General features: G+C 63.3%; 45 protein-coding genes and 1 pseudogene (1 of these 46 only partly in view). 29 read left to right on the top strand and 17 right to left on the bottom strand.

From position 1 onward, the window contains the following. Positions 1–947 (top strand): annotated as a pseudogene (locus J8I87_RS13130) (chromosome partitioning protein ParA); the annotation flags it as partial. Between the two features lie 48 nt (positions 948–995). Here the strand turns inward: J8I87_RS13130 and J8I87_RS13125 are convergent. Beyond that, positions 996–1,421, bottom strand: a complete 426-nt coding sequence (locus J8I87_RS13125; protein WP_209931879.1) for a VOC family protein — start codon at positions 1,419–1,421, stop codon at positions 996–998. 120 nt (positions 1,422–1,541) lie between these two features. On the opposite strand from J8I87_RS13125, the gene J8I87_RS13120 reads away from it, so the two are divergent. Further along, positions 1,542–2,435: a LysR substrate-binding domain-containing protein gene (locus J8I87_RS13120; RefSeq protein WP_209931878.1), complete on the top strand. Its 894-nt coding sequence runs from the start codon at positions 1,542–1,544 to the stop codon at positions 2,433–2,435. A 358-nt stretch (positions 2,436–2,793) separates the two neighbouring features. Here J8I87_RS13120 and J8I87_RS13115 read toward each other — a convergent pair whose 3' ends face one another. Together J8I87_RS13115 and J8I87_RS13110 are read right to left on the bottom strand one after the other, a co-directional pair. Further along, positions 2,794–3,966: a thiolase family protein gene (locus J8I87_RS13115; protein WP_209931877.1), complete on the bottom strand. Its 1,173-nt coding sequence runs from the start codon at positions 3,964–3,966 to the stop codon at positions 2,794–2,796. A gap of 72 nt (positions 3,967–4,038) precedes the next feature. Then, the gene (locus J8I87_RS13110; RefSeq protein ID WP_209931876.1) at positions 4,039–5,343 is read right to left on the bottom strand and encodes an MFS transporter; all 1,305 of its coding nucleotides are present in this window, start codon (positions 5,341–5,343) and stop codon (positions 4,039–4,041) included. A 324-nt stretch (positions 5,344–5,667) separates the two neighbouring features. Between J8I87_RS13110 and J8I87_RS13105 the strand changes: the two genes are divergently transcribed. Further along, the gene (locus J8I87_RS13105) at positions 5,668–6,435 is read left to right on the top strand and encodes an SDR family oxidoreductase (RefSeq protein ID WP_209931875.1); all 768 of its coding nucleotides are present in this window, start codon (positions 5,668–5,670) and stop codon (positions 6,433–6,435) included. Positions 6,436–6,446: 11 nt separating this feature from the next. Next, entirely contained in the window at positions 6,447–7,250 is an 804-nt protein-coding gene (locus J8I87_RS13100) for an enoyl-CoA hydratase/isomerase family protein (protein WP_209931874.1), read from the top strand. Between the two features lie 15 nt (positions 7,251–7,265). Here J8I87_RS13100 and gcvA read toward each other — a convergent pair whose 3' ends face one another. Then, the gene (gene gcvA / locus J8I87_RS13095) at positions 7,266–8,168 is read right to left on the bottom strand and encodes a transcriptional regulator GcvA (protein WP_209931873.1); all 903 of its coding nucleotides are present in this window, start codon (positions 8,166–8,168) and stop codon (positions 7,266–7,268) included. A gap of 173 nt (positions 8,169–8,341) precedes the next feature. Between gcvA and J8I87_RS13090 the strand changes: the two genes are divergently transcribed. Beyond that, on the top strand, positions 8,342–10,351 hold the full coding sequence (locus J8I87_RS13090; protein WP_209931872.1) for a CoA transferase: 2,010 nt from the start codon (positions 8,342–8,344) through the stop codon (positions 10,349–10,351). 103 nt (positions 10,352–10,454) lie between these two features. Here the strand turns inward: J8I87_RS13090 and J8I87_RS13085 are convergent, their stop codons facing one another. Continuing rightward, entirely contained in the window at positions 10,455–10,751 is a 297-nt protein-coding gene (locus tag J8I87_RS13085; protein WP_245253894.1) for a helix-turn-helix domain-containing protein, read from the bottom strand. Between the two features lie 7 nt (positions 10,752–10,758). Between J8I87_RS13085 and J8I87_RS13080 the strand changes: the two genes are divergently transcribed. The 4 genes from J8I87_RS13080 to J8I87_RS13065 all read left to right on the top strand — a co-directional run bounded on the left by J8I87_RS13080 (position 10,759) and on the right by J8I87_RS13065 (position 12,834). After that, positions 10,759–10,968, top strand: coding sequence for a homocysteine S-methyltransferase family protein (locus J8I87_RS13080; protein ID WP_245253893.1), 210 nt, complete (start codon positions 10,759–10,761; stop codon positions 10,966–10,968). Between the two features lie 53 nt (positions 10,969–11,021). Beyond that, positions 11,022–11,837 (top strand): class I SAM-dependent methyltransferase, encoded by an 816-nt coding sequence (locus J8I87_RS13075; protein ID WP_209931871.1) that lies wholly within the window; start codon positions 11,022–11,024, stop codon positions 11,835–11,837. A 191-nt stretch (positions 11,838–12,028) separates the two neighbouring features. Next, on the top strand, positions 12,029–12,472 hold the full coding sequence (locus J8I87_RS13070) for a hypothetical protein (protein WP_209931870.1): 444 nt from the start codon (positions 12,029–12,031) through the stop codon (positions 12,470–12,472). Between the two features lie 125 nt (positions 12,473–12,597). Continuing rightward, the gene (locus tag J8I87_RS13065) at positions 12,598–12,834 is read left to right on the top strand and encodes a hypothetical protein (protein WP_409518755.1); all 237 of its coding nucleotides are present in this window, start codon (positions 12,598–12,600) and stop codon (positions 12,832–12,834) included. A 103-nt stretch (positions 12,835–12,937) separates the two neighbouring features. Here J8I87_RS13065 and J8I87_RS13060 read toward each other — a convergent pair whose 3' ends face one another. The 5 genes from J8I87_RS13060 to J8I87_RS13040 all read right to left on the bottom strand — a co-directional run bounded on the left by J8I87_RS13060 (position 12,938) and on the right by J8I87_RS13040 (position 17,528). Beyond that, positions 12,938–13,678: a dienelactone hydrolase family protein gene (locus J8I87_RS13060; RefSeq protein WP_209931869.1), complete on the bottom strand. Its 741-nt coding sequence runs from the start codon at positions 13,676–13,678 to the stop codon at positions 12,938–12,940. A 94-nt stretch (positions 13,679–13,772) separates the two neighbouring features. After that, a complete protein-coding gene (locus J8I87_RS13055; protein WP_209931868.1) occupies positions 13,773–14,210 on the bottom strand; it encodes a carboxymuconolactone decarboxylase family protein in 438 nt (145 codons plus the stop codon). A 173-nt stretch (positions 14,211–14,383) separates the two neighbouring features. Beyond that, positions 14,384–15,229, bottom strand: coding sequence for a carbohydrate ABC transporter permease (locus J8I87_RS13050; protein WP_209931867.1), 846 nt, complete (start codon positions 15,227–15,229; stop codon positions 14,384–14,386). After that, positions 15,226–16,116 carry a carbohydrate ABC transporter permease gene (locus tag J8I87_RS13045; protein ID WP_209931901.1) on the bottom strand — a complete coding sequence of 297 codons (891 nt, stop codon included), beginning with the start codon at positions 16,114–16,116 and terminating at the stop codon, positions 15,226–15,228. The genes J8I87_RS13050 and J8I87_RS13045 overlap by 4 nt, the downstream gene beginning before the upstream one ends. Positions 16,117–16,295: 179 nt before the next feature. Then, entirely contained in the window at positions 16,296–17,528 is a 1,233-nt protein-coding gene (locus J8I87_RS13040; protein ID WP_209931866.1) for an ABC transporter substrate-binding protein, read from the bottom strand. Between the two features lie 294 nt (positions 17,529–17,822). Between J8I87_RS13040 and J8I87_RS13035 the strand changes: the two genes are divergently transcribed. The 3 genes from J8I87_RS13035 (at position 17,823) to J8I87_RS13025 (ending at position 20,706) form a co-directional block, all read left to right on the top strand. Beyond that, on the top strand, positions 17,823–18,596 hold the full coding sequence (locus tag J8I87_RS13035) for an SDR family oxidoreductase (protein WP_209931865.1): 774 nt from the start codon (positions 17,823–17,825) through the stop codon (positions 18,594–18,596). Between the two features lie 61 nt (positions 18,597–18,657). Beyond that, positions 18,658–19,722, top strand: coding sequence for an ABC transporter ATP-binding protein (locus tag J8I87_RS13030; protein WP_209931864.1), 1,065 nt, complete (start codon positions 18,658–18,660; stop codon positions 19,720–19,722). Between the two features lie 111 nt (positions 19,723–19,833). Then, positions 19,834–20,706 carry a MurR/RpiR family transcriptional regulator gene (locus tag J8I87_RS13025; RefSeq protein WP_209931863.1) on the top strand — a complete coding sequence of 291 codons (873 nt, stop codon included), beginning with the start codon at positions 19,834–19,836 and terminating at the stop codon, positions 20,704–20,706. A gap of 13 nt (positions 20,707–20,719) precedes the next feature. Here the strand turns inward: J8I87_RS13025 and J8I87_RS13020 are convergent, their stop codons facing one another. Both J8I87_RS13020 and J8I87_RS13015 read right to left on the bottom strand, forming a co-directional pair. After that, the gene (locus J8I87_RS13020) at positions 20,720–21,556 is read right to left on the bottom strand and encodes an IclR family transcriptional regulator (RefSeq protein ID WP_209931862.1); all 837 of its coding nucleotides are present in this window, start codon (positions 21,554–21,556) and stop codon (positions 20,720–20,722) included. Continuing rightward, positions 21,553–22,395, bottom strand: a complete 843-nt coding sequence (locus tag J8I87_RS13015) for an IclR family transcriptional regulator (protein ID WP_209931861.1) — start codon at positions 22,393–22,395, stop codon at positions 21,553–21,555. Before J8I87_RS13015 ends, J8I87_RS13020 begins: the two co-directional genes overlap by 4 nt. A gap of 272 nt (positions 22,396–22,667) precedes the next feature. Between J8I87_RS13015 and J8I87_RS13010 the strand changes: the two genes are divergently transcribed. The 4 genes from J8I87_RS13010 (at position 22,668) to J8I87_RS12995 (ending at position 27,152) form a co-directional block, all read left to right on the top strand. Continuing rightward, positions 22,668–23,627, top strand: a complete 960-nt coding sequence (locus J8I87_RS13010) for an MBL fold metallo-hydrolase (protein WP_209931860.1) — start codon at positions 22,668–22,670, stop codon at positions 23,625–23,627. A gap of 42 nt (positions 23,628–23,669) precedes the next feature. Then, entirely contained in the window at positions 23,670–25,394 is a 1,725-nt protein-coding gene (locus J8I87_RS13005; protein WP_209931859.1) for an FAD-dependent oxidoreductase, read from the top strand. A 62-nt stretch (positions 25,395–25,456) separates the two neighbouring features. Further along, a complete protein-coding gene (locus tag J8I87_RS13000; protein WP_209931858.1) occupies positions 25,457–25,705 on the top strand; it encodes a DUF2783 domain-containing protein in 249 nt (82 codons plus the stop codon). Between the two features lie 115 nt (positions 25,706–25,820). Next, positions 25,821–27,152, top strand: a complete 1,332-nt coding sequence (locus J8I87_RS12995; protein ID WP_209931857.1) for an MFS transporter — start codon at positions 25,821–25,823, stop codon at positions 27,150–27,152. A 19-nt stretch (positions 27,153–27,171) separates the two neighbouring features. Here the strand turns inward: J8I87_RS12995 and J8I87_RS12990 are convergent, their stop codons facing one another. Further along, the gene (locus J8I87_RS12990) at positions 27,172–27,645 is read right to left on the bottom strand and encodes an Lrp/AsnC family transcriptional regulator (protein WP_209931856.1); all 474 of its coding nucleotides are present in this window, start codon (positions 27,643–27,645) and stop codon (positions 27,172–27,174) included. Between the two features lie 543 nt (positions 27,646–28,188). On the opposite strand from J8I87_RS12990, the gene J8I87_RS12985 reads away from it, so the two are divergent. Then, entirely contained in the window at positions 28,189–29,658 is a 1,470-nt protein-coding gene (locus J8I87_RS12985; RefSeq protein WP_209931855.1) for an NCS1 family nucleobase:cation symporter-1, read from the top strand. 229 nt (positions 29,659–29,887) lie between these two features. After that, a complete protein-coding gene (locus J8I87_RS12980) occupies positions 29,888–30,814 on the top strand; it encodes a LysR family transcriptional regulator (RefSeq protein WP_209931854.1) in 927 nt (308 codons plus the stop codon). A 172-nt stretch (positions 30,815–30,986) separates the two neighbouring features. On the opposite strand, the gene J8I87_RS12975 is transcribed toward J8I87_RS12980, so the two are convergent. Then, positions 30,987–31,286, bottom strand: coding sequence for a DUF3331 domain-containing protein (locus J8I87_RS12975; protein WP_245253891.1), 300 nt, complete (start codon positions 31,284–31,286; stop codon positions 30,987–30,989). Positions 31,287–31,996: 710 nt separating this feature from the next. Here J8I87_RS12975 and J8I87_RS12970 point away from each other — a divergent pair. Continuing rightward, positions 31,997–33,238 (top strand): YbfB/YjiJ family MFS transporter, encoded by a 1,242-nt coding sequence (locus J8I87_RS12970; protein ID WP_209931853.1) that lies wholly within the window; start codon positions 31,997–31,999, stop codon positions 33,236–33,238. 163 nt (positions 33,239–33,401) lie between these two features. Next, positions 33,402–33,932, top strand: a complete 531-nt coding sequence (locus J8I87_RS12965; RefSeq protein ID WP_313064443.1) for a hypothetical protein — start codon at positions 33,402–33,404, stop codon at positions 33,930–33,932. A gap of 25 nt (positions 33,933–33,957) precedes the next feature. Here J8I87_RS12965 and J8I87_RS12960 read toward each other — a convergent pair whose 3' ends face one another. Beyond that, positions 33,958–34,851, bottom strand: coding sequence for a LysR family transcriptional regulator (locus J8I87_RS12960; protein WP_209931852.1), 894 nt, complete (start codon positions 34,849–34,851; stop codon positions 33,958–33,960). 91 nt (positions 34,852–34,942) lie between these two features. Between J8I87_RS12960 and J8I87_RS12955 the strand changes: the two genes are divergently transcribed. The 3 genes from J8I87_RS12955 to catC all read left to right on the top strand — a co-directional run bounded on the left by J8I87_RS12955 (position 34,943) and on the right by catC (position 37,494). Beyond that, on the top strand, positions 34,943–36,100 hold the full coding sequence (locus J8I87_RS12955) for a muconate/chloromuconate family cycloisomerase (protein WP_209931851.1): 1,158 nt from the start codon (positions 34,943–34,945) through the stop codon (positions 36,098–36,100). A gap of 70 nt (positions 36,101–36,170) precedes the next feature. Then, positions 36,171–37,073, top strand: coding sequence for a catechol 1,2-dioxygenase (catA, locus tag J8I87_RS12950; protein WP_209931850.1), 903 nt, complete (start codon positions 36,171–36,173; stop codon positions 37,071–37,073). Between the two features lie 130 nt (positions 37,074–37,203). Beyond that, positions 37,204–37,494, top strand: coding sequence for a muconolactone Delta-isomerase (catC, locus tag J8I87_RS12945; RefSeq protein ID WP_209931849.1), 291 nt, complete (start codon positions 37,204–37,206; stop codon positions 37,492–37,494). Between the two features lie 115 nt (positions 37,495–37,609). On the opposite strand, the gene hmpA is transcribed toward catC, so the two are convergent. Then, a complete protein-coding gene (hmpA, locus tag J8I87_RS12940; protein WP_209931848.1) occupies positions 37,610–38,791 on the bottom strand; it encodes an NO-inducible flavohemoprotein in 1,182 nt (393 codons plus the stop codon). Between the two features lie 131 nt (positions 38,792–38,922). On the opposite strand from hmpA, the gene norR reads away from it, so the two are divergent. The 6 genes from norR to J8I87_RS12910 all read left to right on the top strand — a co-directional run bounded on the left by norR (position 38,923) and on the right by J8I87_RS12910 (position 46,159). After that, positions 38,923–40,515, top strand: coding sequence for a nitric oxide reductase transcriptional regulator NorR (gene norR, locus J8I87_RS12935; RefSeq protein WP_209931847.1), 1,593 nt, complete (start codon positions 38,923–38,925; stop codon positions 40,513–40,515). Between the two features lie 82 nt (positions 40,516–40,597). Beyond that, positions 40,598–41,035 (top strand): MarR family winged helix-turn-helix transcriptional regulator, encoded by a 438-nt coding sequence (locus tag J8I87_RS12930; protein WP_209931846.1) that lies wholly within the window; start codon positions 40,598–40,600, stop codon positions 41,033–41,035. Positions 41,036–41,196: 161 nt separating this feature from the next. After that, entirely contained in the window at positions 41,197–41,634 is a 438-nt protein-coding gene (locus J8I87_RS12925) for a MarR family winged helix-turn-helix transcriptional regulator (protein WP_209931845.1), read from the top strand. Between the two features lie 37 nt (positions 41,635–41,671). Then, positions 41,672–43,165 (top strand): efflux transporter outer membrane subunit, encoded by a 1,494-nt coding sequence (locus J8I87_RS12920; protein WP_209931844.1) that lies wholly within the window; start codon positions 41,672–41,674, stop codon positions 43,163–43,165. A 35-nt stretch (positions 43,166–43,200) separates the two neighbouring features. Beyond that, positions 43,201–44,526 carry an HlyD family efflux transporter periplasmic adaptor subunit gene (locus J8I87_RS12915; RefSeq protein WP_209931843.1) on the top strand — a complete coding sequence of 442 codons (1,326 nt, stop codon included), beginning with the start codon at positions 43,201–43,203 and terminating at the stop codon, positions 44,524–44,526. A 76-nt stretch (positions 44,527–44,602) separates the two neighbouring features. Beyond that, positions 44,603–46,159, top strand: a complete 1,557-nt coding sequence (locus J8I87_RS12910; protein WP_209931842.1) for a DHA2 family efflux MFS transporter permease subunit — start codon at positions 44,603–44,605, stop codon at positions 46,157–46,159. A gap of 101 nt (positions 46,160–46,260) precedes the next feature. On the opposite strand, the gene J8I87_RS12905 is transcribed toward J8I87_RS12910, so the two are convergent. Beyond that, positions 46,261–47,024 carry the final stretch of a tetratricopeptide repeat protein gene (locus J8I87_RS12905; protein WP_209931841.1) on the bottom strand. 886 nt of this gene lie beyond the right edge of the window, so only the last 764 of its 1,650 coding nucleotides appear in the window; its start codon lies beyond the right edge, outside the window — the gene reads right to left on this strand; it ends in the stop codon at positions 46,261–46,263.

Below are 47,024 nucleotides of genomic sequence, written 5' to 3'. Positions count from 1 at the left end.
GGGCCGACGTGGCGGAACGACGTTCAGCAGAGTTGGAGCAAGACCTCGCAGCGGAACGCGAAGCCGCCGCAGCGCGGGGCGATGAAGCCTCGGCGCAACTCAACGAACTGCAGCGCGTCACGCGCGAATTGGAAGAATCAAATGCACAGGTCAACTCGCTGACGGAAGCGCAAACGGCAGCCACTGCCGAACTGGCGCTTGTCACTGAAGCAGCATCCACGGCGAAGGAACGGGCCGACGTGGCGGAACGACGTTCAGCAGAGTTGGAGCAAGACCTCGCAGCGGAACGCGAAGCCGCCGCAGCGCGGCGCGATGAAGCCTCGGCGCAACTCAACGAACTGCAACGCATCACGCGAGCACTGGAAGAATCAAAAGCACAGGTCAACTCGCTGACGGAAGCGCAAACGGCAGCCAGCGCTGAACTGGCGCGTCTCACGCAAGAAGCCTCTGCCGCCAGGGAACGCACGGACGCAGCCGAGCAGCGCGCCACCGAACTGGAACAGCGTCTCGCCAGCCAGGCACGCAAAAACGCCGGCCCAGAAGACGCACGAGGCGACGAACAACCAGGTTCGCAGCCGGCCAGCACTTCGACCGCCGAAGAAATCGCCGCATTGCAACGCCAGATTTCCGCGCAGGCCAAGGCACACACCAAGGCCTATAACGAGCTTCGCGCCAACGCCGAGCAATGGGTCACGTACGCGAAGGACATCAAGCAACGTCTCGATCAGGCAAACGAGAAGATCCTGTTCATCGACGCACGCAGCACGGGCGAAGTCGCGCTCTTGCGCCGGCTCTCATTCGAACTGGAGCGGCTCAAGCCGGACCATGAACTGGTATTCCGGGAAGCGCAGAAAAAGCTGATCGGCGCGACGATGGCTCAACAGCTCGCGCAGAAAGGCTATCGGTATGACCCGGCAACGGCTGTCATGTCGAAGCTGGAAAGCTGACGCTCATGGGTGGATTGCGACACCGCCGGACAAGTGCCCGGCGGTCGCTCACTTTGCAAAGAGCTGGCCGATATCCTTGAATGCCTTGAACTCCAGCGCATTGCCGCACGGATCGAGTAAGAACATCGTCGCCTGCTCGCCGACCTGGCCTTGAAAGCGGATATACGGCTCGATCACGAACTTCGTGCCGAACGACTTCAAACGCTCCGCGAGCGCCTCCCATTGGTCCCATTCGAGAACGATCCCGAAGTGCGGTACGGGCACGTCATGGCCATCGACGGGATTGCAATGCGCGTTTTGCTGCGCCGCCGTCTCCGGATGCTCGTGAATCACGAGTTGATGGCCGAAGAAATTGAAGTCGACCCATTGCGTGCTTGAACGGCCTTCGGCGAGGCCGAAAACGCGTCCATAGAAGTCTCGTGCGGCCGCAAGGTCATAGACGGGAATGGCCAGATGAAAAGGGGAAAGGCTCACTGTGTCTCCATGTGTGGGGCATTGCGATGCGCATCCGCTGACGGATGGACAGATAGTAGTGACCCGGATCCGAAAATAAAATCAATATAAAATTGGATCAAACACAAAGAGAATTTATCAATGATCCGAGAGCTGAAAACGCTGATTGCCGTTGCCCGCGAGGGCACCTTTGCCGCCGCCGGCAACAGGATCGGCCTGACGCAGGCCGCCGTCAGCGCGCAGATGCAGCGCCTGGAAGCGGAGCTGGGCTTTGCGCTGTTCGACCGCGAAGGGCGCACCGCGCGTCTGAATGCGATGGGCCAGCAGATACTCGTGCAGGCGCAGGAGGTGGTGCGTCTCTACGGAAATCTCAGTTCGACAACGGCGGGTCCCGCGGCCGCCGTTCGCGTGACTATCGGCGCGATTGCGTCGGTGCAGCGCTCCATCTTGCCGGACGCGTTGGCGCGGTTCCATGAGCAATGTCCGGGGTGTCGAACGCGCGTGATTCCAGGGCTGTCGATGGAGCTGGTCAATCTCGTGGATGCCGGTGAGATCGATATGGCGGCCGTCATCCGTCCGCCCTTTTCGTTGCAAAGCGACCTGCGCTGGACGACATTGGCGCAAGAGCCCTTCAGGCTCATCGTGCCGCGAAGCGTGAAGGGCCGCGACTGGACCGAGTTGCTGTCGGCACTGCCGTTCATTCGTTACGATCGCGCGTCGTTCGGCGGCCGGCAAGTGGACCGTTTCCTGCGAAAAATGCACTTCACCGTGCGCGAAGTGTGCGAACTGGACGAACTCGACGCGATCGTCAAGCTGGTCGAAAACGGCGTCGGCGTGGCGATCGTGCCTCAAACAGCCACTTGGCGACGCTGGCCCGCAAAGGTGCGCGCAATCGATCTGGGCCACCATACCTTTCATCGCGACATCGGGCTCTTGCACCGGTCGCCGCAGCAACTGAGCGAGCCGCTCAACGTGTTGCTCCGACTCATCGAGGCGCAGGCCCGAAAGAAGCCGTCGACGACCCACGAGCGATGAGCGATGAAGACGCGGGCCTCACCCGGCACTCGGCAGGTTCTCTTGAAGATAGATCGACATCGGCGTCTGCAATGGCAGCCCGCGCCCCATCAGGATCTCACGCCAGGCGGACCACAGTCCCGGGTACGGTTGCGGCATCTGCTCAGCGACAACCGCGTGAAATTGCGCAAGCGCGTGGAACGGCACACCTAGGGAACATGTGGTGCTTCGCGAAGCAGCGGCGCGATCCTGAGCATGTCGTCGTTCGTGAACTGCCGTCTGGCAAGCGGGGGACTGCAGTGGTGTGACGGGGGCGGCGGATCGAACATCGCGCGACGTTATTCAATCCGTCGTTCAATCCCGCCGCCCGGTCCGTCGTTCAGGTCGACAAAATCGTAACCAGCGCAACGGCGGAATCGCCCGCCAGCTGACCGCCGTTGTTCTCCGCAAGCGCGACCTTCGCGCCGGGACGTTGCCGCGCGCCCGCCGTGCCGCGCAACTGCTGCGTGAGCTCGACGATCTGCGCGACGCCTGTCGCGCCCACAGGATGTCCGCGCGACAACAGCCCGCCGCTTGGATTCACCGACACGCGCCCGCCGATATCCGTATCGCCCGAGCGGATCAGCTTCGGTGCGTCGCCGGGTGCGCACAGGCCGAGGTTTTCGTAGTGAATGAGTTCCGCGGGCGCCGATGCGTCATGAAGTTCGACCACATGCACATCGGACGGTCCGATACCCGCTTCTTCATAAGCGGCGTTCGCGGCGCGGACCGCGACCAGTTCGCCCGATCCATCCGCTTTCGCCGACACGATCGAACTCGCGCGCATGAACACGGGGCGAATGTCGCGCCTCGCTGCATATTGCTCCGAGCAGATGAACACGGCCGCGCCGCCGTCGCCGATCGACGAGCACATGAAGAGCGTCAACGGATCGCTGACCATCCGGCTCGCGAGCACTTCGTCGATGCTGGTCTCCTTGCGGAACTGCGCATGCGGATTTAGCGATCCGGCACGGCGGCTCTTGACCACCACGCGCGCGAAATCGCTGGCGTCGGCGCCTGTCTTTTCCATCCATTTGCGCGCCTTCGCCGCATAGAGGTCCATGAAGAGCGAACCCGTTCCTGTCGTGACGCCTTCGGGCAACGGCTCCTCTAGATCGACGGCCTTCGCGAACGCGCCGAACGAAATCGCCCTGTCCTCGTGCGAGAGCTTTTCGACGCCGACCACAAGCGCCGTTTCCGACTGCCCCGAAGCAACCGACAGCCACGCGAGATTCAACGCCGAGCTGCCGGAAGCGCACGCGTTCTCGACGTTGTACATCGGCTTGCCGTCGAGCCCGGTATTGCGCAGCGAAGACTGCGCGCGAATCATCTCCTGTCCGGTGACGACGCCTGCCGCCGCATTGCCGAAGAAGACGCGATCGACATCGTTCACAGTGACGCGCGCGTCCTTGAGCGCGAGCGATACCGCTTCTTCGGCGAGCGACTTCAGGTTACGGTCGAGAAATTTTCCAAAGGGCGTCATGCCGACGCCGCCGATTACTACCTTGCGCATTGCTGCCTCCAATCAATGAACATCTGAAACCTTCGATGACACGCGCTCGTGACTCGCGCCGATGCATCGTGCTCAGTCGAGAATCTTTCCGCGCGTCTCCGGCATCCGCGCATAGACGGTGAAGCCGACGACGCACACGGCGGCCACATAGACCCACAGGTACTGCGACAGGCCCGAACTCGTCATCGCGGTGACGATGTACGGCAGCGTGCCGCCGAACAGCGCCGCCGATACCGCATACGGCAGCGCCACACCCGTGGCGCGCACATGCGCCGGGAACTGCTCGGCCATCACCGTCGCGCAGGTCGCGGCGAAGCCGGACGAAAGCAGCATGCCGGTCGTGACGATCGCGGTCGCGCTCCAGAAGTCGTTGCTCAGAAAGTGCAGCGCGGGCCATGCGAACAGCGCCGAGCCACCGGCAAACACGAGCAGCACGGGCTTGCGGCCGATGCGGTCCGACAGCATGCCGATAAACGGAATGGCGATCAGCGAGACGACGATGGACACGACGCTCGCGCTGAACGCGTCATGCAGCGACAGGCCAGTGCGCAAATGTGCGAGCGTGGGAAACAGCACGAGCCACAGATAGATGCACAGGTTGCCCGCCATCGCGATGCCGATCACGCGCAACGCCGCGCGCCGATGCTCGCGCACGATCACGAGAAACGGATGCCGCACGCGCTGATGCGTCGCGACCGACTTCTTGAACGCATCGGTTTCCGCGACCGCGAGCCGCACCCACAGCGCGACGAAGCCGAGCAATCCCGCGATCGCGAAGGCGACGCGCCAGCCCCAGCGCGCCATGCCCGCCGGTTCGATCATCGATGTCAGCACGGCGCCGATCAGGGCCGCGACCAGCACGCCCGCGTTGACCGCGAAGTGTTGCCACGAGCCCGCGAAGCCACGCCGCGAAGGGGCGGACGATTCGATCAGGAACGTCGAGGCCGAGCCGAACTCGCCGCCCGCCGCAAAGCCCTGAATCAGCCGCGCGAGCACGAGAATCAGCGGCGCCGCGATGCCAATCGATTCGTAGCCCGGACACACGGCGATCACGATCGAGCTGCCCGCCATCAACGCCACCGATAGCGCGAGGCCGTTCTTGCGGCCGTGCCGGTCGGCATATGCGCCGAGCAGCGCGCCGCCGATCGGCCGCATCACGAAGCCGACCGCGAACACGGCGAATGCCGAGAGCAGCGAAACGTGCTCGTTGTTGGCCGGAAAGAAGTGCCGCGAGAAAAGCGCCGCGAAGGTCGCGTAAATGATCCAGTCGGTGAATTCGACGACGGTGCCGAGCGTCGCCGCGATGATGGCTTTTCGTTGCGCTCGCGTGAGCGGCGTCGCGGGAGCCTCGGCAACGCCTGGAAGGATGGTGTCCATGTTGTCTCCGTGTCTCTTTGTGATGAAGGCGCGTCGTTCGCGACGCATTCGGGAAGTGCCGGACGCATGGCCCAATCGCATCGGACAAGCGGCGGGTCCGGCACATGGACGCATCGTAGGTTTCGCAAACCGCGCTGCGCAAACGACTTTTTTTGCGCTCTCGATTGATTTTTTCTGCAACGAACGCGCGGCCCTCAGAGGCACGGGCACGAGCGGTTTCGATTGAGCGCAAGTCAATTGAAACCGCAGAAAAAGTCGTTTGAGCGCGGCATCGGGCGCGCCCTAGCATGAGCCTCACAGGGTTTCATCACATGGAGACACGTCATGCATGCTTCACCCCATATCGCGGCCGCCGAGGTCGCCATCGTCACGGGCGGCGCGAAAGGCATTGGCCTTGGCATTGCGCACGCGCTTGCGCGTCACGGCCGGCGCATCGCGCTCTTCGATCTCGACCGTGCAGCCCTCGATGACGCAGCGGGCACGCTCGCCGCTTGCGGCACGGAAGTGATGGCGCTGCCAGTCGATGTGACGCAGGCCGAATCCGTGAACGATGCGGTCGAGGCCGTCATCGAGCGCTTCGGACGTGCCGATGTGCTGGTGAACAATGCGGGCATCGTGCGCGACAAGCGCATCACGAAGATGAGCGACGACGACTGGGATGCCGTCATCGGCGTGAATCTGAAGTCGCAGTTTCTGTGCTGCCGCGCCGTGCTCGCGCACATGATTGCCGCGCGCTATGGGCGCATCGTCAACATCTCGTCGCGCGCGTGGCTCGGCGGCGTCGGGCAGTCGAACTATTCGGCGGCGAAGGGCGGCGTGGTGAGCCTCACGCGCAGTCTTGCGCTCGAATGGGCGAGTGCCGGCATCACGGTCAATGCGATTGCGCCGGGCATCGTCGATACGCCGCTTTTTCGCGCATTCGATGGCGAGCTTCAGGAGCGGCTCAAGAAATCCGTGCCCGTGCAGCGCATCGGCACGCCGGACGATATCGCGCAAGCCGTGCTGTTCTTCGCGCAACGCGAAGCGTCGTACATCACGGGGCAAACGCTTTACGTGTGCGGCGGCCGTTCGCTGTCGTCGCCGAGTGTTTGAGGAGACATGCGATGACCGTTCACTACAGCGCGTCGAACCATGTGGCGACCGTGACGCTCGATCGCCCCGAAGCGCTCAACGCGCTCGACCGCGACAGCCTCAACGCATTGCGCGCCGCGCTCGCGCAAGCGCGCGACGACGATGACGTGCGCGCGATCGTGCTGACGGGCGCCGGACGCAAGTCGTTCTGCGTCGGCGCGGACCTGAAGAACACGCTGCCGCCATCGACGAGCTTCGGCTCATCCTTCGTGCGGCCGATCGACCGCGCGGCCGCCGAAGGCATCTATGTCCGGCTGATGGAACTGAGCACGCTGCGCATCTTCAAGCCGATCATCGGCGCGATCAACGGCTACTGCCTGGGCGGCGGGCTCGAACTCGCGCTGCAATGCGACTTGCGGATCGCGTCGAGCAACGCGATGTTCGGGCTGCCCGAGGTCGTCGTCGCGAGCATCCCCGCCGTGTGCGGCATTCAGGCGCTGCAAAAGGCCGTGCCTTCCGCGCTCGCGATGAAGATGCTGCTGACGGGCTGCAAGATCGACGCTGCCTATGCGGAGCGCGTGGGCCTGATAACGGATGTCGTAGAGCCCGATGCGCTGATGGACAAGGCGCTCGAACTTGCGGGCACGATCGCGTCGAATGGTCCGCTTGCCGTGCAGATGATCAAGAAGATCGTCGAGACGAGCAGCAATGTGCCGCTCGCGCAGGCGTTCGAATTCACGGAGCTGGCGTGGGGCGCGATGCGCGACTCGGAAGACCGCGTCGAGGGACGCAAGGCTTTCGTCGAGAAGCGCAAGCCGCAGTTCAAGGGGCGCTAGGCAAGACGGCGCGCGTCAGCCGGCGCGCGCTTCGCCGATCGACAGCAGCCAGTTGCGGAACGCGGCGAACTCGGGATTCGACAGTTGCTCGCGCGGATAGACGAGGTAATACGTAAACGCGCCGAGATCGAGCACGAACGAAAACGGCATCACCAGCGTGCCGTCGCGCAACTGGTCCGCGACGAGCACGCGCTGCGCGATTGCGACGCCGACGCCTTGCGTCGCGGCGAAGTACGCGAGGATCGAGCTTTCGTAGCTGAGGCCGCTCAACGGATTGACGCCGCGCACGCCCGCGGCGTCGAGCCATGTGGCCCAGTCCTCGCGCCGCGCCAGCGAATGCAGCAGCGGCACGTTGCGAAGCGCCTGGGGCGTCGCGTCGTTGAGATCGGGATGCGCGCGCAAAAACTCCGGGCTGCAGACGGGCACGAGCTCGTTCGGCACGAGACGGTCGGAACCGACATCGGACGATGGCGCGTGCGACAGGCGGATCGCCGCATCGACGTCTTCGGTATTGAAGTCGACGGGTTGCAGCGACGTCGTGAGACTGACTTCGATATCGGGGTGCTCGCGATGAAACGTCGATAGACGCGGCAGCAGCCAGTTCATCGAAAACGTCGTGTAGCCGCGAATCTTCAGCGTGCGTCGGCGGCGCGCCTCGGTGAGATTGATGGTTGCAGTGCGCATCGTTTCGAAGCCGCGCACGATGTCGGTCAGATAGCGTTCCCCCATCGGCGTCAGCGCAATCGCACGATGTCCGCGCTCGAAGAGCTGCACGCCGAGCTGGTCTTCGAGCAGCTTGATCTGCCGGCTCACGGCGGCAGGCGTGACGTTGAGCTCGTTCGCGGCGAGTTGCACGCTGAGCAGGCGCCCGCATACCTCGAAGGCCCGCAGCGCGTTGAGTGACGGAAGGGTTCGCATCGAAAAATGGTAGCACGCGCTGTGCGCCAGGCATGCCGGGGAAGCTACGTAGTACGGGCTTGCGTTCGCTTCAGCAAAAGTCAATCGAGCGCGCAGGAAATGTCGTTTGTATGCGCCTTCTTCGCGCCGTATCGTGGGTGCAAAGGAAATCTGTGAGACACAAGGAGACAACCATGCTCGACGGTGTGCGAGTTCTGGCCTGGGGCGCGCGCCGCGCAGTGAAGCTCGGCGCGACGCTGCTCGAACGCGCTGGAGCGGAGATCACTTTCGCGCAAGCGAAACCAGACGGCGGCCTCGGATATGACGTGATCGTCGTTTCGTCGGATGTGAGCTCGGCTGACGACAAGCGCGCGATCGCGGATTTGAAGGCAGCGGGCACGTGCATCGTGTGCGATATCACCGCGATGGGACCGCAGGGTTCGCGCGCGGGCACGGGCTGGTCCGACGCGCAGGTTCAGGCGCTCGGCGGCCTGATGGATACGACGGGCTTCGCGCAAGGCGAGCCGGTGCGCATTGGCGTGCCGTTTACGGAGATATCGGCGGCGCTGTATGCGTGCTCGGCGATTGCGGCGGCGCTTCGCGTCAGACGCGTGCGCGGGTTCGCGCAGAACATCGACATCACGCTGTTCGGCTGTGCGGCGAGTGCGCTCACCACGTTTTTGCCCGCCGCCTTCGCACAGCATACGGTCGGGCGCGTGGGCAACCGTCATCCCGCGTGCGCGCCGTGGAATGCATACGCGACGAGCGATGGCTGGATCCTCATCTGCACCAGCACGGAAGAGCAATGGCGCAAGATCCGCTGCGCGGCGCGCGTGCCGCAACTCGACGATCCACGCTTCGCGACGCTGCGCGAGCGCGTGCGTCATGTCGATGAACTCGATGCGCTGATCGAAACCTGGACGACCACATTGACGACGGCCGAATGCTCGGCGCTTTGCGAGCGGATCGGCCTGGCCGCGGGGCCGATCGTCGCCGTTGCGGGCCTGTCGGGCGAGCCGAATTTCCGTATCCGGCATGCGCAGGCGGCGAGACGGATCGACGCTGAAGGCATCGGCGGCGACACGTATCGGCTGATCCCGGTGTTCGGCATATCGCCGCTGACGGATCGCGCTTGCGGCGTGACGCCTGAAACGCATGCGCCAACCCGCGCTGATGACGAAGGGCCGCTCGCGGGCATCAAGGTGATCGAAATCGGCCAGTACACGACGGCGCCGCTCGTCGGCAAGCATCTCGCGGCGCTCGGCGCGCAAGTCGTGAAGATCGAGCCACCCGATGGGGAAGTCGCGCGTTCGTGGACGCCGGGGCAGGCGGGCACCAGCTATTTCTTCGCGCTCAACAACACGGACAAGCAGACGCTCTCGCTCGATCTCAAGCAGGAAGCCGACCGCGCGTATCTGCGCACGCTGCTCGCGGATGCCGATGTGCTCGTCGAAAACCTGCGACCCGGCGCGCTGGCCAAGCTCGGCTTCGACCGGCAGACGCTCGGCGAACTCAACCCGCGTCTGATCTATTGCTCGATCTCCGGCTTCGGCATCGCGTCCGCGTATCCCGCGCGGCCCGCGTTCGATACCGTCATTCAGGCAATGGGCGGCCTCATGGATCTGACGCGCAGCGACGGCGAGCCCGTCAAGCTTGGCGCGTCGGGCGCGGACATTCTCGGCGGGCAGGCCGCGCTGCTCGCAATCGTCGCCCGTCTCGCCGAACCTGAGAGGCAGCGCGGCGCGTTCGTCGAAATTTCGATGCAGGATGTCGCCGCGTGGTGCGCGCTTTTTGCGGCGGGCAATCCCGAGCCGGACGGAATCGCGGTGCCGTGCGCCGATGGTCACGTATGGCTCGAAGGCGACGCGCTTCGCGACGCGGCAGCGCTCGCGGTGTGCGCGACGCAGGCGCGGTGCGCGTCGCTGATGCGAGCGTCCGCTGTCGCGGCGCTCGCCGATGCGGGCGTTCGCGCCGTACCCGTTGCCCGCGTCCACGAGTTGATTGAAGACGGCGATTTTCTGGCCGACGTGCTGAGCGTCGCGCGCGATGCGAACGGCGCGTTCTGGCCGGTTCTCAAGGTGCCGTACCGGCTCGCGCGCACGCCCGCCCGCGTTCGCGCCGTGCCGGGCGCGCCCGAATGCGGGAGTGTCGCGATGGCGCGCGCGGGGCTGGCTTCGGCCGCGGACAGTGTGGCGTGCGGGTGATGGCTTCGCGCGGGCGGGCGCATCATTGTCGGTGCGCAATGATCGCGTGACGCGCGCCCCTCCTACGCACCATGATCCAGCGCCGTGCGCATCGCGCCGAATTTCAGCCGATATTGCGCGGGCGTGAGGCCCACTTGCGCCGGAACAGCCTGCTGAAGAAGCTTGCGTCTTCGTAGCCGACTTCGTTGGCAATGGCTTCGATCGGCTGCTGGTTCGACTCGAGCATCTGCTTGGCTTCTTCGAGCCGCAGCGTGTGCACGTAGACGAGCGGCGACATGCCCGTCGCCTGCTGGAAGCGCCGCTTGAACGAGCGCTCGGGCAAGCCGCTCAGATGCACCATCGCGGCGACGGGCGACGCCTCGGCGTAATGCTCGGCCGGGGGCGCGTGGCGCGAGCGCATTCGCGGGTTGCGGGCCAATGCGTCGAAGCGCAGCCACGCCGAGCTCGACGAGGCCGAAGAGCTCGACGACGGCGACCCCGACGAACTGGGCGGCAGCTATCGCGCGCTGCGTCAGGTGCTGCCGCGCATGAATGTCGTCGGCGGATGCTGCGGCACCGATCACCGGCACGTGGGGCAGATCTGCCGGGCGATGAAAGCGACGCTGGCCGCCGCATGACTTCGGCAACCGTGACGAGGTCCGGCAATGCAGCTGAAAAATGGAGGCGATCGATGAACACGTCCAACGACGCAGGCTTCACAGGTTCGATTCCGGAAATCTACGAGCGTTACCTCGTGCCGATGCTGTTCGAGCCGTATGCGCAGGATCTCGCAAGGCGGGTGGCAGCGGCGAATCCTTCGCGCGTGCTGGAGATCGCAGCGGGCACGGGCGCCGTCACGCGAGCGATGGCGGATGCGCTGCCGGGGCAGGTCGAGATCGTCGCGACCGACCTCAATCAGGCGATGCTCGACTGCGCCGCGAAGCTCGGCACGCACAGGCAGGTGACGTGGCAGCAGGCGGACGCGACGCAACTGCCGTTCGACGACACGCGCTTCGATCTCGTCGTCTGTCAGTTCGGCGTGATGTTCTTCCCGGACAAGACGCGCGCATTCTCCGAAGCTCGGCGTGTGCTGCGGCGCGGCGGCGCGCTGATATTCAACGTCTGGGACCGTATCGAGGAAAACGAGTTTGCCGATTCGGTCTCGGCCGCACTGGGCACACTGTTCGCAGTCGACCCGCCGCGCTTCCTGCCGCGCGTTCCGTACGGCTACTTCGACCCGGCCGTCGTTGCGCGCGACCTCGCCGACGGCGGCTTCGACACGCCGCCTCGTATCGAGACGATCGCGAAGCGCAGTCGCACGGCATCCGCCGAAGCCGCGGCGTACGCGTTTTGCCAGGGAACGCCGCTGCGCGGCGAGATCGAGGCACGTCCGGGCACGACGCTCGACGACGCGACGGCGGCGTGCGCGGCCGCGATCCGCGAGCGTTTCGGCGGTAACGCAATCGAAGGCAAACTTCAAGCGCACGTCGCGGTTGCACAACGCTGATGCCGTGAAAAAGAGTGTGTCCTGAGACGTAACAATTTGCCGGAAGCCGCTCCAGCCGTGCTCGCGAGGCCGCGCGACGTGCGCGCCGCGGATTTTGTTACACCTCTTACCGGCGAGGCTGGGCGGCGTTACGGAAGCCTTTCAGGCGTCCGGTTATACTCGGCGCCGTCTCAAAAACTACAGATTGATCTATGTCGAAGCGAATCATTCAGATGGTTGCCGTCGCAGCGCTCACGGCTGCGGCGTCGCTGCCGGCCATGGCCGGCGATATGAACAATGCGCTGGGCGGCGCGCTCGGCGGCGTGGCGGGTGCTGCGCTGGGCGGCGCGGTAGGCGGCAGCACGGGCGCCGTGATCGGCGGCGCGGTCGGCGGCGGCGCCGGCGGCGCGGTCACGTCAAACGGCCGCGAGCGCACGGGCGCCATCATCGGCGGCGCGCTGGGCGGCGGCGCGGGCACGGCGGCGGGCAATGCGATGGGCGGGCGCGGAGGCGGTCTCGTCGGCGCGGCGCTCGGCGGCGGCGCGGGCGCCGCGCTGGGCGGCAACGTCTCGCGCTCCAACTCGTACGCCGACGACTATTCGCACGGCTATTCGCAGGGCTATCACAAGCACAAGCACAAGCATCACCACGATTGACGGGTGATCCGAACGCGGCGTGAATCAAATCGAGGTCCGGCAGCGCACCGCTGCGGACCTCGGCGGCGCGTGACACGGATTGCGCCCACCTCGAGCACCCTCTCGGCATCGAGATCGGCAAGGGCTTGTACTGGAACCGGGGCGTAACGCCGACGGACGCGGGCTATGTCGGCGCGGATTTGCGCCGGCTCGGCCTGCTCGCGTCGCTTCCCGGAATGTTTCTGGCGGGCGGGCTCGCGGGCGCAATCGCGTTCAAGCAGCTCGGCTTTGTCGCGACGGTGCCGCTTGCCGCGCTGTTGCTGGTGCTGGCCGCCGTGCCCGTCACCGACGATTTGCGGGGTTACCTGCGCCGCGTGCGTTGATGCGCGCGGCGACTGTGGCCGCGCGCGAACGCTGATCTCGTTTGTTCACGCGTGCAAGAGGCGAACGTTCCGCTCACTCGCATGCTGGGTCCGCTCTATCCCGTTACTTCGTCCACAGCGTACGGCCAAGGAACGTCAGCGTTCTGTCCCATGCGTGCTGCGCCCAAACGGCGTCGTACTGCGTGCCTGCAATGCGGTTCGGTCCGACCGCCGTCTCGTTCGCGAACGCATGATGGGCGAGGTAGCGATGGAACTCGACATCGACGTTCGCTTCGCGCAGCTTCGATTCCAGCGTGTCCACATTGGCGATCGGGAAGAACGCGTCCTGCGTCGCCCAATGCGCGAGCACAGGCACCTTGATTTGCGATGCGTCGATGTATTCGAGGGGAGGGAAGCCGTAGAACACGACGCCCGCCGACACCTCGGGGCTTTGGCACAGCGACAGGAAGGTCAGCGCGCCGCCCATGCAGTAGCCCATCACGGCGACGCGGCCCGCGCGCTGTTTGAGGTACTGCACCGCGCCGCGAATGTCCTGCGATGCGGCATCGCCGAAGTTGAGGCCGTCCATCAGATGATGGGCCTCTTCCTCCTCGACCGTCGATTTGCCCCGGTACAGATCGGGCACGAGCGCGAAGTAGCCGCATCGCGCGAGGCGCTCCGCGACGCCGCGAATCTGGTCGTTCAAGCCCCACCATTCCTGAATGACGACCACGGCTGGTGCGCCTTCCGTCTTGTCCGGCGTGGCAAGGTAGCCTTGCAGTTGCTGGCCGTCGGGGCGGCTAAAAGTGATCGTGGATCCCGTCGTGTTCATGAGCGTGTTCCTGTTGATTGAACTCGATAGCATAGCGCCGATGATACGGCGATGCAGGCCGACGGGCCAAAACAAAAAGCGGGCATCGCCCGCTTCATTCGACTATCGCGATTCGCTGACAGCGCGGTTAAGACGGCATCTTCCGGAAGGAAATCGCAAAGCGGTTCCATCCATTGATCGCGGAGATGAGCAGCGTCAGATCGACCAGTTCCGCTTCGCTGAAATGCGGCTTCACGGCCTCCCACACGGCATCCGGCACATGGTTCTCGGACACGAGCGTGAGGGCTTCCGTCCATTCGAGCGCCGCGCGCTCGCGCGCCGTGAAGAACGGCGTTTCGCGCCACACGACCACCGTCGCCAGGCGCCGGTCGGTTTCGCCGCCTTTGCGCGCGTCGGCGGTGTGCATGTCGACGCAGAACGCGCAGCCGTTGATCTGCGATGCGCGCAGCCGCACCAGTTCCGTCAGCGATTTTTCGAGGTCGCTCTTGCCGATGCGTTCTTCGAGCGCGAGCATCGCCTTGATCGCATGCGGGTTGGCTTTGTAGAAGTCGAGACGTTGTTCCATGATGATTCCCCAGTGAGAGTGCGCATTGGCCTGCGCGACAGACAAAGATTAGGTGCTCGATTGGCCATATGAAATGGCCAATTTCGCCTAATTCGAGGTAACCACTTTTGGAAGCGGCCGGGCGACCTTATTTCAATCTTGACTTCCCTTTGTCTCGCCCGTCGTCTTTGCCGTCACTTGACCGCGCCGAGCGCGAGCCCCTTCACGAGATAGCGCTGCAGCCATGCGAACACCACGGAAACAGGCAACGTCGCGCACAGCGTCGCGGCCATCACCAGATGCCATTCGACGACATACTTGCCCGCGACCATATCCGTGACCTGCACGGTGAGCGTCTTGTTCTCCGGCGAGCGGATCAGCGTATAGACGACGGCAAATTCGTTCCATGCGTTGATGAACGTGAAGATCGCCGTCACGACGATGGCGGGCACGGCGAGCGGCAGAAACACCCTGAATACGGCGCGCGTGCGGCTGCATCCTTCGAGCCATGCGGACTCTTCGAGATCGCGCGGCACGGTCTGGAAATACGACGACAGCATCCACACCGCGAACGCGATATTGAACGCGGCATACGACACGATCACGCCGATCTTCGAATCGACGAGATTGCCGTCGCCATACGGAATCATCGCGGCGAGACGAAACAGGCCGACCACCAGCAGGATCGGCGAGAGCATCTGCGTGACGAGCAGAAACTGTCGATAGAGCCCGCGCCCGCGAAACGGAAAGCGCGCGAGCGCGTACGCGGCGGGCAGGCTGACGGCCAGCGCGAGCGCCGTCGAAAGCAGGCTGACGATCATGCTGTTGCGCAGCGCGACGCCGAAATTCGCCGCGGTCCACATGTCGGCGAAGTTCTGCCATTGCCAGTGCACGGGCAGCCAGCGCGCCGGATAGATGAACACCTCCTGCGCAGGCTTGAGCGCGGTGAACAGCATCACGGCGAACGGAAACAGCACGATCGCGACGAGCGGCGACAGCGCGAGCCAGCACCAGACGGTGCGCTTCATCTTGGCGTTCATGCCGGCTCTCCTTCCTTCGACGGCTGTATGCGCAGATACAGCACCGAAAACACGAACAGCATCACGAGCATGATGAGCGACACGGCCGCTGCCTGGCCGGGACGGCCGAGCCGGAAGCCGAGTTCGTATAGATACGTGACGAGAATATGCGTGCCATTGTTCGGGCCGCCTTGCGTCATCACCCAAATGATCGGAAACGAGTTGAACACGTAGATCACGTTCAACAGAATCGCCATGTTCACGAATGGGCGCAGCAAGGGCAGCGTCAACTGGCGGAATTGCTGCCATGCGCTCGCGCCGTCGATGCGCGCGGCTTCGTAGATATCGCCCGGCACGGAGGACAGGCCGCCGAGCAGGATCGTCACCGTGAACGGAATCGACACGAGGATGCCGACGGCGATCTCGACCGGGAATGCAAGCTCGGGCGTCGCGAGCCAGTGAATGGGGCCGCCGATCAGACCGAGGCGCTGCAACGTGACGTTGACCATGCCGTAGTCGTCGTTGAACGCCCAGCGCCACACGACGGCCGTCATCGTCAGCGAGACGGACCACGGCAGCATCACGATCGTGCGCGCGATGCCGCGGCCGTGAAAGTCCTGGTTCAGCACCAGCGCGACGGGCACGGAGATGATGACCGTGCCGCCGACCACGCACGCCGTCCATACTAGGGTGCGGCGCAGCGAATCGAGAAACACGGGATCGGCGAAAACCGTATAGAAGTTTTTCAGGCCGGTGAAATCGCGGATGGCGCCAAAGCGCGATACATCGTGCAGCGACTGATACACGATGTTGAAGATCGGATAGCTGATGATGAACAGCGCGAGGATCAGGCTCGGCGCAATCAGCCACCACGGCGCGGCGGCGCGCGGCGCGGCGGAACGGTTCATGCGCGCGCGATCGACGGATGCTTGGGCGTTGGAACTCATGAAGCCCTCGGGACGGAATGGGCCGGATGCAACACGGCGCGCTGCGCACAAATCACAGCGCCCGCACATCGAATTTGAAGCCGCATCGACATCGCGCCGATGCGGCTTCCCGTACTGCTCTACGCAACCTTCAACGCGTCTTACTGGCCGAGTGCCTGGTTCGCCTGATTCGCCGCCTGTTTCAGCGCATCGTCAGGCTTCGCCTTGCCGAGGTAGACGGCCTGCATCGCGTTCGTCACGGCCTTCGCGGTGTCTTCCCAGCCCGACACCGTCGGCGCGAAACGTGCTTGCGGCAGGAGCGCGATGAACGCCTTCGTGTCCGCGTCGTTGAACGCGGGGTCGGCGGCTTCAGCCTTGGTGGTCGGCAGGAAGCCTTCCGTGCTCGTGAACTCGACGCGCGGCTCCTTCGTGAACAGGTAGTCGAGGAACTTCCACGCTTCCTTTTTCACCTTCGAGTTCTTGAACATCACGATCGAATCCGTGACGGCGTACGTCGCGCCGTTCGTGCCGACAGGAACGGGATCGATGCCGTACTTCAGATTAGGCGCTTCCTTCTTGATCTGCTTCGCGAGGAACGGCGCTGAAATCACCATTGCGACGCGGCCCTGCTTGAAGAGGTTCTGCACGTCTTCGCGGCTGTAGCCCGTGACGCCGGGCTGCGTCAGGCCTTGGTCGATCATCGACTTGTACATCGTCGCCGCCTTGATGCCCGCGGGCGAATCGAAGCCTGCCTTGCCTTGCTTGTTCAGCACGTCGCCGCCGTTGGTCCACAGCGCGTAGTAGTAGTACACGTCGGTTTCGATTTCCTTGCCTTGCAGGCCGAAACCGGCGACGCCCTTCGCCTTCAGCTTCTTCGACGCGTCGATCACGTCATTCCACGTCTTCGGGCCGTTCGGATAGCCGACGCTCGCAAGCAGATCCTTGTTGTAGTACAGCGCGCGCGCCGATGCCGCGATCGGCAGGCCGTACGTCTTGCCGTTGATCTGGCCAGGTGCGAGGAACGGACCGATGAAGCGGCCCTTGAAGTTCGCGTCCATATAGCCGTCGAGCGGCTCGGCCACGTCGTCCTTCACGAAATCGAGCAGCCAGCGCGTGCCGACGATCGCGAGATCGGCGTTGGCGTTGCCCGAGATGTCCGTTTGCAGCTTCTGTTGCAGCGTGTCCCAGCTCACGTCTTCGATCTTGATCGTGGTGCCGGGATTGGCCTTCTCGAACTGGCGGGCCATTTTCTCGAAGTACGGCGCCGTCGCGTCGCTGTAATGCGCGACCGTCACACGCACCGTGTCGGCGTGCGCCGATAGGGCAAGACCTGCAAATGCGAGCGCCGCGGCGACTTTGCCGAGCGTAAGGGAAGCACGTGCATGCAACGACATTTCGACTCTCCTGAGGTGGTCCGCCGCCGTAGCCGGCTGCTTGGGTTGAATTGTTTGAAAAAATCCTACACACGAAAAAAAATGTTGTCACGTAGGGCTGACGATATTTTTTGTCGACCGGGTTTTTGCATAAGATGCTGTAAAGGATGGGCTTTTTGTGCAGTGCGGGGTTACGCGCCGAACCGCGGTTGCGGTGCTTCTGAAACCTTGGAACGCGCAATATGTAGGAAATTTACAGGATGAAGGGCGGCCTCTCGTGAGACGCGAAGCCGCCCGCGAACGCGGAGGATGGACATGAAGCGTGTCGTGCTGGTGACGGGAGCGTGCGGCGGAATAGGCAGCGTGTTGTGCCGGCGTTTCGTGCAGGACGGCGCAAGCGTGCTCGCGCTCGACATCGACGCCGCCGCGCTGGACCTGCTTGCCGCCGAACTGGGCACTGACAGCGTAACGCCTGTCGCCGCCGATCTCGGCGACGCCGAAGCGGTGCGCGAGCGCGTCGCGCTAGCAGTGCAGGCGCGCGGCCCCGTCGACGTGCTGGTGGCGAACGCGGGGGCGGCGGAAGGCATGACGCTCGCGAAGACGGATGCCGCGAGCTGGCAGCGCGACGTGCACCTGAACCTGAACGGCACGTATCACACCGTCGAAGCGGTGCGCGCGTCGATGGTCGAACGGCAGTATGGCTCGATCGTGCTGATCGGCTCCGTGAACGGCATGGCGGCGCTCGGCCATCCCGCGTACAGCGCGGCGAAGGCGGGCCTCATCAGCTATACGAAGTCGCTCGCGATCGAACTCGGGCGCTACGGCATTCGCGCGAACATCGTCTGTCCGGGCACGGTGAAGACCAAGGCCTGGCAGGCGCGCGTCGACAAGAACCCGCAAGTCTTCGAAGACCTGAAGAAGTGGTATCCGCTGCGCGACTTTGCGACGCCCGACGATATCGCCGACGCCGTGCTCTTTCTCGCATCGCCGATGGCGCGCGTGATCACGGGCGTCGCGTTGCCTGTCGATGGCGGGCTGATGGCGGGCAACCGGCTGATGGCGGAAGACCTGACGCTCGAATCGCTTTGATGCGTGGATTCGACGCTTCGACGAAATACGCGGCGCAACCGCAAACGACGATGAGGACAGCATGGCAGCAGTGCAACTGAGCGGCATCTACAAGCGTTACGGCGACACGCAGGTCGTGCACGGCATCGACCTGCACATCGACGATGGCGAGTTCGTCGTGCTGGTTGGCCCGTCGGGTTGCGGCAAGAGCACGCTGATGCGGATGGTCGCGGGTCTCGAAGAAATCAGCGGCGGCGAGCTGACGATCGGCGGCACGCGCGCGAACGGCTTGCCGCCGCAGCAGCGCAACATCTCGATGGTGTTCCAGAGTTACGCGCTGTATCCGCATCTGTCCGTGTACGACAACATCGCGTTCGGTCCGCGCATCCGCAAGGAAGCGGCGACGAGCTTCAAGCCACGCATCGAAGCGGCCGCGAAGATGCTCAACCTCAGCGGCTACCTGGACCGCTTGCCGCGCGCGCTGTCGGGCGGCCAGCGCCAGCGTGTCGCGATGGGCCGCGCGGTGGTGCGCGAGCCGTCGCTGTTCCTGTTCGACGAACCGCTGTCGAATCTCGACGCGAAGCTGCGCGTGCAGATGCGCACCGAGATCAAGGCACTGCATCAGCGGCTGAAAAACACCGTGATCTACGTCACGCACGACCAGATCGAAGCGATGACGATGGCCGATCGCATCGTCGTGATGAACGCGGGGCGCATCGAGCAGATTGGGCGTCCACTGGAACTGTACGATCGCCCGGCGAATCTGTTCGTCGCGAGCTTCCTCGGCTCGCCGTCGATGAATTTCGCCGAAGGCGAAGTGGTGAGCGCCGCGCACGGCGCGGCACTGAAACTCGGCGATGGCGTGCAGCTTCCGCTGCCGGGCGCGGCGGCGAAGCCTGGCGCAAAGGTCACGCTCGGCGTGCGGCCCGAGCACATCGAAGCGTCGAGCGAAGGTATTCCGATGGATGTCGAAGTGATCGAGCCGACGGGCGCGGAAACGCATCTGTACGGCAAGATCGGCGGCGCGGCGTGGTGCGTGACGATGCGCCAGCGCGCATCGATCGAGCCGGGACAACGCGTGACGGTCCGCTTTCCGGAGCAGCACATGCATCTGTTCGACACGGAGAGCGGGCGCAGACTGGGCTGACGGCGCGCCTCGCCCTATCGTGCGTGGGGCGGGAGCAAGGCGCTGAAGCGCCGACTCGGGTCGACAGCACCGCACGCCGTCGATTCACCTTCAATCGAAAGGAACGTACGGGTGTCCGCACCTAACCTGATTCCTCATATCCGCAGCGCGCTCGAATCGCTGCGGCCCGCCGAGCGCAAGGTCGCCGACATGGTGCTGTCCGATGTCGACTTCGCGATGCGCGCGAGCATCACCGAGCTTGCGCAGCGCGCGGACGTGTCGGAGCCTTCCGTCACGCGCTTTTGCCGTGCCGTCGGCGCGCACGGCCTGCGCGACTTCAAGATGCAGCTGGCGCAGAGCGTCGCGGGAGGGATGCCGTATGCGTCGGCGGCCGTCGCGCGCGACGACGACACGAAGACGCTGTTCGAGAAGGTCGGCGAAGCGGCCATCGAGGGCATCACGCAGGCGCGCGGCGCGATCGATCCCGTCGCGGTGAATGCGGCGCTCGCTGCGCTGACGAGCGCGCGTCGCGTGTATTTCTTCGGCGTCGGTTCGGGTTCGGGACTGGTCGCGCAAGATGCGGCGCTGCGTTTCCTGCGGCTCGATATCGCCGCGAGCGCTTTCACGGATGCGCATTTGCAGCGCTTATACGCGGGTCTGCTCGAACCCGGCGACGTCGCGTTCGCGATTTCTCATTCCGGGCGCAGCGTCGAGGTGAACGAAAGCATGCAGATCGCGAAAGAGCGCGGCGCGACGACGATCGCGCTGACGAATGTCGGCTCGCGGCTTGCGTGGCTCGTCGATATTCCGCTGCTGCTGCGCGTGCCGAGTCCGATCGATCCGAATACGCCGGGCGTGTCGCGCCTCGTGCATCTGTGCGTGATGGATGCGCTCGCGATCGGCGTCGCGTTGCGGCTCGAACCGCAGGCGCTGGAGAAGATGCGCCACGCGAAGGCGCGCTTGTCGCAAGAAACGGATGTGGCGGCGGAGGATGAGCCGCAGTAGACGCCGTTCGGTGTCAGCCGGCCACGAACCCGAAGCGCCGCGACAAGCGTTGCGTCGCCGCCAGCAGTGTCTTCGCGGCGTCGCCCTGGGTATCGCTGTCGAAGCTCCCCGCCGTGCCCATCAACGCGATCACCAGCACGACACTGCCCGTGTGATCGAACACGGGCGCGGCCAATGTGCCGATGCCGGGAATCGGCTTGTTGAGCGCGGTGTCGATGCCATGCGTGCGGATCTGCGCGAGACGGTCCGCATACGATGGCGCGAGCTTCGCCGAACGCACGTCCGGAGACGCAAATATTTCCGCACGCTCCGCGCCCGCCAGCCGCAGATGATCCTGCGCGAGCAGACCATGCCGCACGTCGTCGGCGACGTACGCGGCGAACACGCGCCCGATCGCCGTGTTCACGAGCGACATCACGGTGCCGACGCGCAAGCTCACATGCAAAGGCCGCGCTGCTTCTTCGAGCCGCACGACGGTTGGCCCGAGCGGGCCGAGCACGGCCGTTGCGACGCTCATGTCGGTCGTCGCCGCGAGATCGACGATTTCGGGCTCCGCTTCGCGCGTCGGCGACAGGCGTTGCAGGCCGATCAGACCGAGTTCGAGCGCGAGAGGCCCCGCTTCGAAACAGCCGGACGCGTCACGGCCGAGCAAGCCGATTTTCTGCAGGCTCACCAGATGCGGAAACGCCTTCGCGGGCGGCATGCCCGCCGCCGCCGCGAGATCGCGCAATGACAGCGGCTTGCCTGCGGCGACGAGGGCAGTCAACAGCTCGCCCGTGCTGTCGAGCGACTGGATCCCGCGCTGCTGCTTCGCGTCGGCGGACGCCTGAGTGTTGAGCGTTTCGTTCATGTCCGATGCCTGCCTGTATCAGCGCCGATGTCAGCGCCGATGTCCGCGCCGATCTCGCGCGCCGTGTTTTGCAGTGCACGCGCAATCGGGCCGTTCCAGTCCACATCGATTGCGGCGCTCGGACCGATGACCGTCAGCGCGAGACACAACTGCCCATCGGCATCGAGCACGGGCGCGGCAAGACTGCTGATGCCGGGACTCGGCGCATCGATGCCGCGTTCGATGCCGCGCTCGCGGATTGCGGCGAGCGTCGCGTCGAACGACTGACGCTCGTTGGTCCCGACAAGATCGCTGGAGCCTTCGCCCGACTGATTCGCCCACATCGTCTGCAACGCATCCGTTGCGAGGTACGCGCAAAACACGCGCCCCGTCGAGGTCGCGGGCAGCGACATCACGGTGCCCACATGCAGGTTCACGTGCAGCGGAAAGCCCGCATGCTCATAACGGACGATGGTCGGCCCTTGCGGACCCGCAGTGCAGATCGCGACGCTGAAGCCGATTTCTTCGGCCAAAACCGTGACGCGCGGCACGGCGGCGCGAAATGCCGGCTGGTTCGCGAGCTGCATCAGGCCGAGGCGCAGCGACAGCGGTCCCGGTTCATAGCGCCCCGACAGTTCGTCGCGCTTGATGAGACCGAGCCGCGTGAGACTCACGAGATACGCGTGCGCCTGGCCCGGCGCGATGTCGGCGGCGGCTGCGAGGTCCGATAGCGCGAGCGGCGTGCGCGCCTTTGCGAGCGCATGCAGCAGCCGCCCGCCGACTTCGACGCTCTGGATGCCGCGCTGCTGCTTGCCCGCGCCGGTCTCGCTGTCTTTTGCCGTCTTGCTCGCGCCGCTCACGTCTTTCGTCTGTTCTTAAAAAAGGTCCATGTTAAACGAACAACGGCCGTGGACCGCTCGCGAAAAGCGCCGATCACAGCATCGCCAGGGTAAACGTGAAATTAGCGTATAGCGATACGATTCGCTATTGACAAATAATGCGCAGAGTCTAAGATGAAATCACTCCGGTGCGATCGTCGCCGGACATCATTCCAACCAGACAGGGCAGACCGTCATCGCCGCGACAGCGCGCAAGGTTTCGCCCTTTGCCCCATCAATTGACGGAGACGAGCATGGCCAAGGCATTCGCATCGCAAGCCGACCTTGAAGAAAAGAAAATCACGTGGACGCAACTGTCCGAGAACGCCTACGCATATACGGCCGAAGGCGACCCGAATTCGGGCGTGATCGTCGGCGACGATGGCGTGCTGATCGTCGATACCACCGCGACGCCCGCGATGGCGCAAGACCTGATCGCGAAGATCCGCAGCGTCACCGACAAGCCGATCAAATACGTCGTGCTGTCGCACTACCATGCGGTCCGCGTGCTCGGCGCGTCGGCGTATTTCAACGAAGGCGCGCAGCAGGTCATCGCGAGCCGTGGCACCTATGAAATGATCGTCGAGCGGGGCGAGGCCGACATGAAGTCGGAGATCGAGCGCTTTCCGCGTCTCTTCGCAGGCGTCGAAACGGTGCCGGGCCTGACATGGCCGACGCTTGTGTTCGAGAAGGAAATCACGCTGTTTCTCGGCAAGCTCGAAGTGCGCATTGCGCATCTGGGCGCAGGTCACACGAAGGGCGATACGGTTGTGTGGCTGCCTTCGCAGAAGGTGCTGTTCTCGGGCGATCTCGTCGAATACGAAGCGGCCTGCTATTGCGGCGACGCGCAACTCGAACAGTGGCCCGCGACGCTCGAAGCGCTGCGCGCGCTAAACGCCGAAAAGCTCGTGCCGGGCCGCGGCCCCGCGCTGACGACGCCCGAGGATGTGAACAAGGGCCTCGACTACACGAAGGACTTCGTCACGACGCTGCTGCAAAGCGGCCGCGAAGCCGTTGCCGACAAGCTCGATCTGAAGGCCGCGATGGCGCATGCGCGCAAGGCGATGGACCCGAAGTTCGGCCATGTCTTCATCTACGAGCATTGCCTGCCGTTCGACGTGTCGCGTGCCTATGACGAAGCAAGCGGCATCACGCATCCGCGCATCTGGACCGCGCAGCGCGACAAGGACATGTGGGACGCGCTGCAGGCCTGACGGCACAGACAAGGCAACGAGCAGACGGATGGAGACAGCAGAATGAGCAGTATCAACTACCAGACCTTGTCGTTCGAATACCGGCGCTGCGCGGAGCAGGACGCGGCAGCGGACGCAACGTCGCAGGCAGCGCCGCATCCGGTGATCGTGGTCGGCGCGGGCCCCGTCGGTCTCGCGACGGCGATCGATCTCGCGCAGCACGGCGTATCCGTCGTGCTGGTCGATGACGATTGCTCGCTCGCAACAGGTTCGCGCGCAATCTGTTTTTCGAAGCGCTCGCTCGATATCTTCGACCGGCTCGGCTGCGGCGACCGCATGGTCGAAAAGGGCATCAGCTGGAATGTCGGCAAGGTGTTCCTGCAAGAAGAACTCGTGTACACGTTCAACCTGTTGCCGGAGGCGGGGCACCATCGTCCTGCATTCATCAATCTGCAGCAGTACTACGTCGAAGGATTTCTGCTCGAACGCGCACAGTCGCTGCCGAATATCGACATCCGCTGGAAGAGCAAGGTGGTGGGCTTGCAGCAGCACGGCGAGCCGGGCTCCGCCGATGCCGTCGTCACGCTGAGCGTCGAGACGCCCGAAGGCGAGTATCCGTTGCGCGGCCGCTATGTCGTGGCCGCCGACGGCTCGCGCAGCCCCGTTCGCAGCATGATGGGCCTCGACAGCAAAGGCCGCGTATTCAAGGACCGTTTCCTGATCGCCGACGTGAAGATGGAAGCGGAGTTTCCAAGCGAGCGCTGGTTCTGGTTCGATCCGCCTTTTCATCCGAACCAGTCGGTGCTGCTGCATCGCCAGCCGGACAACGTGTGGCGTATCGACTTCCAGCTCGGCTGGGACGCCGATCCGGCGCTCGAGAAAACGCCTGAACGTGTGCTGCCGCGCGTGCGCGCGCTGCTCGGGCCGGACGCGAAGTTCGAACTGGAATGGGTCAGCGTGTACACGTTCTCGTGCCTGCGGATGGAACGCTTCCGGCATGGCAACGTGCTGTTCGTCGGCGATGCGGCGCATCTGGTTTCGCCGTTCGGCGCGCGCGGCGCGAACAGCGGCTTTCAGGACGCGGAGAACGTCGCGTGGAAGCTCGCGATGGTGCTCGACGGCCGCGCGTCCGACGCGCTGCTCGACACGTACGCGAGCGAACGCGAGTACGCCGCCGACGAGAACATCCGCAACTCGACGCGTTCCACCGATTTCATCACACCCAAGTCGCCCGTGAGCCGCACGTTCCGGGATGCCGTATTGAAGCTCGCACGCAAGCATCCGTTTGCGCGTTCGCTCGCGAATAGCGGGCGTCTTTCGGTGCCGGCGGTGCTGCGTGACTCCCCGCTCAACACGGGCGATCTCGACAGCTTCGAAGGCAAGATGGTGCCGGGCGCGCCGTGCGCGGATGCGCCCGTTTCGTCGGCGGGCGAATCGGCGTGGCTGCTCGCGCAATTGGGCGATTCGTTCACGGGCGTGCTGTTCTGCGGCAACGACGATATCGACGCCGCAACGCAAAACACGTTGCGGCTGCTGCAACGTGGGCCAATTCCGTTGAAGCTGGTCGTCGTGGCGCCTCAAGGCGCGCGCATTGCAGCGATGCAAGCCGATAACGTGGTCGTGCTCGAAGACAGCGAAGGCCTCGCGAGCTCGCGTTACGACGCGGCGCCGGGCACGTTCTATCTGATTCGCCCGGACCAGCACGTGTGCGCGCGATGGCGATCACTCGATGCAGCGCGCGTCGAAACGGCGCTCAAGCGGGCGTTGTGCGTCGAGGGCGTCGCGTGAACGCGGCGCCGCGCATCGATACCGCATCGACACCGCATCGATACAAAGAGCAGGAGACATCAGTGGCACTCATCACGCAACTCAATCTGACGCAGCCCGACGACTTCTATGAAGCGCTGATCGACATGCATCGCGATTTTGACGAAGCACAAAGCCAGGCCGCGAACGCGCAGCTTATTTTGCTGCTCGCGAATCATATCGGCGATTACGCGACGCTGATGGAAGCGATTCAATATGCGCGCGAAGGCGTCGATCGGCCGCACGCGCCGGCTGCACAAAACGCGGCGGATACCTCGCGCGTCGCTGCCTGATTCCTTGATACGGCTCGCGCGTCAACGATAACGCGAGCCGCCTTTTCCCAATAACACGGCGCAACAAACGCCGGACCCACTGGGTCCGCAGGACCCGTATTGTCTGGAGATCTCGATGAGTCAATCAATCTCGCACGCCTATGAGCCCGGCGGGTCGGCCGCCGCGCATGGTGACGACACGGCGCTTTATCGCAAGGTTACCGTGCGCATCGTGCCGTTTCTGTTTCTCTGCTACGTGATTTCATTTCTCGATCGCATCAACATCGGCTTCGCGCAATTGCAGATGAAGCACGACCTCGGCTTCAGCGACGCGATGTATGGACTCGGCGCGGCGATCTTCTATATCGGCTACGTGCTCTGCGAAGTACCGAGCAACCTGTTGCTTGCCCGCTTCGGCGCACGCCGTACTTTCACGCGCATCATGCTGCTTTGGGGCGCCGCATCCGTATGCATGATGTTCGTGTCGCAGCCGTCGCATTTCTATCTGTTGCGGTTCATGCTCGGCGTGTTCGAAGCGGGCTTCTTTCCAGGCATCGTGCTGTATCTGACGTACTGGTATCCGGCGCAACGGCGCGCGGTGATCCTGTCGATCTTCTTCGCGGGCGTCGCCGTCGCGGGCGTGCTCGGGGGCCTCGTCTCCGGCTGGATCATGCGCGACATGGCGGGCGTGATGGGCATGTACGGCTGGCAGTGGATGTTCGCGATCGAGGGCGCGCCCGCTGTCGTGCTGGGACTGCTCGCGGCTTTCTGGCTCGTCGATGGGCCGCAGAGCGCCGCGTGGCTCACGCAGCAGGAGAAGGATCATCTGATCGCGCAACGCGATGCGGAGCATCGTCCCGCGAGTTCGCATTCGTCACGCGCGTTCATCGAAGCGTTACGCAACCCGCGCGTCTATCTGTTCGCGTTCATCTACTTCTCGCTGACCTGCGCATCGCTGACGCTCAACTTCTGGATGCCACTGATGATCCGCGATTTCGGCGTGAATGACGTGCTGTGGGTCAGCCTGTACACGGTGATTCCCAACGCGATCGGCGCAGTCGGGTTGATCCTGATCGCGCGTCATTCGGATCGTCGCGGCGAGCGTCGCAAGCATTTCGCGGCGTGCACGATGGGCGGCGGCGTGGCGCTCTCGCTGCTGACGCTGCATTTGGGCAGCTTTGCCGCGATGCTCGGAATTCTGTCGATTGCGGCCGTGCTGATCTTCGCCGCGCTGCCGATCTTCTGGACCGTGCCGTCCGGTTATCTGTCGGGCAAGGCGGCTGCCGCGGGCATCGCGTTGATCAGCAGCATCGGGATTACGAGCGGCATCGTCAGCCCATGGCTGATCGGTCTCATCAAGACGCAAACGGGCAGCATGGACAACGCGCTCTATCTGCTCACGGCACTGCTGTTCGTTAGCGGCATCGCGCTGTTGCGCGGCGTGCCCGGCCAGCGCGCCGCAGCGTAACGCGCTTTCCCGCGCGCAACTAGACCTGCACGGACGGGATGCTCTTCATGCAGCGCAGCGCGAACATCGAACGGCTGTGCCGGATGCCCGAGATCTTGTACAGCTTTTCACGCAGGAAGCGTTCGTAGCCCGCCGTGCCATCGACTGCGACCTTGATCAGATAGTCGTACTCGCCCGACACGAGATACGCCTCGAGCACTTCGGGCAGCGTCGCCAGTTCGGCGCCGAAGCGGGCCAAGGCGTCGTCGTCGTGCCGGTCGAGCGTGACCTCGATCAGCACGACGTCCGCGAAGCCGAGCTTCTGCTGGTCCAGCAACGCAACGTAGCCGCGTATATAGCCATCGGCCTCCAGTTGACGCGTGCGATTCCAGCACGCGGTCGTCGACATGCCGACGATCTCGGCCAGTTCCGCGTTGGACAGGCGGGCGTTTTTCTGTAGTGCGCGCATGATCGCGCGGTCCTGATTGTCGAGCGGGCGGTTGCGGGCTTGCATGATGACGATTTGGAAGATTGTTCGGGGATAAGTCATTCTACCGGAACGATCTTCCGCATTCACCCGCCGTCTCGCCGCAAACAGGAAGCCTGTTTACGGCGCAGGCCGGTATATTCTTCTCCATGCTTCCTTGCCCGGAACGAATGGCGGACTATCCTCTGCCGACGGGCGCCACGTCATTCGCAAGATGACGCCGGCAGGGACGGTCAGCGGCGAAACCAGCGCCGTGCGACGCGTTCATCGGTCATGGAAGCATTCAAACCTGCATTCAAGCCCGCGCGTTCTTTTGCGCGCGTCGCCCGTCTCCCCACCTCGTCCGCGAAACGCTGCCTCGCATGCCACGTGAGCGCGTGCGCCGCATTTTTGATTTCATCGACAAACGCTTTTATTACTAAAACAATCTATATTGCAGAAACAAGATCCGTCATCGCGCAACGCGATTTCAAACGGGCATTGCAATGGTTGGACCTGTGCGTTACGTAACCACGTCAAGTCATGGCGGTCTCCGGCAGACGGCCATGCGTCAACCAGCAGGGGGATGCCATGTCCACGTCGCCGCCTTTCGATGCGCCCCACGACGGCAGCGATCTGATCGAGCAGGCCGACTCGCGCTTGCATAATCGCGACCTCGCTCCCGTTCCGCACAACCGGCGCACATGGACGGGCTACAGCATCTTTGCGATGTGGATGTCCGACGTGCATAGCGTCGGCGGCTATACATTCGCGGCCAGTCTGTTTCTGCTCGGGATTTCCGGGTGGCAGGTACTGATCGCATTGACGGTCGGCATTCTCGTCGTCTACATGCTGATGAACTGGGTCGGCAAGCCAAGCTATGTGCACGGCATTCCGTTTCCGGTCATGGCGCGCGTGAGCATGGGGGTAATGGGCGCGAACCTCGCTGCCGTGATCCGCGGCGTGGTCGGCATCGTCTGGTACGGCGTGCAAACCTATTTCGCGTCCAAAGCCGTGGCGACACTGCTAATTTTGTTCATCCCCGCATCTGCCGCGTTGCGCGACGTGAGCTTTATGAAGCTCGACGGTCTGGGCTGGGTGAGCTTCCTGTTCATGTGGATCTTCCAGTTCTTTATTTTCCAGCGCGGCATGGAGACGATCCGCAAGTTCATCGACTTTTGCGGGCCAGCCGTCTACATCGTGATGTTCGTGCTGATGGCGTGGATTCTCTCGCAGGCCGGCCTTGGCAGCCTGAGCCTGACGCTTGGCGGCAAAACGCTGACGGGCGCAGAGCAATTCGCGGGCATGGGCAATGCCGTGCTCCTCGTCGTCAGTTATTTCGCCGCGTTATTGCTCAATTTCGGCGACTTCTCGCGCTTCGCAAAGAGCGAGCACCAGATGAAGGTCGGCAATTTTCTTGGGCTGCCCGTCAACTTCATCGTCTTCGCGATCATCACCGTGATCGTCACGTCGGGCAGCGCGAGCGTATTCGGCTCGATGATCATGGACCCCGTCGCCATCGTCGCGCACATCCAGAACAAGGTGGCCGTGGTGATCGGCAGTCTCACGTTTATCGTGGCGACAATGGGCATCAATATTGTCGCCAATTTTGTTTCGCCTGCTTATGATCTGGCGAACCTGTTCCCGAAGCATGTCGACTTCAAGCGCGGCGGACTGATCGCGTCCATTTTGGCTGTGCTCGTCTGTCCGTGGATCTTTGTCGACAGTCCCAAGGCCATTACGATCTTCGTGAGCGTATTCGGCTCAGTGCTTGCACCACTTTATGGTGTGATGATGGCCGACTTCTATCTGATCAAGAAGCAGCAGGTGCAAACGGCCGAGTTGTACACGATGGCGCCCACCGGCCGCTTCTATTACGACGGCGGCTGGAACAGAGTGGGCGTCGCGGCGCTCGTGCTGTCTGGATGCATCTCCGTGGGCTGGGAACTGTGCACGCAACTGCTCCACGTACTGCCCGAAAACAACTTCGGCTGGCTGATCGGCGCGGTAGCGGGCGCAGTTCTGTATGTGGCGATGATGCGGATCGCGCGGAGAACCTGAGCAGCATTCGCCTGAATTGGCGGCGCTTTGGCATAAGTGCAATGCAGACCCGTTGCGGACCGATTTGACCGCTAGTTTGTCGTCATTGGCCAGTCAAAGTATTCGATACTCAAGAGTCGATTCGTGGCATGCAATCGCGCGCCACGATCACCATACGCGCACGCGTATAGGGGCAGCGCCGTCGAATCGAAACACTCCATACTGCTACGACTCCACAACGGACGAGAAGATGGACCGGCTTGACGCGTTAAGGCTATTCGTCGAAATCGCCGAAGCCGGGAGCTTTTCCGCGGCCGCGCGAAAGAGCACGGTTTCGACATCGACGGTCACACTCGCGCTGCAAAAGCTGGAAGAGGAAGTGGGCGCGCGCCTGATTGAGCGCACGACGCGGCGGCTCGCCTTTACGTACGAAGGGCAGCGCTTTCTCGACGACGCGCGCCGCGTGTTGGCGGACTGGGATGACGCCATTCTGAGCCTGCGCGACGACGGTCCGTTGAATGGTCTGATTCGCTTGACTGTCAGCAACGACTTCGGCCGCACACGCATCGTCCCACTGCTGGACAAATTCATGAACCTGCATCCTCAGGTGCAGATATCGCTGATGTTGACAGACGGCGTGGTCGATCTCGTCGATCAGCATCTGGATCTGGGATTGCGCAACGGGCCACTGATCGATTCGCGGCTCAAGGCGCGGTTGCTGCTGACGGCGCCGCGCGTCGTGTGCGCCGCGCCATCCTACTGGGCGACGCATGGCAAGCCGGTGCATCCGTCGCAACTGTCATCGCACACTTGCCTGATTCTCGCGCGGCCCGACGGACTGGTAGCGAACTGGCCGTTCATTATCGATGGCAAGCAGACAGCGGTGAAGGTCTCCGGCAATCGCGTCGCAAGCGACGGCGGCGTGCTGCGCGAATGGGCTGTCAACGGCTACGGCGTGACCATCAAGAACCGTTGGGACATCTATCAGGAACTGCTGTCGGGAAGTCTGGAGACGGCACTCGATCAGTTCATCGCCGAACGCATCGATCTGTTCGCCGTCTATGTGGGCGCCGTGCCGAGCCGGCGTGTCGGCACGCTAATCGATTTTCTTGCGCGCGAGCTTTCCATCGACGACTCGCTTGAACTGTACCCGCTGGATGGTATCCGCCCGCTCTAGCGCCGCATGCGCGTTCGTATTCTGCGGCTGAATAGAAAATACGCGCACGAGAAGATCACACATGGCGATGTGTGATGGAAAAGGCCGATGCTGCGGTTGCGACGAATACCGCCGCGGCACGAGCAGCATCGGGAATGGAGTAGCACCTGCTGGCCCTACCCGCGCTTAAGGGTCAAGCGGGCACAGCGGAAGCAAGAATCATTCGATCGCGATTCGCCGGGAAATACGTTTCGCAAGCGCGCGGACGGAACACAGGGTCGCCGCGTCTGATCGGCATGCCCGTCAGAACACAGAACGAGTCGGTGCGTGCGAGTCCAATCCGCCATACCTGGTCTGCGTAGTGACCTGAACGAGGATCGCTCCAGCACACGCTAAGCGTTTTCGATGACAGCTGTTCGAGAATCGAAATATGCGCGGGCGGTGGTTCGACCTCGACGGGCTCCAGTGCTTCGGGCGGCGGCCGCTTGGTCATACGGAATTTCTTCTTTGGACCGTATTGTGCTTTCTTCGTCGATTCGAGAGTCAAGGGCGTGGGCATCAAGACGCCCACTAATGCACGGCGAACAATATCTTCTTCAACCGGACGAGTCATCATTCACCTCCGTCACAGAGTTTGGCTGCCGGCACGCTCTGACGCGGCCGAGGTGCTGCTGCTGACGTCAACGTTGTTGTGCGGTGAGGCTCGCAAGGCAGGTACATCGATTTGCCTGCTTGGCGCGCATGTACGTGCTATCGGAGTTCCCCATCAACGCGCCGTCACTCTATATTGGACGTTCAGGCGGGTATTGGGCAAGTTAAGCGTTGTTAACCGAATGGCCTAACGGCATTTAGCCATGCTTCAGACGACGATGCCGGAATGTCTCTAGGCTATTCAATTAGCCTTCAGGCCGCCTTAAATATGTATCGGCTTTACCTCTTGGCGCGCGCCACATCTTCATTATTGTCGGCGGCGACAAAGATTGCGAGCAATCGCAGCGTACGTGACCGAAATGTCATACGAACGTGCTTTTACACGCGATGCTGCTCGACTCGACCCAGCCGCCTGCATTTCCCGCTTGCCATCTTTGTCACTCATGTCTAAAATTCGTCGTCGTTGACATAGCTGTCAAAGATAGCGGGGCGGTAGGTTCCGCTCCTTGCAAACCGCTGCGCAATGCGCGGCTTTCTGCGGAACGTCTCATCATGTCCTTCGATGCTTCTCTCTCATCGACGTCCGTCACCGGACGCGCCGCCGTCTGGTGGCCTATCTTCGCGGGTTTCAGCGCCAGTCTCGTCGGTATCGGGCTCGCGCGCTTTGCCTATACGCCGCTCATTCCGCCGCTGATCCAGGCACACTGGTTCGCCGCTTCGGACGTGGTGTATCTGGGTGCGGCCAATCTCGCCGGCTATCTGCTCGGCGCGCTGCTTGGCCGTCCCGTCGCGCATCGCTTGACGAATGCCCTCACGCTGCGCGCGATGATGGTGCTCGTCACGGTGGCATTTCTTGCATGTGCGTTTCCCGTATCGGTGGCGTGGTTTTTCTTCTGGAGACTGCTGTCGGGCGTAGCGGGTGGAACGATCATGGTGCTCGTCGCTGCAACGGTTCTGCCGCACGTGCCCGCCGATCGTAAGGGGCTTGCAAGCGGCGCGATTTTTCTCGGGCTCGGGGTTGGCATCGCGGCATCCGGCACGCTCGTGCCATTGCTGCTCAGCTTCGGTTTGCGGAACACGTGGATCGGCATCGCCGTGCTGTCTGCGGCGCTGACGTTGGCAACGTGGCGCGGATGGCCGTCAGCACGAGCGTCTCAGGTGCATCAATCCCACGCGGCCGCTGTCGCGAACACGCATGACGCGCTGACGGTTCGCGTGCTTTACGCCGAGTACGCGTTGATGGCGCTCGGTCTCGTTCCCACGATGGTCTTTTTGGTCGACTTCATCGCGCGCGGGCTCGGCGCAGGCGCGCACGTCGGTGCTTCTTACTGGATTCTGTATGGCGCGGGCGCGATTTTCGGGGCACCTGTGTACGGCTTTATCGCGGACCGCTTCGGCGGCCGCTTCGCGGTGCGCACGCTGTCGCTGCTGCAAATCGTGGTGGTCGCGGCGTTTGCGATGTCGAGCAATCAGATCGTGATCGGTGTGCTCACGCTCGTGGTCGGCAGCTTTCCGCCCGGCATCGTGCCAATGATGCTTGCCCGCGTGCATGAAGTCGTGCCGCACGATCACGCCGAGCAGCATAGGGTGTGGAGCCGCGTGACGACGACCTTCGCCGCGTTTCAGGCGATTGCCGGTTACGCGTATTCGGCGATCTTCAACGCAAGCGGCGGCAATCATCGCCTGTTGTTTGCGATCGGCGCAGTGGCGCTGGTGTGGGTCTTGATCGTCGACTACGTAGCGCCGCATATCAGTCGGGAGCGCGTGGCGGGAGAAAACCATAACAATCGGTAGTAGTTGTTCACATCCCACTTCGGCAAAAGGGTGGCTCCTCGATGGCGCCGCCTTTTGCTTGAAAAGTCGACTGGATCGAATCGTTTAGTGTCGATGGATGGACCGCCCCGCGGCTAACAAGGATTAACTACCCTTTGCGGCGCCGACGGCTGACAATCCAATCGTGCATGACGTGCTGATGCAGGCATCGACGGGGAGGTGTTCGAACGTGAAGGCCGGGGCGGATCATTCAATCCGGAATGCCATCGGCGATGCGCAAGCACTGCAGACGGCTGGGGCGCCGCAGCGCGGCATCGCGCGGCGGGCACTTGCGCCTAGCTTGCTCATTGTCGGCGTATGCGGCTGGTCGCTGATCGAAACGCCTGCGGAATTCGATCCGTCCGCAGGCGAGGCGGGAGTCGCGGCCCTTGCCATCGCCAAGTTCGCATGGGCCGTCATCGGCGTGGCCGCCGCTCGCGGCGTCAAGCGCGCGCAATGGCTGTTTTCGTTCCTGTGCGGACTGAGCCTCGTTGCAATTGTGCCCGCGCTGCCCGTCGAATTTAACGAATCGGCGTGGATCTTCTGTCAATCGCTTGTCGAATGCGCGCTGAAGGCAGCGGCGATGCTCGCGTTGGTGTTTTCGCGCGCGCCGCGTCCCGCCGGCATCGAAGCCATCGCGTGGAACGACGAAGACAGCGGCATCGGCAAACCATAGACGCGCGTCACGCGTTTTAGCACGGCTATGCAGGTAGCGGCCGCCTGAACAGATCGCGTGCGATCGCACAGAACAGGTCGGTCGTGGCGCTTTGATCCTGCAGACGGCGGCTCATGATGATCGGTGACGACACTTGCGCCTCTTCGAGTGAGCGATAGGTCACGCCGCGCGCCCGCAGACCCCTCACGCTTTCCGGCACGAGACACACACCCACCTGCGCGGCGACGAGTCCCAGCGCCGTTTGCAGTTCGCGCACCTCATGAATGGCGGCTGGTTCGACGGCGTGATCGCGGAACGCGGAAAGCTGCTGGTCCGCATAGCTTGGCCGCGGCGTGGACGGATAGATGATGAGGGTTTCCTTCGAAAGCGCATCGAGTGTCAACGGACTCACGTCAGCGAGCGCGTGGCCGGCAGGCAATGCGGCGATCAACGGCTCTTCGACGAGCACCTCGCGCGCGAGCTGAGATTCGTCGAAGCGCAGACGCCCGAAGCCCACATCGATTCGCCCGCCCCTGAGCGCGCTCAACTGTTCGATCGTGAACATCTCGATCAGCGAGATCTGGATGAGCGGCGCTGTTTCCCTGAACGCGCGGATCACATCGGGCAAAGCGCCGTAGAGTGTCGAAGGCACGAAGCCGATGACGATACGTTCCGCCAGTTGCGCAAGACGCCGCGTGAGCGGCAGCAACTCGTCGCTTTCCTCGATCAGGCGCTTGGCCTGCGCGTAGAAAACACGGCCCGCTTCCGTGAGCTTGAGCGGCCGCGCGCCGCGTTCGAACAGCGCGAGCCCCACGCTGTCCTCGATCTGCTGGATCTGGCGGGAGAGGGGCGGCTGCGTCATGTTCAGGCGTTCGGCGGCCCGCGTGAAGTTCCTTTCCTCGGCGACTGCCACGAAATAGCGAAGTTGGCGCAGTTCCATCTATGCCCCGAAGGTATGGAAATAGACTCAATCGGTCTTGGACGGATTCCGCCTGCGCCCCTAGTATGGGCACATCAGCAGGAGAGCCGTAATGATACCAAGCCCCATACAGATACAAGCCGTAGACACCATTCTCGTCGACGTTCCGACGATTCGCCCGCACCGCCTGTCCGTTGCCACGATGAATTGCCAAGCCCTGGTGCTGGTCCGGATTCAATGCGCCGATGGTATAACCGGCTGGGGTGAAGCGACGACGATCGGCGGCCTCGCTTACGGCGAAGAAAGCCCCGAGAGCATCAAGACCAATATCGACACCTATTTCGCGCCGACGCTCAAAGGCATGGACGCGACGCGTCCGGGCGTCGCGATGGCGAAGCTGCGCGAGTGCTTTCAGGGCAACCGCTTTGCGAAGTGCGCGATCGAAACCGCGCTGTTCGACGCGCAGGCGCAGCGCTTCGGCGTGCCGCTGTCGGAACTGTTCGGCGGCCGCGTGACGGATTCCGTCGAAGTGGCGTGGACGCTTGCAAGCGGCGATACGGGCCGGGATATCGACGAAGCCCATCAAATGCTCGAAGCGAAGCGGCATCGCGTATTCAAGCTGAAGATCGGCACGCGCGCACCTGCCGCCGACGTCGCGCACGTCGCCGCGATCAAGGCCGCCGTCGGCGAGCGAGCTGAAGTGCGCGTGGATGTGAATCAGGCGTGGAGCCAGGCGGAAGCGATCTGGGCGAGCGAGCGTCTAGCCGATGCAGGCTGCAATCTGATCGAGCAGCCCATTGCCGCCGGCGACCGTCGCGGCCTCAAGCGTCTCACGCATCTGTCGAAGGTGCCCATCATGGCCGATGAGGCACTGCACGGTCCCGTCGATGCGTTCGATATCGCAAGCGCGCACGCTGCCGATGTGTTCGCTGTGAAGATCGCGCAATCGGGCGGCCTGACGGGTGCGGCGAGCGTGGCCGCGATCGCGCTGGCAGCGGGCGTCGATCTGTACGGCGGCACGATGCTCGAAGGAGCGGTCGGCACGATTGCGTCCGCGCATCTGTTCAGTACTTTCCGCGAATTGAAGTGGGGCACGGAGCTATTCGGACCGTTGCTTCTCACGGAGGAAGTTCTCGTCGAGCCGCTGCGTTATGAGAACTTTGCGTTGCGACTGCCGCACGGCCCCGGCCTCGGCATTCAACTCGACCTCGACAAGATCGAAAGATTGCGCCGCGATTCGAAGCGCGGCGCGAGTGTAGTGAAAGGTTAGCTATGACGGTGCTGACATTGCAGCCCGTTGAGCATCGTCGTCAGTGATTGGACTAAAAGGAGACATCCCCATGGACATCAAAACCATCGACGCCCTGTTGAACAAGATCAACGAGAGCGCCACGCATGAAGGCAACGCCCGCACAAAGCAGGTGGTCAACCGCATCATTCGCGATCTGTTCATCACGATCGACGAACTCGATGTGACGCCGAACGAATTCTGGTCGGCGCTGAACTATCTCGGCGAAGCGGGCCAAAGCGGCGAACTCGGCCTGCTGGCAGCGGGTCTTGGTTTCGAGCACTTCCTGGACGTCCGTCTTGACGAAGCCGAGAAGAAAGCGGGGATCGAGGGCGGCACGCCGCGTACGATCGAAGGTCCGCTGTATGTGGCGGGTGCGCCGGAATCGACGGGCCATGCGCGCCTCGACAATGGCAACGAGCCGGGCGATACGCTGGTGATGCGCGGCCGCGTAATCAGCGAAGACGGTGAGCCGTTGCGCAATGCGCTGGTCGAAGTGTGGCACGCAAATCATCTGGGCAACTACTCGCACTTCGACAAGTCGCAGCCCGAATACAACCTGCGCCGCTCGATCCGCACCGACGACAACGGCGTATACAGCTTCCGCAGCGTGGTGCCCATCGGCTATAGCGTGCCGCCGGGAGGCAAGACGCAGCAACTGCTCGACCTGCTCGGCCGTCACGGCCATCGTCCGGCGCACATTCACTTCTTCGTGTCGGCGCCCGGCTATCGGAAGCTGACGACGCAGATCAACATCGAAGGCGATCCGTATCTGTGGGACGACTTCGCGTTCGCCACGCGCGAAGGGCTCGTGCCCGCGCTGAAGAAGGAAGAGGGCGCGGCGGGCAAGGCGTATGGCATCGACGGCCAGTTCGCATTGATCGACTTCGACTTCAGCCTCGTCAAGGAGCGCAATGACGTGCCGACGGCTGAAGTGGAGCGCGTGCGTGCCTGATCTCGCATGGCGACGAAGGGGCGCTGAGTGAATGCGCTGAGTGAATACGGCCGCCATTTCAGGCGGCCGTTTGCATGATCGAGCGGCATGCGGAAGTAGCCGCGCGACAAAATCGAAAGGGAGTACCTGAATGCTATTTCACGTAAAGATGGTCGTTAAGCTGCCGCCCGACATGCCGGTGGAACGCGCCAATGAACTGAAGGCCAACGAAAAGGCTCTGGCCCAGCGGCTGCAGAAGGAAGGCATCTGGCGGCATCTTTGGCGTATCGCCGGACTGTACGCGAACTACAGCGTGTTCGACGTGGAGAGTCCCGCGCAGCTGAATGAAATCCTCATGCAATTGCCGCTTTATCCTTATATGGAAGTGACCGTGGATGCGATGTGCCGCCATCCGTCGTCGATTCACGAGGACGATCGCTAAAGCAGTGCTTTGCCGGCGCGCAAAAAAATGGAAGAGACGCATGAACTCGCCTCTTCCAAAGTACTGCCAGGGTAGCCTTCAACAGACAACAACCACTACAACGAAAAGCGCCTTATCAGTCCAGCGCCGAAGCCGGGCCAAAGAACTCGAAACGGCTCTGCTTTTCCGGCACGCCGATGGCTTTCAGATGACGCTTGATGGCCTTCATGAAAGGCTTCGGTCCGAGGAAATACACGTCGACGTCACGCGTCGCGGGCAGCCACTGATTCAATCGCGCTTCATCGATATAGCCTTCCGCGTGATGCGCATCATCCTGCTGACGCGGCTTCTCATACACGTAAAAGCGCTTGAGTTGCGGGTGACGGTTCGCGAGATCGTCGATGAACTCGCGGAACGCGTGCACTCCGCCGTGACGCGCCGCATGGATGAAGTGAATCGGGCGCGACGTTTTCAGCGCCGCATGCAGCATCGCGAGCGTCGGCGTGATGCCGACACCGCCGCTGATCAGCACGAGAGGCTTGTCGTTGTGCTCCAGCGTGAAATCGCCCGACGGTGCGAACAGATCCAGCGTCGTGCCTTCGTTCACGGTATCGTGCAGGAAATTCGAGCCCTTGCCATTCGGCTCGCGCTTCACGCTGATCCGATATTCGCGGCCGTTTGCCGCAGCTGACAGCGAATAGTTGCGGCGAATCTCTTCACCGTCGACAATCAGGCGCAGACCGATATATTGGCCAGGCGTGAATTCGAGCAAGTCGCCGCCGTCGGCCGGACGCAGATAGAACGACGTGATTTCCTCGCTTTCCTTGACCTTGTGCGCGACCACGAACGGGCGCGTGCCGCGCCAGCCGCCCTTCGACGTTTCCTTCTCGGTGTAGACCTTCTCTTCGAGGCCGATCAGCAGATCGGCCAGTTGCTGATACGCGGCGCCCCACGCCTCGATCACGGCATCCGTTGCGATTTCCGCTCCGAGCACTTCGCGGATCGCGCGCAGCAAACATGTGCCGACGATCGGATAATGTTCGGGCAGGATGTTCAGCGCGACGTGCTTGTTGACGATTTGCGAAACCAGTCCGCCGAGTTGTTCGAGTTGTTCGATATGACGCGCGTACATCAGCACCGCGTTGGCAAGCGCGCGCGGCTGGTCGCCCGACTGCTGGTGCGCCTGGTTGAACAGCGGCCGCACGCTCGGGTACTCCGCCAGCATCGTCTTGTAGAAATGCGTGGTGAGCGCTTCGCCGCCGCTTTCGAGCAGCGGGACGGTTGCCTTGATGATTGCGCGATGTTCGGCTGACAGCATGAGTTGATTCCTCGCATTAAGGGTGAGTGTGTCCCGCGGATTTCGGCGGGCTTCGGGTTGTCTCTAATGCAGGTATCGGGCCAGCATTAAAACGTCGTAAAATCATATGGTTATAAAAGTCAGATGTGAATATGACGAGCGTTAAAACGACTCCATCAGAAGTCAAATTGACTGCATCAGAGGTGCTCGACGCGCTGATTCCGCTCGTCGAGGACCTGTCGCGCGACTTGCCCGAGCGCGAGCGGTACCGCCGCCTTCTGACCACGCTGCGCACGCTTTTCCCCGGCGACGCCGCGGCGCTATTGCGTCTCGACGACGACACGCTCGTGCCGCTTGCCATCGATGGCCTGAGCGGCGACACGCTCGGCCGGCGCTTTCGCGTAGGCGACCATCCGCGTTTCGAAGCGTTGCTATCGCGGCGCGAGCCGACGCGCTTTCCCGCGGATTCCGGCTTGCCCGATCCCTACGATGGTCTGGTGCAGGGCGTAAGCGGCCATCTTGAAGTGCATGATTGTCTCGGCTGTCCGTTGCTGATCGGCGGCAGGCCGTGGGGCTTGCTGACGCTCGATGCGCTCGATCCGGCGTGCTTCGACAGCATCGACATGAACACGTTGCAGGCGTTTCTGAGCCTCGCGGCGGCGACGGTGAGCGTCGCGGAACGCATCGATACGCTGGAGCGCAATACGGAAGAAGAGCGGCAACGCGCGGAGGCTTATCGACAGGCAAGCGGACAGGGCAGCCGCGAACTGATCGGCAGCAGCGCGGCGCACCAGCAACTGATCAACGAGATCCGCGTCGTCGCGAACAGCGACCTGACCGTGCTCATCACGGGCGAAACGGGTGTCGGCAAGGAACTCGTCGCGAACGCGATCCATAGCGGTTCGCCGCGCGCCAGCAAGCCGATGATCAGCCTGAACTGCGCGGCGCTGCCGGATACGCTCGTCGAGAGCGAACTGTTCGGGCATGTACGCGGCGCGTTCTCGGGCGCATCGTCGGATCGGCGCGGCAAGTTCGAGCTTGCCGATGGCGGCACGCTCTTTCTCGACGAAGTCGGCGAATTGCCACTCGGCGTGCAGGCGAAACTGCTGCGTGTGTTGCAGAACGGGCAGTTGCAGCGCATCGGCTCGGATAGCGAGCATAAGGTGGACGTGCGGCTCATCGCCGCTACGAACCGCGATCTGGTCGAGGAAGTGCGCGACGGGCGTTTTCGCGCGGACCTGTATCACAGGCTGAGCGTGTATCCGCTGCGCGTGCCGCCGCTGCGCGAGCGCGGACGCGACGTGCTGCTGCTTGCCGGCTTCTTCCTCGAAGAGAATCGCGCGCGGCTCGGGCTGCTCAGCATCCGGCTCGGACAGGACGCGCAAACCGCCTTGCTCTCGTACAACTGGCCGGGCAACGTCCGCGAGCTGGAGCATATGATCGGGCGCAGCGCGTTCAAGGCATTGTCGAGGCATCGCGAGCGTCCGCGCATCCTCACGCTGACGGCGGCCGATCTCGGCATGTCGGCCAACAGCGGCGGCGAGCTGCCGGCCGCCGCGTCGTCCGCGACTGCCTCTGGCGACGCGAGCGCCACCGATTTCCGCAGTGCCGTCACAGCGTATGAGCGCACGCTCGTCGCCGACGCGCTCGAGCGCAACAACCACAACTGGGCGGCCGTCGCGCGCTCGCTCGGCATGGACCGCGCGAACCTGAACCGGCTCGCGAGGCGTCTCGGGCTGAAATAAACGCATTTCACGGACCGACAGACGCTGATTTGCTAGTATCTGATTTGTCAGTCAGATCGCGTTTCGGTTCGGGAGGCCTCGCGTGCGTCACTACACCAAAGACAATTTCAAGGTCACGGAGAGCGTCGGTTACCAGCTCGTGAAGGCGCGCAACCTGATCGTGACGGAGATGGACGCGGCGCTCAAGGACCTCGATATCTCCGGCCAGCAGATGGGCATCATGCTGATGCTCCGACAGAAACTCGCATCCACACCGTTCGAACTGTCGAAAATGCTCGGCATCGACACGGGGCTGATGACGCGCATGCTCGACAAGCTGGAAACGAAAGGGCTGCTGTTGCGTTCGCGCGACGAGCAGGACCGCCGCGTCGTCAACCTTTCGCTGACTAAAGACGGCCTCGCCGTCGCCGACCAGATTCCGAAAATCGCGCCTGATGTGCTCAACGCGCGCCTGAAGGACTTCACGAAAGCCGAGCTCAACGAATTGCGCCGGTTATTGCGCAAGTTCGTGAACGACTGAAACGAAACGCGCGCGGCGCACGAACGGCACGCACGGTCGCATTGTTCGACGAAAAGAGAGAGACTGTCGCCCCCGGTGAAACAAAGTGTTGCCCGCTGGGGTCGTTGTACATATCTGACAGGTCAGTTATTGTTCTTGCAAATAGCGAGGAGTCAGACATCATGTCGCACTATTCCAGGGACGATTTCAATTTGACCGACAACGTGGGGTTCGCGATTGTCAAGGCGCGCAATCTCGTGATGGAGCAGATGGACGCCGCGTTGAAGGACCTGAATGTGCGTGCGCACCATGTCGGCATTTTCATGTCGCTGCTGCGCGGCAAAGATACGACACCGGCTACGTTGTCGCGATATCTGGGCATCGACACGGGCCTGATGACGCGCACGCTCGACAAGCTCGAAACGCTCGGCATGGTGAAGCGCTCGCGCAGCACCGACGACCGGCGCATGGTGAATCTCGAACTCACGGAAGCAGGCCGCGAGGTTGCGCTGCGTATCGCCGGAATTGCGCCGGATGTGCTCAACACGCGCCTCCAGTATTTCTCCAAGGCCGAATTCGAAGAGCTTCAGCGTCTGCTGCGCAAGTTTCTAAACGACTGAACGAATTTTTTTATCCAATTATCTGATAGGTCAGAAAATGAGTAATCAGTTATATGCCCGGCGCAATGCGTCACGCGTGCTGAAAGTGTGCGTATCGGTGATGTTCGCGTCGGTGCTGTCGGCTTGCGTGAACTACGCGGGCATTCATAGCGACGCGAAGACGGCCGAGCCGCAGCAGTACGCGACGCAGCAGAGCATTCCCGCCGAGCAGGGCCATTGGCCGGCTGCCGACTGGGCTGACCAGTTCGGCGATGCGCAACTGAAGGCGCTGATCGACGAAGCGCTGAAGAGCAGTCCCACGCTCGACCAGGCCCGCGCCCGCGTTGCGTCTGCGGCGGCGTTTAGCGAAACGGCGAAGGCGGGCACGATGCCGCGCGTCGATGCAAGTTATTCGCTGATGCGGCAGCAGTTTTCGAGCACGGCGCTTGTGCCGCCTCCGTACGGCGGTTCATGGCAGACGGAGAACAAAGGCCTGCTGAGCGCCTCCTATGACCTCGACCTGTGGGGCAAGAACCGTGAAGCGCTGAAGGCAGCGATCTCGCAGCTTCAGGCGAGCCAGGCCGACGCCGAAGTCGTCAAGCTGACGCTCACGACGTCGATTGCCCGTACCTACAACCAGCTTGCGCGGCTCTATGTGCTGCGCGACATCGCGCAACAGGAGATCACGCAGCGCGAGCAGATCGACCGCGTCACGGCAGGCCGCATCGCGACGGGCCTCGATACGGAAGTCGAGCGCAAGACCGCGCAGGCGAATCTCGCCACGAGCCGCGCGGCGCTGAAATCGCTCGACGGACAGATTCTCACGACACGTTATCAGATCGCCGCGCTGCTCGGCGCCGGTCCGGACCGCGGCCTGCAGATCGCGCGCCCGACGCTCGGCACGGGCGACGACGTGCGCCTGCCGGACAACCTGCCTGCCGATCTCGTGAGCCGCCGCCCTGACATCGTGGCCGCGCGCTGGCGCGTGGATGCGACGACACATGGCGTGAAGGAAGCGAAGGCGGAGTTCTATCCCGACATCAATCTGAGCGCCGCAATCGGGCTCGACGCGTTCGGCTTTGGGCGCTTTCTGACGGCGGCGAGCCGCACGGCATCCGTCGGCCCGGCGATTCACCTGCCCATCTTCGACGCGGGCGAGTTGCGCGCGCAGTTGAAGGGCCGCTATGCCGACTTCGATTACGCGGTCGCGACTTATAACCAGACGCTCGTGACGGCATTGAGCCAGGTCGCGACGCAACTGGCCGGCATACGTTCGACGGATGCGCAACTCGTCGATGCGCAGACCGCGCAAGACGCCGCGCGCAAGGCCGACGAACTCGCGCTCGTGCAGTACAAGGCGGGTCTCACGAATCAGCTGACGGTGCTCAATGCCGACGTCAACGCGCTTTCCGCCGATCAGGCCGTCGCCAATCTGCGCATGGATCGCCGCGACCAGCAGATTGCGCTGGCTTCCGCGCTTGGCGGCGGCTTCGTCGATGCGTCGAACCCGGATTCCGCTGCACCCAACACAGCTTCCGTCGCCGCGCGCTGAGCGGCCATTCAACGAATCTGCCCTGGAGAACAGAAATGAGTGAAATCAATACCCCGGAGCGCGAAGCGACGCAAAAGAGCGCCGCGCCGGACGCGAAGCATGATGCGCAATCGACTGCGAAGGCTGCCGGCACGAACGAACCGAACACACGCAAGCGCAAGACGCTGCTTGCACTGCTCGGCGTGGCCGTGGTGGTGTCGTCGGCCGCGTATGGCGCGTACTACATGACGTACGCCCGCTACCACGAGTCCACCGACGATGCGTATGTCAGCGGCAACCTCGTGCAACTGACGCCTCAGTTGACAGGCACCGTCGTCGCAGTGAACGCCGACGACACGCAGATCGTGAAGGAAGGCGACCCTGTCGTCACGCTCGACAATGCCGACGCGAGGATCGCGCTCGGCAATGCCGAAGCGACGCTCGGGCAGACCGTGCGGCAAGTGAGCAGCCTGTACGTGAACAACGATTTCTACGCCGCGAACGTCGCGCAAAAGCAATCCGATCTCGCTCGCGCGCAGGACGATCTGCGCCGTCGCCAGGCCGTCGCCGGCACGGGCGCCGTGTCCGCCGAAGACATCGCGCATGCCCGCGATGCCGCGACGGCCGCGCAGGCCGCGCTCGACGCCGCGCGCCAACAGGCGGAAGCTAACCGCGCATTGACCGACCGCACGACGATCGAACAGCACCCGAACGTGCAGGCTGCCGCGTCGAAGGTGCGCGACGCGTACCTTGCGTATGCGCGCAACACGTTGCCCGCGCCCGTCACCGGCTATGTCGCGAAGCGCTCGGTGCAGGTCGGCCAGCGCGTGTCGCCGGGCACGCCGCTGATGGCGATCGTGCCGCTCGACGGCGTGTGGGTCGATGCGAACTTCAAGGAAATCCAGTTGCGCAACATGCGTCTCGGTCAGCCCGTCACGCTGACGGCCGACGTGTACGGCAGCAAGGTCAAGTATCACGGCCGCGTGATCGGTTTCTCAGCGGGCACGGGCAGTGCGTTCGCGACGCTGCCCGCGCAAAACGCCACAGGCAACTGGATCAAGATCGTCCAGCGTTTGCCAGCGCGCATCCAGCTCGATCAGAAGGAACTCGAAGCGCATCCGCTGCGTGTCGGCCTGTCGATGGACGTCGATGTCGACACGCGCGACGATACCGGCCCGCAACTCGGCGCCGCCGTGACGACGTCATATCGCACCGATGTGTTTGCGCAATATGGCGCACAGGCCGATGCCGAGATCGAGAAGATCATCGCGCAGAACATCGTGCCGCTGCATCCGGCGTCGGCGGGCAACGCCGCATCGTCGCGGCCGCTCGCCAGGCGCGACGCGGGCGAGACGAACGGCACGGCACGACACGCGGGCTGAATCGCACCGCAAGACGCGGTCGTCCGATCCGTCTTCGTTTATTCAATTACCTGACAAGTCAGATAAAGAGAGCGCCATGAATCCCTCGACGCAACTTGCACCGCCGCCGCTCACGGGCGGAAAGCTGGTCCTCGCGACCATCGCCGTCGCGCTCGCCACGTTCATGAACGTGCTGGACTCATCCATCGCGAACGTCGCCATTCCGACCATCTCGGGCAATCTCGGCGTATCCGTCGACGAAGGCACGTGGGTGATCACGCTGTTTTCGGCGGCCAATGCCGTCGCCATTCCGCTGACGGGCTGGCTCACGCAGCGAGTCGGCCAGATCAAGCTGTTCGTGGCGGCGATTGTGCTGTTCGTGTTCTCGTCCTGGCTGTGCGGCGTCGCGCCGAACCTGATCGTGCTGCTCGCCGCGCGCGTGTTGCAGGGCGCCGTTGCGGGCCCGCTGATTCCGCTTTCGCAGTCTATCCTGCTCGGCTCATATCCGAAGGAAAGAAGCTCGACGGCCTTGTCGTTGTGGGCGATGACGGCGACGGTCGGGCCGATTGCGGGTCCCGCGCTGGGCGGCTGGATCACCGACAGCTACAGCTGGTCGTGGATCTTCTATATCAACATTCCCGTCGGCCTGTTCGCGGCCGGCGTGACGTGGATGATCTATCGCGACCGCGAATCGCCGGCGCGCAAGCTGCCCATCGACAAGGTCGGCCTGATGTCGCTGATCGTGTGGGTTGCGTCGTTGCAGATCATGCTCGACAAGGGCAAGGATCTCGACTGGTTCAACTCGCCCGTGATCTGCACGCTTGGTGTCGTCGCCGCAGTCAGCTTTCTGTTTTTCCTGATATGGGAATTCACGGAGAAGAACCCGATTGTCGATATCCGCCTCTTTGCGGTGCGCAATTTTCGCGGCGGCACGATCGCGATTTCGGTTGCATACGCGGTGTTCTTCTCGAACCTCGTGATACTGCCGCAATGGATTCAGGGCTATCTCGGCTACCGTTCGGTGGATGCGGGCCTCGTGACGGCGCCGCTCGGCATCTTCGCCGTGCTGCTCGCGCCCGTGATGGCGAAGATCGTGCCGAAGTCCGACGCACGCGTGCTCGCGACGCTCGCATTCGTCGGCTATGCGGGCGTGTTCTTCATGCGTTCGCAATACACGACGGACGTCGACGCGTGGACACTGATCCTGCCGACGCTGCTGCAAGGCATACCGACAGCGTTCTTCTTCGTGCCGCTGACGGCAATCATCCTGTCGGGCCTGCCCGCCGACAAGATTCCGGCTGCGGCGGGTCTGTCGAACTTCGTGCGGGTGTTCGCGGGCGGCGTGGGCACATCGCTCGTCACGACGGGCTGGAACAACCGGACCATCCTGCATCACGCGCAACTCGCTGAACAGTCGGGCGCGACCAACCCCGACTATGCGAACGCTCTCACGAACATTCACGCGACGCTTGGCGGCAGCACGGATCAGGCGGTGGCTTTCTTCGAGCGCTCGCTGAACGCGCAGGCGACGGTGCTTGGCATCAACGATATCTTCTGGCTCTCGTCGATGATCTTCATCGCCATCATTCCGCTCATCTGGCTGACGAAGCCAGCCAAGGGCGGCGGCGGCGCCGCGGCGGCGGGCGCGCACTGAGACGCACTGAGGCGGGCGAACGCAAGCAGCGAGGCCCCGTTCATGCATGAACGGGGCCTCGCTCGTCGCGTCACGCGGCTTGCCAGCCGTGCGTTGCGCGATCATCCGCGCTGCTGCTGCGCATTGGCCTGACGAGCCGGGTCGAGCGCAGGTGCCGCGTGATGCGGCGTGGCGGCTTCATCACCGTTTTCGACTTCGATGACGCCGATGCCGCTTGTATGGCTGTTGTTTTCCGGAACGCGAGTCGGCAGCATCAGTTCGGGCTTGCTGCACACTTGCGCATTCGCGTTGCCTTGCAAGGCAACCGGCTGCATGCGCGATGCGTCCTTGCCCGCGCCCGCCTGGATCTGCGCGTCGCTGCATCCCCACGATTCGAGCAGCGAGCGCGCCATCCCCGTCCCGCACTGCGCACGGCTGCGCGTGATGCGCGCCGCGATCTTGACGAACGCGCTGTCGTGCATCGCTTCGAGACGCTCATATGCGCGCCCCGCTTCGTCGATGTTCAGCGCAACGGCCGTGCGATAGGCGGCGCGTGCCTCGTCGAGCGCGGCGGCAGAGATGTGGCCCGTCTTCATCGACGGCAGTCGCAACGCATCGCCGAGATTCACATACGCTTCCTGATAGCCGGGGCTCTTCGCAAGCGCGATCTGAAGTTCGCGGACAGCCGCCGCGCGATAGTCGCCGCGCGTCTGCGTCGATGCGCCTGCGAGCGTCGGCATCTGCGCGAGCCCGAGCCACGCGCGGGCCAGCGCGTTATGGGCAGGCGCGTAGTCCTTGTGCAAATCGACCGCGCGCTTGAGCACTTCGGCAGCCTGTCCGTAGCAGCCCATGTCGGTGAGCGCGACGCCCCAGTTGTAGTATGCCC

The organism is Paraburkholderia sp. LEh10 (assembly GCF_017814945.1).
In the GTDB taxonomy this organism is placed as follows: domain Bacteria; phylum Pseudomonadota; class Gammaproteobacteria; order Burkholderiales; family Burkholderiaceae; genus Paraburkholderia.
The sequence above is the reverse complement of the archived record's forward strand: the minus strand, read 5'-3'. Positions and strand labels throughout refer to the sequence as shown.

Excerpts from the sequence above, each read along its gene's own strand:
- J8I87_RS13020 (WP_209931862.1), bottom strand. The coding sequence starts at position 21,556 with ATGAACGAAACGCTCAACACTCAGGCGTCCGCCGACGCGAAGCAGCAG.
- J8I87_RS13110 (WP_209931876.1), bottom strand. The coding sequence starts at position 5,343 with ATGGACACCATCCTTCCAGGCGTTGCCGAGGCTCCCGCGACGCCGCTC.
- norR (WP_209931847.1), top strand. The coding sequence starts at position 38,923 with ATGACGAGCGTTAAAACGACTCCATCAGAAGTCAAATTGACTGCATCA.
- J8I87_RS13075 (WP_209931871.1), top strand. The coding sequence starts at position 11,022 with ATGAACACGTCCAACGACGCAGGCTTCACAGGTTCGATTCCGGAAATC.
- J8I87_RS12920 (WP_209931844.1), top strand. The coding sequence starts at position 41,672 with ATGAGTAATCAGTTATATGCCCGGCGCAATGCGTCACGCGTGCTGAAA.
- J8I87_RS13115 (WP_209931877.1), bottom strand. The coding sequence starts at position 3,966 with ATGCGCAAGGTAGTAATCGGCGGCGTCGGCATGACGCCCTTTGGAAAA.
- gcvA (WP_209931873.1), bottom strand. The coding sequence starts at position 8,168 with ATGCGAACCCTTCCGTCACTCAACGCGCTGCGGGCCTTCGAGGTATGC.
- J8I87_RS12970 (WP_209931853.1), top strand. The coding sequence starts at position 31,997 with ATGTCCTTCGATGCTTCTCTCTCATCGACGTCCGTCACCGGACGCGCC.
- J8I87_RS13005 (WP_209931859.1), top strand. The coding sequence starts at position 23,670 with ATGAGCAGTATCAACTACCAGACCTTGTCGTTCGAATACCGGCGCTGC.
- J8I87_RS12995 (WP_209931857.1), top strand. The coding sequence starts at position 25,821 with ATGAGTCAATCAATCTCGCACGCCTATGAGCCCGGCGGGTCGGCCGCC.
- J8I87_RS13105 (WP_209931875.1), top strand. The coding sequence starts at position 5,668 with ATGCATGCTTCACCCCATATCGCGGCCGCCGAGGTCGCCATCGTCACG.
- J8I87_RS12960 (WP_209931852.1), bottom strand. The coding sequence starts at position 34,851 with ATGGAACTGCGCCAACTTCGCTATTTCGTGGCAGTCGCCGAGGAAAGG.
- J8I87_RS12980 (WP_209931854.1), top strand. The coding sequence starts at position 29,888 with ATGGACCGGCTTGACGCGTTAAGGCTATTCGTCGAAATCGCCGAAGCC.
- J8I87_RS13010 (WP_209931860.1), top strand. The coding sequence starts at position 22,668 with ATGGCCAAGGCATTCGCATCGCAAGCCGACCTTGAAGAAAAGAAAATC.
- J8I87_RS13050 (WP_209931867.1), bottom strand. The coding sequence starts at position 15,229 with ATGAACGCCAAGATGAAGCGCACCGTCTGGTGCTGGCTCGCGCTGTCG.
- J8I87_RS12915 (WP_209931843.1), top strand. The coding sequence starts at position 43,201 with ATGAGTGAAATCAATACCCCGGAGCGCGAAGCGACGCAAAAGAGCGCC.
- J8I87_RS13035 (WP_209931865.1), top strand. The coding sequence starts at position 17,823 with ATGAAGCGTGTCGTGCTGGTGACGGGAGCGTGCGGCGGAATAGGCAGC.
- J8I87_RS12910 (WP_209931842.1), top strand. The coding sequence starts at position 44,603 with ATGAATCCCTCGACGCAACTTGCACCGCCGCCGCTCACGGGCGGAAAG.
- J8I87_RS13100 (WP_209931874.1), top strand. The coding sequence starts at position 6,447 with ATGACCGTTCACTACAGCGCGTCGAACCATGTGGCGACCGTGACGCTC.
- J8I87_RS13120 (WP_209931878.1), top strand. The coding sequence starts at position 1,542 with ATGATCCGAGAGCTGAAAACGCTGATTGCCGTTGCCCGCGAGGGCACC.
- catC (WP_209931849.1), top strand. The coding sequence starts at position 37,204 with ATGCTATTTCACGTAAAGATGGTCGTTAAGCTGCCGCCCGACATGCCG.
- J8I87_RS13085 (WP_245253894.1), bottom strand. The coding sequence starts at position 10,751 with ATGCGCTCGCGCCACGCGCCCCCGGCCGAGCATTACGCCGAGGCGTCG.
- J8I87_RS13040 (WP_209931866.1), bottom strand. The coding sequence starts at position 17,528 with ATGTCGTTGCATGCACGTGCTTCCCTTACGCTCGGCAAAGTCGCCGCG.
- J8I87_RS13030 (WP_209931864.1), top strand. The coding sequence starts at position 18,658 with ATGGCAGCAGTGCAACTGAGCGGCATCTACAAGCGTTACGGCGACACG.
- J8I87_RS13090 (WP_209931872.1), top strand. The coding sequence starts at position 8,342 with ATGCTCGACGGTGTGCGAGTTCTGGCCTGGGGCGCGCGCCGCGCAGTG.
- J8I87_RS12990 (WP_209931856.1), bottom strand. The coding sequence starts at position 27,645 with ATGCAAGCCCGCAACCGCCCGCTCGACAATCAGGACCGCGCGATCATG.
- J8I87_RS13055 (WP_209931868.1), bottom strand. The coding sequence starts at position 14,210 with ATGGAACAACGTCTCGACTTCTACAAAGCCAACCCGCATGCGATCAAG.
- J8I87_RS12955 (WP_209931851.1), top strand. The coding sequence starts at position 34,943 with ATGATACCAAGCCCCATACAGATACAAGCCGTAGACACCATTCTCGTC.
- J8I87_RS12975 (WP_245253891.1), bottom strand. The coding sequence starts at position 31,286 with ATGACCAAGCGGCCGCCGCCCGAAGCACTGGAGCCCGTCGAGGTCGAA.
- J8I87_RS12925 (WP_209931845.1), top strand. The coding sequence starts at position 41,197 with ATGTCGCACTATTCCAGGGACGATTTCAATTTGACCGACAACGTGGGG.
- catA (WP_209931850.1), top strand. The coding sequence starts at position 36,171 with ATGGACATCAAAACCATCGACGCCCTGTTGAACAAGATCAACGAGAGC.
- J8I87_RS13070 (WP_209931870.1), top strand. The coding sequence starts at position 12,029 with ATGTCGAAGCGAATCATTCAGATGGTTGCCGTCGCAGCGCTCACGGCT.
- J8I87_RS13045 (WP_209931901.1), bottom strand. The coding sequence starts at position 16,116 with ATGAACCGTTCCGCCGCGCCGCGCGCCGCCGCGCCGTGGTGGCTGATT.
- J8I87_RS13060 (WP_209931869.1), bottom strand. The coding sequence starts at position 13,678 with ATGCTATCGAGTTCAATCAACAGGAACACGCTCATGAACACGACGGGA.
- J8I87_RS12985 (WP_209931855.1), top strand. The coding sequence starts at position 28,189 with ATGTCCACGTCGCCGCCTTTCGATGCGCCCCACGACGGCAGCGATCTG.
- hmpA (WP_209931848.1), bottom strand. The coding sequence starts at position 38,791 with ATGCTGTCAGCCGAACATCGCGCAATCATCAAGGCAACCGTCCCGCTG.